Origin of the sequence: Kitasatospora sp. NPDC051705 (assembly GCF_044453265.1) — a bacterium.
Lineage (GTDB): Bacteria > Actinomycetota > Actinomycetes > Streptomycetales > Streptomycetaceae > Kitasatospora.
On record NZ_JBITCO010000032.1, the window covers coordinates 1 to 57,671 of the forward strand.

At 73.0% G+C, this 57,671-nt stretch carries 49 protein-coding genes and 1 pseudogene (1 of these 50 running past the window's edge); 7 read left to right on the forward strand and 43 right to left on the reverse strand.

Going from position 1 to position 57,671, the window contains the following annotated elements; genetic code table 11:
- Positions 1-276: 276 nt before the first annotated feature.
- The 9 genes from ACIA8Q_RS29275 to ACIA8Q_RS29315 all read right to left on the reverse strand — a co-directional run bounded on the left by ACIA8Q_RS29275 (position 277) and on the right by ACIA8Q_RS29315 (position 10,763).
- Positions 277-1,800 carry a CoA-acylating methylmalonate-semialdehyde dehydrogenase gene (locus ACIA8Q_RS29275; protein ID WP_360217594.1) on the reverse strand — a complete coding sequence of 508 codons (1,524 nt, stop codon included), beginning with the start codon at positions 1,798-1,800 and terminating at the stop codon, positions 277-279.
- A 232-nt stretch (positions 1,801-2,032) separates the two neighbouring features.
- Positions 2,033-2,797 carry a nucleotidyl transferase AbiEii/AbiGii toxin family protein gene (locus ACIA8Q_RS29280; protein ID WP_387906081.1) on the reverse strand — a complete coding sequence of 255 codons (765 nt, stop codon included), beginning with the start codon at positions 2,795-2,797 and terminating at the stop codon, positions 2,033-2,035.
- 138 nt (positions 2,798-2,935) lie between these two features.
- Entirely contained in the window at positions 2,936-3,367 is a 432-nt protein-coding gene (locus ACIA8Q_RS29285) for a hypothetical protein (RefSeq protein ID WP_360217600.1), read from the reverse strand.
- A 186-nt stretch (positions 3,368-3,553) separates the two neighbouring features.
- A complete protein-coding gene (locus ACIA8Q_RS29290; protein ID WP_396317955.1) occupies positions 3,554-4,948 on the reverse strand; it encodes an NAD(P)/FAD-dependent oxidoreductase in 1,395 nt (464 codons plus the stop codon).
- Positions 4,949-5,008: 60 nt separating this feature from the next.
- Positions 5,009-5,812, reverse strand: a complete 804-nt coding sequence (locus tag ACIA8Q_RS29295) for an ABC transporter permease (protein WP_360217606.1) — start codon at positions 5,810-5,812, stop codon at positions 5,009-5,011.
- Positions 5,812-6,756: an ABC transporter permease gene (locus tag ACIA8Q_RS29300; protein WP_360217609.1), complete on the reverse strand. Its 945-nt coding sequence runs from the start codon at positions 6,754-6,756 to the stop codon at positions 5,812-5,814. The genes ACIA8Q_RS29295 and ACIA8Q_RS29300 overlap by 1 nt, the downstream gene beginning before the upstream one ends.
- Positions 6,753-7,895, reverse strand: a complete 1,143-nt coding sequence (locus ACIA8Q_RS29305; RefSeq protein WP_360217612.1) for an ABC transporter ATP-binding protein — start codon at positions 7,893-7,895, stop codon at positions 6,753-6,755. Before ACIA8Q_RS29305 ends, ACIA8Q_RS29300 begins: the two co-directional genes overlap by 4 nt.
- A gap of 39 nt (positions 7,896-7,934) precedes the next feature.
- The gene (locus ACIA8Q_RS29310; protein WP_360217615.1) at positions 7,935-9,185 is read right to left on the reverse strand and encodes a spermidine/putrescine ABC transporter substrate-binding protein; all 1,251 of its coding nucleotides are present in this window, start codon (positions 9,183-9,185) and stop codon (positions 7,935-7,937) included.
- A 66-nt stretch (positions 9,186-9,251) separates the two neighbouring features.
- Positions 9,252-10,763, reverse strand: a complete 1,512-nt coding sequence (locus ACIA8Q_RS29315; protein ID WP_396317956.1) for a gamma-aminobutyraldehyde dehydrogenase — start codon at positions 10,761-10,763, stop codon at positions 9,252-9,254.
- A 352-nt stretch (positions 10,764-11,115) separates the two neighbouring features.
- Here ACIA8Q_RS29315 and ACIA8Q_RS29320 point away from each other — a divergent pair, with 352 nt between their 5' ends.
- Positions 11,116-12,768, forward strand: a complete 1,653-nt coding sequence (locus ACIA8Q_RS29320) for a PucR family transcriptional regulator ligand-binding domain-containing protein (protein ID WP_360217621.1) — start codon at positions 11,116-11,118, stop codon at positions 12,766-12,768.
- 10 nt (positions 12,769-12,778) lie between these two features.
- On the opposite strand, the gene ACIA8Q_RS29325 is transcribed toward ACIA8Q_RS29320, so the two are convergent.
- From ACIA8Q_RS29325 to ACIA8Q_RS29335, 3 genes are all read right to left on the reverse strand, one after another.
- Positions 12,779-13,978, reverse strand: coding sequence for a spermidine/putrescine ABC transporter substrate-binding protein (locus ACIA8Q_RS29325; protein WP_360217624.1), 1,200 nt, complete (start codon positions 13,976-13,978; stop codon positions 12,779-12,781).
- Positions 13,979-14,049: 71 nt separating this feature from the next.
- A complete protein-coding gene (locus tag ACIA8Q_RS29330; protein WP_360217627.1) occupies positions 14,050-15,408 on the reverse strand; it encodes an aspartate aminotransferase family protein in 1,359 nt (452 codons plus the stop codon).
- A 181-nt stretch (positions 15,409-15,589) separates the two neighbouring features.
- On the reverse strand, positions 15,590-17,035 hold the full coding sequence (locus ACIA8Q_RS29335; RefSeq protein ID WP_360217630.1) for a gamma-aminobutyraldehyde dehydrogenase: 1,446 nt from the start codon (positions 17,033-17,035) through the stop codon (positions 15,590-15,592).
- A gap of 300 nt (positions 17,036-17,335) precedes the next feature.
- Here ACIA8Q_RS29335 and ACIA8Q_RS29340 point away from each other — a divergent pair, with 300 nt between their 5' ends.
- From ACIA8Q_RS29340 to ACIA8Q_RS29355, 4 genes are all read left to right on the forward strand, one after another.
- Entirely contained in the window at positions 17,336-17,809 is a 474-nt protein-coding gene (locus ACIA8Q_RS29340; RefSeq protein ID WP_030243538.1) for an Lrp/AsnC family transcriptional regulator, read from the forward strand.
- The gene (locus tag ACIA8Q_RS29345; protein ID WP_360217633.1) at positions 17,806-19,200 is read left to right on the forward strand and encodes an aspartate aminotransferase family protein; all 1,395 of its coding nucleotides are present in this window, start codon (positions 17,806-17,808) and stop codon (positions 19,198-19,200) included. The genes ACIA8Q_RS29340 and ACIA8Q_RS29345 overlap by 4 nt, the downstream gene beginning before the upstream one ends.
- Before the next feature lie 276 nt (positions 19,201-19,476).
- Positions 19,477-20,238, forward strand: coding sequence for an ATP-binding cassette domain-containing protein (locus ACIA8Q_RS29350; RefSeq protein ID WP_360217636.1), 762 nt, complete (start codon positions 19,477-19,479; stop codon positions 20,236-20,238).
- 27 nt (positions 20,239-20,265) lie between these two features.
- Entirely contained in the window at positions 20,266-21,417 is a 1,152-nt protein-coding gene (locus ACIA8Q_RS29355) for a hypothetical protein (RefSeq protein ID WP_360217639.1), read from the forward strand.
- Here ACIA8Q_RS29355 and rlmN read toward each other — a convergent pair whose 3' ends face one another.
- The 6 genes from rlmN to rpsB form a co-directional block, all read right to left on the reverse strand.
- Positions 21,418-22,518 carry a 23S rRNA (adenine(2503)-C(2))-methyltransferase RlmN gene (rlmN, locus tag ACIA8Q_RS29360; protein WP_360217642.1) on the reverse strand — a complete coding sequence of 367 codons (1,101 nt, stop codon included), beginning with the start codon at positions 22,516-22,518 and terminating at the stop codon, positions 21,418-21,420. It lies immediately after the preceding gene.
- A gap of 132 nt (positions 22,519-22,650) precedes the next feature.
- A complete protein-coding gene (locus tag ACIA8Q_RS29365) occupies positions 22,651-23,853 on the reverse strand; it encodes a phosphatidate cytidylyltransferase (protein WP_396317957.1) in 1,203 nt (400 codons plus the stop codon).
- A 290-nt stretch (positions 23,854-24,143) separates the two neighbouring features.
- A complete protein-coding gene (frr, locus tag ACIA8Q_RS29370; RefSeq protein WP_360217648.1) occupies positions 24,144-24,701 on the reverse strand; it encodes a ribosome recycling factor in 558 nt (185 codons plus the stop codon).
- 98 nt (positions 24,702-24,799) lie between these two features.
- On the reverse strand, positions 24,800-25,564 hold the full coding sequence (gene pyrH / locus ACIA8Q_RS29375) for a UMP kinase (RefSeq protein ID WP_030056790.1): 765 nt from the start codon (positions 25,562-25,564) through the stop codon (positions 24,800-24,802).
- Positions 25,565-25,825: 261 nt separating this feature from the next.
- Positions 25,826-26,665, reverse strand: a complete 840-nt coding sequence (gene tsf / locus ACIA8Q_RS29380; protein WP_360217651.1) for a translation elongation factor Ts — start codon at positions 26,663-26,665, stop codon at positions 25,826-25,828.
- 129 nt (positions 26,666-26,794) lie between these two features.
- Complete coding sequence (gene rpsB, locus ACIA8Q_RS29385; RefSeq protein WP_360217654.1) at positions 26,795-27,664, reverse strand: 30S ribosomal protein S2; 870 nt, start codon at positions 27,662-27,664, stop codon at positions 26,795-26,797.
- A gap of 987 nt (positions 27,665-28,651) precedes the next feature.
- Between rpsB and ACIA8Q_RS29390 the strand changes: the two genes are divergently transcribed.
- Positions 28,652-29,011: a peptidoglycan DD-metalloendopeptidase family protein gene (locus ACIA8Q_RS29390; protein WP_396317958.1), complete on the forward strand. Its 360-nt coding sequence runs from the start codon at positions 28,652-28,654 to the stop codon at positions 29,009-29,011.
- A 142-nt stretch (positions 29,012-29,153) separates the two neighbouring features.
- Here the strand turns inward: ACIA8Q_RS29390 and ACIA8Q_RS29395 are convergent, their stop codons facing one another.
- From ACIA8Q_RS29395 to proS, 18 genes and pseudogenes are all read right to left on the reverse strand, one after another.
- Positions 29,154-29,738, reverse strand: a complete 585-nt coding sequence (locus ACIA8Q_RS29395) for a helix-turn-helix domain-containing protein (RefSeq protein ID WP_360217699.1) — start codon at positions 29,736-29,738, stop codon at positions 29,154-29,156.
- A gap of 208 nt (positions 29,739-29,946) precedes the next feature.
- Positions 29,947-30,963, reverse strand: a complete 1,017-nt coding sequence (gene whiG / locus ACIA8Q_RS29400) for an RNA polymerase sigma factor WhiG (protein WP_360217660.1) — start codon at positions 30,961-30,963, stop codon at positions 29,947-29,949.
- Between the two features lie 304 nt (positions 30,964-31,267).
- A complete protein-coding gene (dprA, locus tag ACIA8Q_RS29405) occupies positions 31,268-32,437 on the reverse strand; it encodes a DNA-processing protein DprA (RefSeq protein ID WP_387906155.1) in 1,170 nt (389 codons plus the stop codon).
- 257 nt (positions 32,438-32,694) lie between these two features.
- A pseudogene (locus tag ACIA8Q_RS29410) lies at positions 32,695-34,302 on the reverse strand (YifB family Mg chelatase-like AAA ATPase); the annotation flags it as partial.
- A gap of 1 nt (position 34,303) precedes the next feature.
- Entirely contained in the window at positions 34,304-34,804 is a 501-nt protein-coding gene (locus ACIA8Q_RS29415) for a YraN family protein (RefSeq protein ID WP_360217663.1), read from the reverse strand.
- Positions 34,805-34,972: 168 nt separating this feature from the next.
- Positions 34,973-35,299, reverse strand: a complete 327-nt coding sequence (locus ACIA8Q_RS29420; protein WP_030056781.1) for a DUF2469 domain-containing protein — start codon at positions 35,297-35,299, stop codon at positions 34,973-34,975.
- Positions 35,300-35,353: 54 nt separating this feature from the next.
- On the reverse strand, positions 35,354-35,827 hold the full coding sequence (locus ACIA8Q_RS29425) for an NUDIX domain-containing protein (RefSeq protein ID WP_360217666.1): 474 nt from the start codon (positions 35,825-35,827) through the stop codon (positions 35,354-35,356).
- Between the two features lie 112 nt (positions 35,828-35,939).
- Positions 35,940-36,695, reverse strand: coding sequence for a signal peptidase I (gene lepB / locus ACIA8Q_RS29430; protein ID WP_396317959.1), 756 nt, complete (start codon positions 36,693-36,695; stop codon positions 35,940-35,942).
- A 145-nt stretch (positions 36,696-36,840) separates the two neighbouring features.
- Positions 36,841-37,857 carry a signal peptidase I gene (lepB, locus tag ACIA8Q_RS29435; RefSeq protein ID WP_360217672.1) on the reverse strand — a complete coding sequence of 339 codons (1,017 nt, stop codon included), beginning with the start codon at positions 37,855-37,857 and terminating at the stop codon, positions 36,841-36,843.
- 244 nt (positions 37,858-38,101) lie between these two features.
- The gene (lepB, locus tag ACIA8Q_RS29440; RefSeq protein WP_396317960.1) at positions 38,102-39,076 is read right to left on the reverse strand and encodes a signal peptidase I; all 975 of its coding nucleotides are present in this window, start codon (positions 39,074-39,076) and stop codon (positions 38,102-38,104) included.
- A 7-nt stretch (positions 39,077-39,083) separates the two neighbouring features.
- Positions 39,084-40,130, reverse strand: coding sequence for a signal peptidase I (lepB, locus tag ACIA8Q_RS29445; protein WP_396317961.1), 1,047 nt, complete (start codon positions 40,128-40,130; stop codon positions 39,084-39,086).
- A 77-nt stretch (positions 40,131-40,207) separates the two neighbouring features.
- Positions 40,208-40,558, reverse strand: coding sequence for a 50S ribosomal protein L19 (gene rplS / locus ACIA8Q_RS29450; RefSeq protein ID WP_030306736.1), 351 nt, complete (start codon positions 40,556-40,558; stop codon positions 40,208-40,210).
- Positions 40,559-40,712: 154 nt separating this feature from the next.
- Positions 40,713-41,531, reverse strand: a complete 819-nt coding sequence (gene trmD, locus ACIA8Q_RS29455) for a tRNA (guanosine(37)-N1)-methyltransferase TrmD (protein ID WP_360217705.1) — start codon at positions 41,529-41,531, stop codon at positions 40,713-40,715.
- Between the two features lie 104 nt (positions 41,532-41,635).
- Entirely contained in the window at positions 41,636-42,208 is a 573-nt protein-coding gene (rimM, locus tag ACIA8Q_RS29460) for a ribosome maturation factor RimM (protein WP_396317962.1), read from the reverse strand.
- A gap of 259 nt (positions 42,209-42,467) precedes the next feature.
- Complete coding sequence (locus tag ACIA8Q_RS29465) at positions 42,468-42,707, reverse strand: RNA-binding protein (RefSeq protein WP_030056773.1); 240 nt, start codon at positions 42,705-42,707, stop codon at positions 42,468-42,470.
- A gap of 2 nt (positions 42,708-42,709) precedes the next feature.
- Positions 42,710-43,138 carry a 30S ribosomal protein S16 gene (gene rpsP / locus ACIA8Q_RS29470; RefSeq protein ID WP_360217684.1) on the reverse strand — a complete coding sequence of 143 codons (429 nt, stop codon included), beginning with the start codon at positions 43,136-43,138 and terminating at the stop codon, positions 42,710-42,712.
- Positions 43,139-43,528: 390 nt separating this feature from the next.
- Entirely contained in the window at positions 43,529-44,107 is a 579-nt protein-coding gene (locus ACIA8Q_RS29475; protein WP_359822362.1) for a hypothetical protein, read from the reverse strand.
- 398 nt (positions 44,108-44,505) lie between these two features.
- Positions 44,506-45,918 (reverse strand): proline--tRNA ligase, encoded by a 1,413-nt coding sequence (proS, locus tag ACIA8Q_RS29480; protein ID WP_360217687.1) that lies wholly within the window; start codon positions 45,916-45,918, stop codon positions 44,506-44,508.
- Between the two features lie 352 nt (positions 45,919-46,270).
- Between proS and ACIA8Q_RS29485 the strand changes: the two genes are divergently transcribed.
- Positions 46,271-47,095: a class I SAM-dependent methyltransferase gene (locus ACIA8Q_RS29485; protein ID WP_387906116.1), complete on the forward strand. Its 825-nt coding sequence runs from the start codon at positions 46,271-46,273 to the stop codon at positions 47,093-47,095.
- Positions 47,096-47,346: 251 nt separating this feature from the next.
- Here the strand turns inward: ACIA8Q_RS29485 and ftsH are convergent, their stop codons facing one another.
- The 7 genes from ftsH to ACIA8Q_RS29520 all read right to left on the reverse strand — a co-directional run.
- Positions 47,347-49,284 (reverse strand): ATP-dependent zinc metalloprotease FtsH, encoded by a 1,938-nt coding sequence (ftsH, locus tag ACIA8Q_RS29490; protein ID WP_396317963.1) that lies wholly within the window; start codon positions 49,282-49,284, stop codon positions 47,347-47,349.
- 86 nt (positions 49,285-49,370) lie between these two features.
- Entirely contained in the window at positions 49,371-49,913 is a 543-nt protein-coding gene (locus ACIA8Q_RS29495) for a GNAT family protein (RefSeq protein ID WP_360217696.1), read from the reverse strand.
- Between the two features lie 60 nt (positions 49,914-49,973).
- On the reverse strand, positions 49,974-51,539 hold the full coding sequence (gene ffh, locus ACIA8Q_RS29500) for a signal recognition particle protein (protein WP_360220938.1): 1,566 nt from the start codon (positions 51,537-51,539) through the stop codon (positions 49,974-49,976).
- A gap of 100 nt (positions 51,540-51,639) precedes the next feature.
- A complete protein-coding gene (locus ACIA8Q_RS29505; RefSeq protein WP_360220935.1) occupies positions 51,640-54,108 on the reverse strand; it encodes a [protein-PII] uridylyltransferase in 2,469 nt (822 codons plus the stop codon).
- Positions 54,109-54,286: 178 nt separating this feature from the next.
- Positions 54,287-54,625, reverse strand: a complete 339-nt coding sequence (locus tag ACIA8Q_RS29510; RefSeq protein WP_270143771.1) for a P-II family nitrogen regulator — start codon at positions 54,623-54,625, stop codon at positions 54,287-54,289.
- Positions 54,625-56,061: an ammonium transporter gene (locus tag ACIA8Q_RS29515; protein WP_360220931.1), complete on the reverse strand. Its 1,437-nt coding sequence runs from the start codon at positions 56,059-56,061 to the stop codon at positions 54,625-54,627. Before ACIA8Q_RS29515 ends, ACIA8Q_RS29510 begins: the two co-directional genes overlap by 1 nt.
- Before the next feature lie 290 nt (positions 56,062-56,351).
- Positions 56,352-57,671 carry the 3' portion of a hypothetical protein gene (locus ACIA8Q_RS29520; RefSeq protein ID WP_360220928.1) on the reverse strand. 135 nt of this gene lie beyond the right edge of the window, so the window shows 1,320 of its 1,455 coding nt (coding positions 136-1,455); its start codon lies off the right edge, out of view — the gene reads right to left on this strand; its stop codon occupies positions 56,352-56,354.

A 57,671-nucleotide genomic window follows, 5' to 3' on the forward strand; every position in this document is an offset into this window, starting at 1 on the left:
TCCCCGCTCCGAAAAGCGAATCCGACCGCAATCCGATAAAACGAGCACGCCGAATACGCACCGAGCCGCGACAAAGCGCGACCCAGCCCGAGCCGTGAAGTGGTGTTTCAGGGGATTGGCTGCCCCGGGACCGTCCGCGCCGATGCGTGTCCGGTGCTCCCTGCCAGGCAACTCGAAGAACTCTACGCGTCTTCGGGGCCGGATGCAAACGTCGCGCAAAGAGCCGGCCGGGCCCCGGGGAGAGGGGTCCGGCCGGCTCGATCGCGGGGCGGGGGCTCAGCTGTTGGTGGGGAAACCGAGGTTGATGCCGCCGTGCGAGGGGTCCAGCCAGCGCTGGGTGACGGCCTTGCCGCGGGTGAAGAACTGGACGCCGTCCGGGCCGTACGCGTGGGCGTCGCCGAACAGCGAGGCCTTCCAGCCGCCGAAGGAGTAGTAGGCGACGGGGACGGGGATCGGCACATTGATGCCGACCATCCCGACCTCCACCTCGAACTGGAAGCGCCGCGCGGCGCCGCCGTCGTTGGTGAAGAGGGCGGTGCCGTTGCCGTAGGGGTTGCTGTTGATCAGCGCCAGGCCCTCCTCGTAGGAGGAGACCCGCACGACCGAGAGGATCGGGCCGAAGATCTCGTCGTTGTAGACGGACATGCCCGGCTTCACGTGGTCGAACAGGGTGGGGCCGAGCCAGAAGCCGTCCGAGGTCGGGGCGCCGTTTGCGTCCTCGGCGGTGATCGGGTGCTTGCGGCCGTCGACGGCGAGCTCGGCGCCGTCGGCGAGGCCGGACTCGACGTAGGAGGTGACCTTGTCGCGGTGCTGGCCGGTGACCAGCGGCCCCATCTCGGAGTCGCCGTTGCAGCCCGGGCCGACCTTCAGGGTGGCGACGCGCTGCTTGATCTTGTCGACCAGCTCGTCGCCGATCGGGTCGACCGCGACCAGGACGGACACGGCCATGCAACGCTCGCCCGCCGCGCCGAAGCCGGCGTTGACGGCGGCGTCGGCCGCGAGGTCCAGGTCGGCGTCCGGCAGGACCAGCATGTGGTTCTTGGCGCCGCCCAGGGCCTGCACGCGCTTGCCGTAGCGGGTGCCGGTCTCGTAGACGTAGCGCGCGATCGGGGTGGAGCCGACGAAGCTGACGGACTTGATGTCCGGGTGCTCCAGCAGGCGGTCCACGGCGGTCTTGTCGCCGTGCACGACGTTGAAGACGCCGTCCGGCAGACCGGCCTCCTTCCACAGCCCGGCGAGGAAGTTCGCGGCGGACGGGTCCTTCTCCGAGGGCTTGAGCACGACGGTGTTGCCGGCCGCGATGGCGATCGGGAAGAACCACATCGGCACCATGGCCGGGAAGTTGAACGGCGAGATGACCGCGACCGGGCCGAGCGGCTGGCGGATCGAGTAGACGTCGATGCCGGTGGACGCCTGCTCGGTGAAGCCGCCCTTGAGGAGCTGCGGGATGCCGCAGGCGTACTCGACGACCTCCAGGCCGCGGGCGATCTCGCCCAGCGCGTCGGAGTGCACCTTGCCGTGCTCGGACACGATGATCGCGGCCAGCTCGTCGCGGCGGGCGTTCAGCAGCTCGCGGAAGGCGAAGAGCACCGTGCTGCGCCTGGCGACCGAGGCGGTGCGCCAGTCGGCGAAGGCCGCGGCCGCGGCGGCCACCGCCTGGTCGACCTCGGCGATGCCGGCGAAGTCGACCTGGCCGGAGACCTGGCCGGTGGCCGGGTCGAAGAGGTCGCCGCGGCGGGGCGCCGCGCCGGCGGTGGCGACCGGCTCGCCGTCGATCCAGTGAATGATGTGCTTGCTCAAGTCCGTCTGCCTCCGAAGTCCCGGGCGGCGTCCTGCCGCCGGTCCTGTCTGGCGCCGCCCGCGAGTGGGCCGGGCGACGGGTTCACGGGGCTACCGCGCTCTTCTCCCCAGTCTGGTCGCCGTCGTGCCAGGCCTCAACGAACAGGCTGACGGGGATCGCGGATTCAGCCTTACAGGTCGTCCGGTCGCTCGGCCGGACGGGTGAGTGCGTGCGGGTCCACCCCCGGACGGCTCAGGCTTCGCCGTCCTCCAGGTACGGGTCGTGCAGGCCGTCGGCGGCCTCCTGGGTCTCCAGCAGGTCGAGCCGCAGGTCCTGCGCCCAGGCCAGCGCCCACCGCTTCAGCCCGTCCACCGCCCCCGGTGCGACGCCCCGGGCCCGGAACCGGCCGTCCGCCGCCTCGGCCAGCGTCTCCAGCCGGTCGGCGAGCACGGCGGGCTGCAGGTCCGCGTCGAGTTCCCCGGCGAGGGCGAGGAGCTCGCCCTCCCGGTAGCAGGCGGTGAGGGCGTGCACGTCGACCAGGTCGCGCGGCATGCCCCGGTCGACCAGCAGGGCCGTGGCCAGCGCGGCCGCGTCCTCCAGGGCGACGACGGGCAGCAGCACGGACGGCTCGCCGGTCGGCGGCGCGGAGAGCTCGAGCCGGACCGGCCGGTGGCCGAGCGGCTCCTTGCGCAGCTCCACCGAGTGCGACCGCCCGCCGAGCGCGAGCCGCACGGTCAGCTGCTCCAGGCGCGGCGTGCCCGGCCGTTCGACGACCCCGCCACCGGCCGCGCGGTACGCCTCGGCCAGCGCGGCCGCAACCTCCGGGAGGTCGGCGTCGCCGGTGACCAGGGTGAGCCCGTCCTGCGGGCAGGCCGCGACGCCGTGGGCGCGCAGCGCGTGCCCGCCGGCCAGGGCCAGCCCGTACCGGTCACAGACGGGGGCGGCGGGCGCGGCGAGGCGCAGCTGGGCCGCGCCCGGTCGCAGGGGCGCGTCGACGGTGTCCGGCGCGGTGGTCACGCCTCCAGTCTGCCGCGATCGCCCGGGTCGCGCGCCACCGTCGGCCGCGGGAGCGCCCCACCGTGGGAGCACCCACCGCCGGAGCCACCTGCCATCCACCGCCCCGCCGTCCCGGGCCCCGGTGCCGGGGCGGCGGGGTCACCGGTCGCTGAGCCCGGCCGCGGCCTCGTGCAGCGCCAGCTCCAGCAGCACCGGGTCGTTGAGCCGACCGGACCCGTCCGGCGGGACCAGCCAGCGGACGCCGCCGCCGCTGCGCCCGGGGTGCGGGACGACGACCCAGGTGCCCTCCCCCGCACCCCGCACTCCGGTACCGACCCAGCGGGCGGCGGTGCCGACCGGCACCAGGAAGCTGACGTGCTCGTCCGCGAAGTCGGCGAGGACCGGGCCGCAGGAGCCGGTGTTCAGGATGTCCAGGGCGGGGTGCCCGAGTCGTCCGGGGACGGCGAGGACGTCCCAGCGGCGGCCGGCCGGCAACAGCATCAGTCCCAGTCCGGTGCGTTCCCACTGCGCCCGGAACGCCGCCGGGTCCGGTGTGGCCTGGGCGAGCCAGTGCAGTCCGGTGCTCTCCATGTCTGTCCCCGCTTCTTGCCGCTCGTCGGTGGTCAGGGCGCGGCGGGGGAACGAGACCCGCCGTCCACCAGGGAGAGGCGGACGGCGGGTCTCTCTTACACGTATCCGGCACCCCGGATCTACCGGCCCGGGCCGGCGGTCGGCGGCCGGCTCAGCGATCGCGGCTCAGCGGTCGCGACCGCCGGCTCAGCTGTCGAAGCCGAGCCCCAGCCGGTCGAGCGTGCGCAGCCAGAGGTTGCGGTGGCCGCCGTTGCGGTCGGCGCGCTCCAGCGACCGGGTGGTGATCTCGATCCCGGCCCAGCGGACCGGCTCGGGCGGGAAGGGCATCGGCTTGCTGCGGACCATGTCCAGCGAGGTGCGCTCGGTGCGCTCCCCGGAGAGCAGGTCGAGCATCACCTCGGCGCCGAAGCGGGTCGCGCCGACGCCGAGCCCGGTGTAGCCGGCCGCGTAGGCGACCTTGCCCCGGTAGGCGGTGTCGAAGAAGGCGGAGAAGCGGCTGCAGGTGTCGATGGCCCCGCCCCAGGCGTTGGTGAAGCGCAGCCCCTCCAGCTGCGGGAAGCAGCGGAAGAAGTGGGTGGCGAGGGTCCGGAAGGTCTCCGGCCGCTGGTCGTAGTCGTGCCGGACGTGGCCGCCGTAGTGGTAGACCGCGTCGTAGCCTCCCCAGAGGATCCGGTTGTCGGCGGAGAGCCGGAAGTAGTGGAACTTGTTGGCGCTGTCGCCGAGCCCCTGCCGGCCGCGCCAGCCGATCGCGGCGAGCTGCTCGTCGTTCAGCGGCTCGGTCATCAGCGCGTAGTCGTACACCGGGACGACGTACGGGCGGACGCGCTTGACCAGGGACGGGAAGACGTTGGTGCCGAGCGCCACGCGGCGGGCGAAGACCCGCCCGTACGGGGTGCGGACGGCGGTGCCGCTGCCGTACTCCCGCAGGTCGGTGGCCCGGGTGTGCTCGAAGATCCGCACGCCCTGGCCGAGGCAGGCCTCCTTGAGGCCCCAGGCGAGCTTGGCGGGGTGGACCATGGCCACGCCCTCCTTGTCCCAGAGGCCGCCGAGGAAGGTCGGCGAGTTCACCTCGGCGCGCAGCGCGTCGGCGTCCAGGACGGTGAGCTCGAAGCCGTAGCGGGTCACGGCCTCGGCGATCTCGTGGAGCTCCTCCAGCTGGTGGGGCTGGGTGGCGACGTCGATCTCGCCGGTGCGCTCCCATTCGGCGTCGATGCCGTAGCGCTTGAGGGTGGCCTCGATGCCGTCCAGGTTGGCGGCACCGAGGCGTTCCAGCTGGGCGAGTTCGGCGGGCCAGCGCTGCAGGCCGTTGCCGAAGCCGTGGGTGAGGCTGGCGGCGCAGAACCCGCCGTTGCGCCCGGACGCGGCCCACCCGACCTCGTTGCCCTCGACCAGCACGACGTCCAGCGAGGGGTCGCGTTCCTTGGCGATGAGGGCGGTCCAGAGGCCGGAGTAGCCGCCGCCGACGACCAGCAGGTCGCAGGTGGTGTCGCCGACCAGGGCGGGCAGTGCCGCCGGCCGGCCCGGGTCCTCCAGCCAGAAGGGGGTGGGCCTGGCGTCACTGAGCGCGCGGGCGGAGTCCATGCATTATCAGCCACTTTCTGTACTTGGGCGACGATGTGTTCGGCCACGGCCGACGGTACGTCAGGCGGTGGCCTTCCGGCGGTTGCCGAGCCACTGGCCGGCGACGGTCAGCGCCACGGCGGCGGCGAACATCGCGGTGCCGATGACGTTGACCTGCACCGGGATGCCGCGTTGCGACGCGCCCCAGACGAACATCGGGAAGGTGACCGTGGTCGGGCCCGAGTTGAACTGGGTGATGATGAAGTCGTCGAAGGAGAGCGCGAAGCTGAGCAGCGCTCCGGCGGCGATGCCGGGGGCGGCGAGCGGCAGGGTGACCCGCAGGAAGGTCTGGACGGGGGTGGCGTAGAGGTCCTGGGCGGCCTGTTCGAGCCTCGGGTCCATGCTCATCACGCGCGCCTTGACGGCCGTCACCACGAAGCTGAGGCAGAACATGATGTGCGCGATGAGGATGGTGGTGAAGCCGAACGGGATGCGCATGTTGAGGAAGAGCGTGCCCAGCGAGGCGGCCATGACCACCTCGGGCATGGCCATCGGCAGGAAGATCATCGCGGTGGTGGCGGAGCGGCCGCGGAAGCGGTGGCGGGCCAGTGCGAAGGCGACCATGGTGCCGAGGACGGTGGCGCCGATGGTGGCGAGCACCGCGATCTGCAGGCTGAGCGAGAGCGACTGGCACATGTCGGCCACGCCGCAGGGGTTGGTCCACGCGTCGGTGGAGAACTCGTTCCACTCGTAGTTGAACTTGCCGACCGGCTTGTTGAACGAGAAGGCCAGCACGACCAGGTTGGGCAGCACGAGGTAGGCGAGGGCCAGCAGGCCCGCCAGCACCACCAGGTGGGCACGGACCCACTTGACGATCCGGGACATCAGACCAGTTCCTCCGTCCCGGCCTTGCGCATGTAGACCGTCACCATGCCCAGGATCAGGGCCATCAGGATGAAGCTCAGCGCGGCGGCCGTGGGGTAGTCGAGTACGTTCAGGAACTGCTTCTGGATGCCGTTGCCGACCATCTGCTCGCTCGGCGAGCCCAGCAGCTGGGCGTTGATGTAGTCGCCGGAGGCCGGGATGAAGGTGAGCAGGGTGCCGGCGACGACGCCCGGGAGCGAGATCGGGAAGGTGACCTTGCGGAAGGTGGTGAACGGCCGGGCATAGAGGTCGCCGGCCGCCTCGTGCAGGCGGGGGTCGATCCGCTCCAGCGAGGTGTACAGCGGCAGGATCATGAACGGCAGGAAGTTGTAGGTCAGACCGCAGACCACGGCGAGCGGCGTGGCGAGCACCCGGTCGCCGGAGGTGAGGCCGATCGCGTTGGTCACGTCCAGGACGTGCAGGGTGTTGAGCGCGCCGACCACCGGACCGCCGTCGGACAGGATGGTCTTCCAGGCCAGCGTGCGGATCAGGAAGCTGGTGAAGAAGGGCGCGATCACCAGGATCAGGATGACGTTGCGCCAGCGCTTGCTCGCCTTGAAGGCGATCGTGTAGGCGAGCGGGTAGCCGACGGCCAGGCAGAGCACGGTGGCGATGGCCGCGTAGGAGAACGAGCGGACGAAGTGCCACTTGTACTCGACCAGGGCGTCCCAGTAGGTGGCGAGGTGCCAGGTGACCTTGAAGCCCTGCTCGAGCGAGCCGGTCTGCAGCGAGGTGGACGCCTGGTAGACCATCGGGACGGCGAAGAAGACGACCAGCCAGGCGATGCCGGGCAGCAGCAGCCAGTAGGGGGTGAGCCGGCGCCTGGCCCCGGGGGCCGCCGGGGCGGGCGCGCCGCCGTCCGGGGGCACGGCCTGCGGCGGTGCGGCCGCGGTGGTGGTGGTCATGCGGCCTCCTCCGCGGTGCCCGCGTCGATCGCCTGGGAGGCGTCCAGGGCGAAGGAGTGCGCCGGGTTCCAGTGCAGCAGGACGTCGGCGCCGGGGACGATCCGGGCGTCGCGCTCCATGTTCTGCTCGAAGACGGTGACCTCCTGGCCGCCGTCTGTGCGCACCACGTACTGGGTGGAGACGCCGATGAAGCTGGAGTCGAGGACGGTGCCGGCGAGCCGGTTGCGCCCGTCGGCGACCTCGGCGGAGGCGTGCACGATGGTGATCTTCTCCGGGCGGACGCCCAGGTGGACCTTCCGGGCGTCGGTGGCGCAGCGCGCCTTCGGGACGGCGAGGCGGGCGCCGGCCGCGGTGAGCAGCAGGTCGCCGCCGTCGGTGCCGGTGACCTCGGCGGGCAGCAGGTTCGACTGGCCGAGGAAGTTGGCCACGAAGGTGGTGGCGGGGTTCTCGTACAGCTCGGCGGGGGCGCCCAGCTGCTCGACCCGGCCGCCGTTCATCACCGCGATGGTGTCGGCCATGGTCATGGCCTCCTCCTGGTCGTGGGTGACGTGCACGAAGGTGATGCCGACCTCGGTCTGGATCCGCTTGAGCTCCAGCTGCATCTGGCGGCGGAGCTTGAGGTCGAGCGCGCCGAGCGGCTCGTCGAGGAGCAGCACCTGGGGGTGGTTGATCAGGGCGCGGGCGACGGCGACGCGCTGCTGCTGGCCGCCGGAGAGCTGGTGCGGCTTGCGCCGGGCGTACTGGCCGAGTTCGACCAGCTCCAGCATGTCGTCGACCTGCTTCCTGACCTCCTTCTTCCCGCGCCGGCGCAGGCCGAAGGCGACGTTCTCGAAGATGTCCAGGTGCGGGAAGAGCGCGTAGCTCTGGAAGACGGTGTTCACCGGCCGCTTGTACGGGGGCAGGGCAGTGACGTCCTGGCCGCCGATCAGGACGGTGCCGCTGGTGGGCTCCTCCAGCCCGGCGATCATGCGCAGGGTGGTGGTCTTGCCGCAGCCGGAGGCGCCGAGGAGGGCGAAGAAGGAGCCCTGGGGGACGGTGAGGTCGAGCGGGTGGACGGCGGTGAAGGAGCCGTAGGTCTTGCCTATGCCGGTGAGCCGGACGTCGCCGCCGGCGGCCGCGGCGCGCTGCTGGTCTGTCATGGGGGTGTCTTCCTGGTTTGTCTCTGCCGTGAGCGGGGGTCAGGCGCCGATGAGCTTGGAGAACTTCTCCTCGAAGTCGCTCTCCTCGGTCTCGGTGAGGGTGCGGAACACGTGCGCCTTGGCCGCCATCTCGGGGGTGGGTACGACCAGCGGGTTGGCCGCGATGTCCGGGGCGAGCGTGGCGAGCTCGTCCTTCATCCCGGTGACGGCGGAGACGAAGCCGATGCCCGCGACCAGCTGCGCCGCGATCTTCGGCTGATAGTAGAAGTCGATCAGCTTCTCCGCGTTCGCCTTGTGCTGCGCCCTGGCCGGGACCAGCATGTTGTCCGTCGAGGAGACGTAGCCCTTCTCCGGGATCACGAACTCGATGTCCGGGTTGTCCGCGCGCAGCTGGATCAGGTCACCGCCCCAGGCGACGCAGGCCGCGATGTCCCCGGAGGAGAGCTCCTGGCCGTAGTCGTTGCCGGTGAAGCGGCGGATCTGCTTGCTGTCCACGGCCTTCTGCAGCCGTGCGATCGCGGCGTCGTAGTCGTCGGCGGTGAACTTCGCCGGGTCCTTGCCCATGTCCAGCAGGACCATCCCGATGCTGTCGCGCATCTCGGAGAGGAAGGTCACCCGGCCCTTGAGGTCCGGGTCGTCCAGCAGCTGGGAGACGCTGGCGACCTCCTTGCCCTTGGTGGCCTTCCGGTTGTAGGCCACCACGACCTGGATCCCGGCCCACGGGTAGGAGTAGAGCCGGCCCGGGTCCCAGTCCGGTGCGCGGAAGCGGGAGTCGATGGTGGTGATCGCCGTGGTGACGTTCGCCTGGTCGAGCTTCTGCACCCAGCCGAGCCGGATCAGCCGGGCCGCCATCCAGTCGGTCAGCACCATCAGGTCGCGGCCGGTGTCCTGGCCGGCCGCGAGCTGCGGCTTGATCTTGCCGAAGAACTCGACGTTGTCGTTGACGTCCTCGTTGTACTTCACCTTGATGCCGGTGGCCGCGGTGAAGGCGTCCAGGGTGCCGTGCTTCTCCTTGTCCTTCTCGTCGGTGTCGACGTAGAGCGGCCAGTTGGAGAAGTTCACCTCCTTCTCGGTCTCCGAGAGGTCCTTCGCGGCGCCCGCCGCCGAGTCGCCGCCGGAGGTCTTGGCCGCCGGGATGCCGCAGGCGGCCAGCGTGCCCGCGCCCGCGGTCAGCGCGGCGGCCCGCAGCAGGGCTCGGCGGCCGATCGCCGCCCGGCCGCTGGTGAGACTGCGCTCCCAGGCCCTGCGGACCGGTTCGGGCAGACCGTCGGTGAGCTCGTTGAACGCCATGGAACGGGCCTCCTGGGGGTAAGAGGTCGGATCGGGGCGCCCGGGGGGAGGCGCCCCTGGCAGGGGTTATCTGTCTCCGAAGACGGTGCGGTGCCAGTCCTTGCGGGCGACCGCGGTGGTGTCGAACATGACGTGCTTGACCTGGGTGTACTCGTCCAGCGAGTACTGGGACATGTCCTTGCCGTAGCCGGAGGCCTTGTAGCCGCCGTGCGGCATCTCGCTGATGATCGGGATGTGGTCGTTGACCCAGACGCACCCGGCCGCGATCTCCCGGGTGGCGCGCAACGAGCGGTGCACGTTGCTCGTCCAGGCGGAGGCGGCCAGGCCGTACGGGGTGTCGTTGGCCAGCCGCAGGCCCTCGTCGTCGGAGTCGAACGGCAGGACCACCAGCACCGGGCCGAAGACCTCGCCCTGCACCACCTCGCTGTCCTGGGCGGCCCCGGTGACCAGGGTCGGCAGGTAGTAGGCGCCGCGGGTGAGGTCGCTGCCGTCGTGGCCCTTCTCCGGCGCGCGCCCGCCGGTGACGACGGTGGCGTAGGAGCGGGCCCGCTCGACGAAGCCGGCCACCCGGTCCCGGTGGGTGTACGAGACCAGCGGGCCGAGGTCGGTGCGCGGGTCGAGCGGGTCGCCGACCCGGATCGCGGCGTACAGCTCGGCCACCCCGGCCACGAAGGCGTCGTACAGCGGCCGCTGGACGTACGCCCGGGTGGCGGCGGTGCAGTCCTGGCCGCCGTTGATCAGCGAGGCGGCGACGGCGCCGTGCACGGCGGCGTCGAGGTCGGCGTCGTCGAAGACCACGAAGGGGGCCTTGCCGCCGAGCTCCAGGTGGGTGCGCTTGACGCCCGCGGTGGCGAGCTCGGCGACCCGCTTGCCGACCGGGGTGGAGCCGGTGAAGGAGACCATCGCGACGTCCGGGTGAGCGACCAGGTGCTCGCCCGCCGTGCGGCCGGCGCCGGTGACGACGTTGACCACGCCGTCCGGGATGCCCGCCGCGGTGCAGGCCCTGGCGAACATCAGCGAGGTCAGCGGGGTCAGCTCGGCCGGCTTGAGCACGATGGTGTTGCCCGCGGCGATCGCCGGCAGGATCTTCCAGGCGGCCATCTGCAGCGGGTAGTTCCACGGCGAGATCGAGCCGACCACGCCGATCGCCTCGCGCCGCACGTAGGAGGTGTGGTCGCCGGAGTACTCGCCGGCCGCCTTGCCCTCCAGGTTGCGGGCGGCCCCGGCGAAGAACGCGGTGTTGTCGATGGTGCCGGGGACGTCGAACTCGGTGGCCAGCTTGACCGGCTTGCCGGTCTGCGCGGTCTCCACCCGGGCGAGGTCCGCGCAGGCGTCGGTCAGGACGGCGGCGAGCCGGGTCAGCGCCTCGGACCGGGCGCCGGGGGTGGCGGAGGACCAGCCGGGCAGCGCCGCCCGTGCGGCGGCGACGGCCGCGTCGACGTCCGCGGTGTCGGCCAGCGCGACCTGCTCGACCACGCTGCCGTCCGCGGGGTTGACGACCTGGAAGGGCTCGCCACCCCCCTGGATCAGGCGGCCCGCGACGTACTGCGCGCCCGGGCCGAAGTCCGTCAGGTCCATCTGGTTCCTCCAAGTGCCGGTGGTTCGACGGCGGGCGGCGGAATCGCGCCTCCGCGGTGGGGGGATCCGCTCGTCGACCACCGGGTTGCGCGATCCTGGCAGCCCTGTCGACCCGACAAGGGATTCCACTGTTGCTGTCCGGTTAACGCGACGGATTCCGGCGTGGTGACTGTTTCTCGCCACGGCCGTCCGCTGACCATGCCCGTTGCCGCACCGGCGTGACAAGGGTCACTGCGACAACCTCGACCCGAAGGGCCTTACAGGGTGCAAGGGTGCACGGAGGGCGACAGGTCGTCGCCGCGATGGATGATTTACCTGACACTCTGGTCCCCCACGGCCCTGGAGGCCCGCGATGCTCCCCACCGTCGCCCGCGTGCTCGACCTGGAGGTGATGCGGCGCGGCCTCCCCCAGGTCGTGGCCGGCGCCGACCACCTGGAGCGGCCGGTCCGCTGGGTGCACGTGAGCGAGCTGCCCGACGTCGCCGGGATGCTCCGCGGCGGCGAGCTGGTGCTCACCACCGGGATCGCCCTGCCCGAGGACCGCGAGGGGCTGGCCCGCTACGTCCGCGAGCTGGACGAGGTGGGGGTGGCCGGCCTGGTCGTCGAGTTCGGCCGGCGCTACTTCGACTCGCTCCCCCGCGCCCTGGTGCACGCCGCCGAGCAGCGCGGTCTGCCGCTGGTCACGCTCCGCCGCGAGCTGCGCTTCGTCGCCGTGACCGAGGCCGTGCACGCACTGGTGGTCAACGCCCAGCTGGACCAGCTGCGCGCCTCCGAGGCCGTCCACCAGGTGTTCAACGAGCTGGTAGTGGAGGGCGCCGAGCCGCCCGAGGTGATCCGCCAGGTGGCCCGGATGGCGGGCGCGCCCGTCGTGCTGGAGAACCTGGCGCACCAGGTGCTCGCCCACGAGAGCGCCGGCCGCCCGGAGAACGAGCTGCTGGAGGACTGGGAGCGCCGCTCCCGCGGGGTCCGCCCGCCCGGCCGCACCGGCCACGACCCGCGCAGCGGCTGGCTGGTGACCACCGTCGGCGCCCGCGGCCAGGACTGGGGGCGGCTGGTGCTGGTGCAGGAGCCGGGCGCGCTTCCGGAGGGCGCGGCGCACCCGCACAGCATGCTGCTGGAGCGCGGGGCCTCCGCGCTGGCGCTCAACCGCCTGGTGGTGCGCGACCGGGAGAGCCTGGAGCGGCAGACCCACCGCACCCTGCTGTCCGGCATCCTCACCCACTCGCTGACCGTCTCCGAGGTCGCCCTGCGCGCCCAGGCCCTCGGCGTCCCGTTGGAGGGCCGGCGGCTGGTGGGGGTGGTGCTGCGCCAGCGGCGCGGGCCGATCCCGGCCGCGCTGGAGGCGCAGGCCCGGCTGCGCGACTTCACCGAGCTGGCCGCCGGCGCGGTGCGGGCCTGCCGGCTCCCGGCACTGGTGGGGGCGCTGGACGACGAGGGCGTCGGCGTGCTGATCGCGCTCGGCACCCAGCAGGACGAGCACGCCGCGCTGGACGCCTTCTCGGCGACGCTGCGCCGGATGTCGGCGGAGGCCGGGCGGGAGGGCGCCGCCGCTCCGGACCCGGTGGTCGCGGTGGGCTCCTCGGTCGGCTCCGTCCGGGACGCCCGTCGCACCCTGCTGGAGGCCACCCAGGTCTCCGAGGCGGCCCTGCACGACGCGCCCGGCGGCCGGACCGCCTCCTACTACCGGCTGCCGGACGTGCGGCTGCGCGGCCTGCTCCACCTGCTGCGCGACGACGCCCGGCTGCAGACCTACGTGGAGCGCGAGCTGGGCCCGCTGCTGGCCCACGACGCCGAGCACAACGGCCAGTTGGTGCAGATGCTGCGGATCTACCTGGAGCAGGGCCGGAACAAGTCCGCGGCGGCCGACGCCGCGCACCTGTCCCGGCCGTCCTTCTACGACCGCCTGCACAAGGTCGAACGGATCCTCGGCGTCGACCTCGACCAGGTGGAGTCCTGCCTCTCCCTGCACGTGGCGCTGCTCGCCCTGGACGCCGTCCGCCGCTGAGCCCCGGGGCTCACACCCCGGTGATGCGCCCCCAGACCTTGTGCAGCCCGGGCCGCTCGGCCGAGCCGACGTCGCGCATGGTGCGCAGCCGGGCGCGCATCTCGTCGGTCGGGAAGACCAGCGGGTTCTCGGCGATCTCGGCCTTCTCCTTGTCGCCGCTGGCCGCCAGCACCTCGCGGGCGGCCGGCACCGGGCAGATGTACTGGACGAACGCGGCGAGCTCGGCGGCCACCTCCGGCTGGTAGTAGTAGTCGATCAGCGCCTCTGCGTTGCGCTTGTGGGTGGCCCGGTTGGGGATCATCAGGCTCTCCGCCCACAGCTCGCCGCCCTCCTCCGGGACCACGAACTCGATGTCCGGGTTCTCTGCGGTGAGCTGGACGGCGTCGCCGGAGTAGGCCTGGCAGGCGAGCGCCGCGCCGGAGGCGAGGTCGCTGGTGTAGTCGTTGCCGGTGAAGCGGCGGACGTGGCCGGTGTCGACCATCTTCTGCACCAGGTCCATCGCCTTGTTCGCGTCGTCGTCGGTGAACGCGGCGATGTCGGCGCCCTGGGCGAGCATCAGCAGTCCGAGCGCCTCGTCGAGCCCGGCGAACAGCGTGACCCGGCCCTTGAGGTCGGGCGCCCACAGGTCGGCGGTGGACCTGATCTCCCGGCCGAGCGCCTTGCGGTTGTAGGCGATGCCGGTGATCCCGGACTGCCACGGCACGCTGCGCCGGCGCCCGGGGTCGAAGGCCGGGTTCGCGAGCTGCGGGTCCAGGTTGGCGGTGACGTTCGGCAGGTTGTCCCGGTCCATGGCCTGCACCCAGCCCAGCGAGACGTACCGCCCGGCCATCCAGTCGCTGATCACCATCAGGTCCCGGCCGGGGTCGGCGCCCTGGGTGAGCACCGGGCTGATCTTGCCGAAGAACTCGTCGTTGTCGTTGATGTCCTCGGTGTAGGTGACCTCGATGCCGGTCTTCTCTGCGAAGCCGTCCAGCGTCGGGCGACCGCCCTGCTCGTCGGTGTCGATGTACTGCGTCCAGTTGGAGAAGGTGAGCCGCTTCTCGCGGTCCGAGCGGTCCGGGGCCGAGCGGCGGTCCTCGGCGACGTACGCGGACGGGATGCCGCAGCCGGTGAGCGTGCCCGCGCCGAGCAGCGCGGCCCCGCCGAGCACCGAACGGCGGCGCAACGGGCGGGGGGCACGGGGGCGGATCGGGGTGGTGGTGCTGGGCATGGGTGGAGGCCTCCGGAGCATGGGACGGCCCCGGGCGCAGGCAACACACCCGGGGCCGTCCGAACGGTACGTCAGACAGTGTGCGCGTCGGTGAGCGACAGCACCTCGTCGAGCACCGCGAGGCCGGTCTTGGCCTCCTCCTCGGTGACGGTGCACGGCGGGACGACGTGGAAGCGGTTCATGTTGACGAACGGCCAGAGCCCGCGCTGCTTGCAGGCGGCGGCCAGCTCGGCCATCGGCGCGTTGGCGGCGCCGGCGGCGTTGTACGGGACCAGCGGCTCGCGGGTCTCGCGGTTCCGCACCAGGTCGAGCGCCCAGAACACGCCGAGGCCGCGGACCTCGCCGATCGAGGGGTGCCGCTCGGCCAGCTCGCGCAGGCCGGGGCCGAGCACGGTCTCGCCGATGTGCTTGGCGTTCTCGACGATGCCCTCCTCCGCCATGGCGTTGATGGTGGCGACGGCGGAGGCGCAGGCCAGCGGGTGGCCGGAGTAGGTGAGTCCGCCGGGGAACGGCCGCTCGGCGAAGGTGGCGGCGATCTCGGCGTTGATCGCCACGCCGCCGAGCGGGACGTAGCCGGAGTTGACGCCCTTGGCGAAGGTCAGCAGGTCGGGCACGACGCCCCAGTGGTCGGCGGCGAACCACTCGCCGGTGCGGCCGAAGCCGGCCATCACCTCGTCGAGGATGAACACGATGCCGTGGCGGTCGCAGATCTCCCGCACCCCGGCCAGGTAGCCGGCCGGCGGGATCAGGATGCCGGCGGTGCCGACCACGGTCTCCAGGATGATCGCCGCGACGGTGCCGGGCCCCTCGAACGCGACCACCTGCTCGAGGTGCTGCAGCGCGCGCTCGCACTCCTGCGCCTCGTTCTCGGCGTGGAAGTTGGAGCGGTAGGCGTACGGGCCCCAGAAGTGCACCGTGCCGGAGACGCCGGTCTCGTTGGCCCAGCGGCGCGGGTCGCCGGTGAGGGCGATCGCGTTGGCGGTGGCGCCGTGGTACGAGCGGTAGGCGGACATCACCTTCTGCCGACCGGTGTGCAGCCGGGCGAGCCGGACGGCGTTCTCGACGGCCTCGGCGCCACCGTTGGTGAAGAAGATCTTGTCGAGGTCGCCGGGGGTGCGCTCGGCGATCAGCCGGGCGGCCTCGCTGCGCGACTCGACGGCGAAGCCGGGGGCGATGGTGCAGAGCTTCGCCGCCTGCTCCTGGATGGCCGCGACCACCTTCGGGTGCTGGTGGCCGATGTTGGTGTTGACCAGCTGGGACGAGAAGTCGAGGTAGCGGTTCCCGTCGTAGTCCCAGAAGTACGAGCCCTCGGCGCCGGCCACCGCGAGGGGGTCGATCAGCGCCTGGGCGGACCACGAGTGGAAGACGTGCGCGCGGTCGGCGGCCTTGACTGCCTGGCCGGCGGCTGAGTCAGCGGTGGGGATGCTCATGCCGGTAAGGCTAGGGAGTCCCGCCCGCGAAATGCAGTTTCATCTTGTCAGTCGGTCACCCGAACGGCCGACAGGGTGCAAAGACACCGGGCCCGGGTCGAAAAGACCCGGGCCCGTCGTCAGTTCGTACGACCGGACCCCCGCCGCTGGGCGGTCCCGCCGCGGCGACGGCCGTGAACCACTAGATCGCGGTCATCACGTGCTTCACGCGGGTGTAGTCCTCGAAGCCGTAGGAGGAGAGGTCCTTGCCGTAGCCGGACTTCTTGAAGCCGCCGTGCGGCATCTCGGCGACCAGCGGGATGTGGGTGTTGATCCAGACGCAGCCGAAGTCCAGGCGGCGGGACATCCGCATGGCGCGGGCGTGGTCCTTGGTCCACACCGAGGAGGCCAGCGCGAACTCGACGCCGTTGGCGTAGTCGACGGCCTGGTCCTCGTCGGTGAACTTCTGCACGGTGATGACCGGGCCGAAGACCTCGTTCTGGATGATCTCGTCGTCCTGCTGCAGACCGGAGACGACGGTCGGGGCGTAGAAGTAGCCCTTCTCGCCGACCTGGTGGCCACCGGCCTCGACCTTGGCGTGGGCGGGCAGCCGCTCGATGAAGCCGGCCACCTGCTTCAGCTGGTTGGCGTTGTTCAGCGGGCCGTAGAGCACGTCCTCGTCGTCCACGCCACCGGTCTTGGTCTCGGCCGCGGCCTTGGCCAGCGCCTCGACGAAGGCGTCGTGGATCGACTCGTGCACCAGCACGCGGGTGGCGGCGGTGCAGTCCTGGCCGGCGTTGAAGAAGCCCGCCACCGAGATGCCCTCGACGGCCTCGGCGATGTCGGCGTCCTCGAAGACCACGACCGGGGCCTTGCCGCCCAGCTCCAGGTGGACGCGCTTGACGTCCTTGGAGGCGGACTCGGCGACCTGGATGCCGGCCCGGACCGAACCGGTGATGGAGGCCATCGCCGGGGTGCGGTGCTCGACCATCAGCTTGCCGCTCTCGCGGTCGCCGCAGATCACGTTGAAGACGCCGGCCGGCAGCTCCAGCTCCTTGAGCACGCCGCCGATGATCTCGGCCAGCAGCACGGTGGAGGCCGGGGTGGTGTCCGAGGGCTTCAGGACGACGGTGTTGCCGGCGGCGATGGCCGGGGCGAACTTCCAGACGGCCATCATCATCGGGTAGTTCCACGGCGCGACCTGGGCACAGACGCCGACCGGCTCGCGGCGGATGATCGAGGTCATCCCGTCCATGTACTCGCCCGCGGCCTTGCCCTCCAGCAGGCGGGCCGCGCCGGCGAAGAAGCGGATCTGGTCCACCATCGGGCCGATCTCCTCGGAGAGGGTCAGCGCGCGGGGCTTGCCGGTGTTGCGCACCTCGGCGTCGACGACCTCGTCGGCGCGGGCCTCGACCGCGTCAGCGATCTTCAGCAGCAGCTTCTGGCGGGTGCTCGGGGTGGCGTCGCGCCAGGCCGGGAAGGCGGCGGCGGCGGAGGCCATCGCCGCGTCCACGTCGGAGGCGCCGGACAGCGGGGACGTCGCGTAGACCTCGCCGGTGGTGGGGTCGACGATGTCGAGCGTACGGCCGTCCGCCGCATCGACGAACTCACCGTTGATGTAGTTGCGCAGCGTGCGAAGGTCGCTCACGGGGTCTCTCCTCGGTCTGGGCCTGCGGCGTTGCAGATTCCGGCGCCATGGTACGTCGGCGGGACCTGCGTACGAAGGGTGCCGAGTGGCCGGGCCCTGGGCGGCGCGGTCCACTGGTTGGGGGAACGCGCGCTGCGCTGCGGAGCCGCGCGCGTACCGTGCCAGGGTAGCCGTACGACTGCTGTTATCGACAGGCCGGGCGCATGTAGGCGATGAAATCCGCATGCGTTTTCCAAGATCACGACGAAATCAGCAGTTTCCGCGCTTGCGAACAAGGGAACGATCAGGCACAGTGGCGGCGTGGCCAACCGCGACCGGAACGCGAGCGTTCCCCTCGACGCCGCCTCCAAGGCGATCATCGAGCAGCTCCAGGAGGACGGACGCCGCCCGTACGCCGCCATCGGCAAGGCCGTGGGCCTGTCCGAGGCGGCCGTGCGTCAGCGCGTCCAGAAGCTGCTCGACCAGGGCGTGATGCAGATCGTCGCCGTCACGGACCCGCTCACAGTCGGCTTCACCCGCCAGGCGATGGTCGGGATCCGGGTCGAGGGTGACATCGAGCCCGTCGCCGACGCGCTGGCCGCCCTCGACGAGGTCGACTACGTCGTCTGCACCGCAGGCTCGTTCGACCTCCTGGCCGAACTGGTCTGCGAGGACGACGAGCACCTGCTCGAACTGATCAACAAGCGCATCCGCGCGCTTCCCGGCGTGCGGAGCACCGAGAGCTTCGTGTACCTGAAGCTCCGGAAACAGACCTACACCTGGGGCACCCGATGACAGCCGACCCGGCGCAGAAGGACCTTTCCAAGACCGCCTACGACCACCTGTGGATGCACTTCACCCGCATGTCGTCGTACGAGAACTCCCCCGTACCGACGATCGTCAAGGGCGAAGGCACCTACGTCTGGGACGACAAGGGCCGCAAGTACCTCGACGGCCTCGCCGGCCTGTTCGTCGTCCAGGCCGGCCACGGCCGCGAGGAGCTCGCCGAGGCCGCCGCCAAGCAGGCCAAGGAGCTCGCCTTCTTCCCGGTGTGGAGTTACGCCCACCCGAAGGCCGTCGAGCTGGCCGAGCGCCTGGCCAACTACGCCCCGGGCGACCTGAACAAGGTCTTCTTCTCCACCGGTGGCGGCGAAGCCGTCGAGACCGCCTGGAAGCTCGCCAAGCAGTACTTCAAGCTGACCGGCAAGCCGACCAAGTACAAGGTCATCTCGCGCGCCGTCGCCTACCACGGCACCCCCCAGGGCGCCCTGTCCATCACCGGCCTGCCGGGCCTGAAGGCCCCGTTCGAGCCGCTGGTGCCGGGCACCCACAAGGCCCCGAACACCAACATCTACCGCGCCCCGGCCTTCCTCGCCGGCCCCGACGGCACGGTCGACCCCGAGGCCTACGGCCGCTGGTGCGCCGACGAGATCGAGGTGGCCATCCTCAACGAGGGCGCCGAGACCGTCGCCGCCGTCTTCGTCGAGCCGGTGCAGAACGCCGGTGGCTGCTTCCCGCCGCCGCCCGGGTACTTCCAGCGCCTGCGCGAGATCTGCGACCGCCACGACGTGCTGCTCGTCTCGGACGAGGTCATCTGCGCCTTCGGCCGCCTGGGCACCATGTTCGGCGCCGACAAGTTCGGCTACCAGCCCGACATGATCACCTGCGCCAAGGGCATGACCTCGGGCTACTCCCCGATCGGCGCCACGATCATCTCGGACCGCATCGCCGAGCCGTTCTACAAGGGCGACAACACCTTCCTGCACGGCTACACCTTCGGCGGCCACCCGGTCTCCTCCGCCGTGGCGCTGGCCAACCTCGACATCTTCGAGCGCGAGGGCCTGAACCAGCACGTCCTCGACAACGAGGCCGCCTTCCTGGGCACCCTGAACAAGCTGCGCGACCTGCCGATCGTCGGCGACGTCCGCGGCAACGGGTACTTCTACGGCATCGAGCTCGTGAAGGACAAGGTCACCAAGGAGTCGTTCAACGACGACGAGGTCGAGCGCGTCCTCTACGGCTTCCTGTCGAAGGCCCTCTTCGACAACGGCCTGTACTGCCGCGCCGACGACCGTGGCGACCCGGTCGTCCAGCTGGCCCCGCCGCTGATCTCCGACCAGTCGACCTTCGACGAGATCGAGCAGATCCTGCGGACCAGCCTGACCGACGCGTGGGCGAAGATCTGACCGGCTGAGCCAACCTTCCCCACCCTCCGCCGCAGGGCGGTCCCTCCCCGGGACCGCCCTGCGGTGTTTCCGCAGCCGCCCCGCGGCGCGCCGGGGGCGTCTGGGTCTCCGGACCTCCGGACCTCCGGGCCGACTTTCCGCCACCAGGCGGCGAACAAACATGCCTGATTGCGGGTGATTTGCCCGCGATGGACCAGAGCGCCGCAACCGCACGAGGTCCCGGTCGTTCTAATCTGACGACTGTCATATCCCTGCAGCCACCCAGGATGGAACCTCATGTCAGCGGCACCGCCTGACAACGACGTGCTGTGGGCCCGGGGGATCGTCAAGTCCCATCACGGCACCCCCGCCCTGCGCGGCATCTCGATCGGCGTGCGCGAGGGGGAGGTGCTCGCCGTCACCGGCCCCCGCGGCTCCGGGAAGAGCACCCTGCTCGGCTGCCTCTCCGCGCTCCTCCCGGTCGACGACGGCGAGGTCTGGTTCAACAGCGCCCCCGTCCACACCCTCGGCCGGGCCGGCCGCGAACGGCTGCGCCGCGACCGCTTCGGCTTCGTCGGCTCCGAACCGCACCTGGTGCCCGAGCTGACCGCCCGGGAGAACGTCGCCCTGCCCCTGCTGCTCGCCGGAGCCGGCAACAAGGCCGCCTACACCGCCGCCGACGAGTGGCTGGAGCGCCTCGACGTCGGCGAGATCGGCCGCCGGCGACCCGACCTGCTGCTCCAGAGCCAGCGCCAGCGGATCGCCGTCGCCCGCGCCCTCGCCCCGCTGCCGACGGTCGTCTTCGCCGACGACCCCACCGCCCCGCTGCACCGCGAGGCCGCCGACCAGGTCCTGCGGATACTGACCAGCGCGGCCCGCTCGCACCAGCTCACCCTCGTCCTGGCCACCCACGACCCCGAGCTCGTCCGGTTCGCGGACCGCGCCGTCGCCCTCGTCGACGGACGGCTCACCGCCCCCGCCGCGCCCGTCCCGCGCGGCACCACCGGCAGCGCCCCGGGCGCGGCCGGTGCGTCCGCCGTCTCGGCCACCCGCCGCTGACGACGCCGAGCCGCTGAAAGAGTCGACGTGTTCTATCTCCGTCTGGCCCGGGGCTACCGGGCGCCCGACCTCGGCCGCTGGCTGCTCACCGCGCTCGCCGCCGGCCTGGTCGCCGCCTTCCTGTTGCGCTCCCTCGGCCGGGCGATGAGCGACCCGGACGGCGGCACCGACGCGCTGGCCCGCCTGCTCTGGTGCCTGCCCCCGCTCGCCGCCGTCGGCTGGTTCGCCGCCGTCGCCGCCCGCGCGGTGCCCGCCCGGCGGCCCGAACGGATCACCGGCCTGCGGACCGCCGGGGCCGGGTCCGGACGGATCCGCGCCCTGATCGCCGGCGAGGTCGCGCTCGCCTGCACCCTCGGCAGCGTGCTCACCCTGCTGCTCTTCCTGGTGCTGCGCAACGACATCGCCGGGCCGTCGCTCGCCCCCGACCTGGGCATGGGCGTACCGCTGCCCGCCGCGGCGCCCGTCACCCTGCTCGCCCTGGTGCCGCTCACCGCCGGCATCGCCGCCGCCTGCGCCGTCCCGCTCGACGAGACCCTGCCCGGCCGCCGGACCGGCCCCCGCACCGGCTTCGGCGCGCTGCGGATCGCCCTGCCGATCGGCCTGGCCGTGATCGGCCTCGCCCTCGAACTCATCGCGCTGCGGCCCGGCGCCGCCGCCGACGGCCGGCCGATCCACCTGCCCGCCGGGCTCGGCACCACCAGCACCGCCGCGCTCGGCGGCTGGGCCGCCAGCGCCCTCGGCCTCGCCCTGCTCACCGGCCCGCTGCTGTCCTGGACCGGCCGGCTGCTCGCCGCCGGCCGCCCCACCCCGCTGCGGCTGCTGGCCGGCCGCGGGCTCACCGCCCAGGCCCGCCGGCTCGGCCCGCCGCTGGCCGTGCTCACCCTCGCGCTCGCGCTGGTGCTCACCACCATCCGCTACTGGATCGGCACGCCCGGGAGCGCCGACGCGCTGCCCGCCGTCGAGGCCTGCCTGGTGCTCGGCTGCGCGGGCGCCGCGGTGGCCGCCCGGCTGGCCGAGGTCCGCACCGACCGCCGGGACGTCACCGACGCGCTGCTGCGCCTCGGCACCCCGCCCCGGCTGCTGTTCGGCGCGATCGCGCTGCGCACGCTGGCGGTGGGCACCACCCTGCTGGTGACCGGCGGGGCGACCGCCGCACTGGCGGCCGCCGGCCTGCGCTAGCTATCCGGCCGCGGCGAGCTGGCCGCAGGCGCCGTCGATCTCCTGGCCGCGGGTGTCCCGGACGGTCGTCGGCACGCCGTGCGACTGGAGCCGGCGGACGAACTCGCGCTCGTCCTCGGGCCGGGAGGCGGTCCACTTGGAGCCCGGGGTCGGGTTCAGCGGGATCAGGTTCACGTGCACCCGGTGGTTGCGGATCAGCCGGCCGAGCAGGTCCGCCCGCCACGCCTGGTCGTTGATGTCCTTGATCAGCGCGTACTCGATGGAGATCCGGCGGCCCGACTTCTCCGCGTAGTTCCACGCCGCGTCCAGCACCTCGGCGACCTTCCACCGGGTGTTCACCGGCACCAGCTCGTCGCGCAGCTCGTCGTCCGGGGCGTGCAGCGACAGCGCCAGGCGGCAGCTCAGGCCCTCGTCGGCGAGCCGGTTCATCGCCGGGACGAGGCCGACGGTGGACACCGTGATGCCCCGCTGGGACAGGCCGAAGCCGTCCGGCGCCGGGTCGGTCAGCCGACGGATCGCGGCCAGCACCCGGTTGTAGTTGGCCAGCGGCTCGCCCATGCCCATGAAGACCACGTTGGACAGCCGCGCCTCCCCGCCGGGGATCTCGCCGTCCTTGAGCGCGCGCATCCCGGCGGCGATCTGCTCGACGATCTCGGCGGTGGACAGGTTGCGGGTCAGCCCGGCCTGGCCGGTCGCGCAGAACGGGCAGTTCATGCCGCAGCCGGCCTGCGAGCTGATGCACATGGTGACGCGGTCCGGGTAGCGCATCAGCACCGACTCGACGAGGGTGCCGTCGAAGAGCTTCCAGAGCGTCTTGCGGGTGGTGTCGTCGTCGCACGAGACGTGCCGGACCACCGACATCAGCTCGGGCAGCAGGCTCTCGGTGAGCTTCTCCCGGCTGGCGGCGGGGATGTCCGTCCAGCTCGCCGGGTCGTTCGACATCCGGCCGAAGTAGTGGTTGGAGAGCTGCTTGGCGCGGAACGGCTGCTCGCCCAGCTCGGCGACGGCCTCCTTGCGCTCGGCGGGGCTCAGATCGGCGAGGTGTCGCGGGGGCTTGGCGCCGCGCGGCGCGACAAACGTGAGTTCTCCGGGCTTAGGCATGGTTGTTCCAGTGTCGCAGACGCCCGGAGCGGGCCGGACACGGCGAAGGGGCCCCGGAAGTCCGGAGCCCCTTCGCACGGTCGGCGCGGCCGGGTCCTGCCCGGCGGATCCCGCCGGACGGGTCCCCTGGCCCTAGCTGCCGACGAAGGCCGCCAGCAGCAGCCAGACCACCGGCGCGGTCGGCAGGAGGGAGTCCAGCCGGTCCATGATGCCGCCGTGGCCCGGCAGCAGCGTGCCCATGTCCTTGATCCCGAGGTCGCGCTTGATCATCGACTCGCCCAGGTCGCCCAGGGTCGCGGTGACCGCCGCGCAGCCGCCCAGGATCAGGCCCTGCCACCAGCTGCCGCCGTCGATGATCAGCTGCATCAGCAGCGCACCGGCCAGCATCGACAGGCCGATGCCGCCAGCCAGGCCCTCGCGGGTCTTGCCGGGGCTGATCGTCGGGGCCAGCTTGTGCTTGCCGAACTTGTAGCCCACGGCGTAGGCACCGGTGTCGCTGCAGATCGTGACGATCAGGAACAGCACGATCCGCTGCGGACCGTCGTCGGCCGCGAGCATCATCGCCACGAACGTCGCCAGGAACGGCACGTAGAAGGCGGTGAACACGCCGGCCGTTATGTCCCGCAGGTAGTTCTCCGGCGGCTCCGCCATCCGCCAGACCATCACCGCGAGCCCGGTCAGCGCCAGCGAGGCCGCCGCCCACTGGACGCCCGCCCAGTAGCCGGTGGCGATCATCGCGATGCCGCCCGCGACCAGCGGGACCAGCGGCGCCTTGATCTGCTTGCGCTCGGCCAGCCGGCTGGTCAGCTCCCAGACGCCGACCGACGCCGCGGCCATCACGACGACCAGGAACAGCGCCTTCACCACGAACAGCGAGGCGATGATCACCGCGCCGAGGCCGACGCCCACGCCTATCGCGGCCTGGAGGTTACGGCCACCGCGCTGCTTGCGCGGCTGCGACGGCGGCGGGGCGGGCTGGGCGGCCACGGGAGTCTCCTGCCCTGGATGGGACGACGGCACGAAGGGGGGCTGCCCGGCCGCCGGGTGGCCCGGCGGCGGCGCGGGGTGCGCCGGAGCCCCCGGGTGCGGCGGGAGGCCGTGGCCGGGAGCGGGGGCGGCGTCACCGGCCACGGCGCGCAGCACGACCGTCTCCGTCACGCCCGGCACCGCCGGCCCGGCGGGCTCGTCCCGGAACAGCGGGCCGCTCAGCCGGCCGGCCTCCCGGGCCGGGCCGGCCGCGGGGTCGCCCGGTCGGCCGGGCGCCGGTGGGAGGTCCTGGCCGCCCTGACCCGGCGCACCGGGGAGCGGACCGGGATCGGCCGGTACGGGAGGCATGACCCGAGTCTCCTCCGCGTCGCCGCCCCAGTACACCGGAGGCTGCTGCGAGTGATCCGAACGGAGGCCGGGATCACCTGGGGCGGCACCGGGCGCGCCGGGGTGGGCGGCCTCGCCGCCCGGGTGACCGGGGAGCCCCTGGAACGGCGGCGCCGGGGGCCCGCCGTGTCCCGGCGCCGGGTGCGGCTGCTGCAGGTGGGCCTGCGGCTGCGGCTGCGGCGCCGGGCGGTACGGCTGGAACTGCTGGTCGGACGGGCCCCAGTAGCCAGGGGCGTCAGGGGCGTCGTTCATCAGACCTCGAGCAGCTCGGCTTCCTTGTGCTTCAGCAGCTCGTCGACGGCGGCCACGTACTTGGCCGTGGTGTCGTCGAGCTCCTTCTCGGCGCGGCGGCCGTCGTCCTCGCCGACCTCGCCGTCCTTGACCAGCTTGTCGATCGCGTCCTTGGCCTTGCGGCGCACGGCGCGGATCGAGACCTTGGCGTCCTCGCCCTTGCCGCGGGCGACCTTGATGAACTCCCGGCGGCGCTCCTCGGTCAGCTCGGGAAGCACCACCCGGATGATGGAACCGTCGTTGGACGGGTTGACGCCCAGGTCGGAGTCGCGGATCGCCTGCTCGATGGCCTTCAGCGCGGTCTTGTCGAACGGCGACACGACGGCCATGCGCGGCTCCGGCACCGAGAACGAGGCCAGCTGGTTGATCGGCGTCACGGCGCCGTAGTACTCGGCCGCGATCTTGGCGAACATCGCCGGGTGGGCACGGCCGGTGCGGATGGCGGCGAAGTCGTCCTTGGCGACGGCGACGGCCTTCTCCATCTTCTCCTCGGCCTCGAGGAGGGTCTCTTCGATCACTGTGGTCTCCCTGTCCGGTTCATCTGCGGTTGTCCCGACCGGTGTCGGCGTCGAGGCCGGTCACGGCGACGGCGCCGCCCCGTACTGCTGGTTGCTGCTCAGGCCCGGACGGAATCCTGGCTGATGAGTGTGCCGATCTTCTCACTCTTCACCGCACGCGCGATATTGCCCTCCGCCAGCAGCTCGAAGACCAGCATCGGCAGGTTGTTGTCCTTGCACAGCGTGATCGCGGTGAGGTCGGCCACCTTGAGGTCGCGCGCGATGACCTCGGAGTACTCCAGAGCGTCGAACTTCACCGCGTCCGGGTTGGTCCGGGGGTCGGAGTCGTAGACGCCGTCCACACCGTTCTTGCCCATCAGCAGGACGTCGGCGTGGATCTCCAGCGCACGCTGCACGGCCGTGGTGTCGGTCGAGAAGTACGGCATGCCCATACCCGCGCCGAAGATCACCACGCGGCCCTTCTCCAGGTGCCGGACGGCCCGCAGCGGCAGGTACGGCTCGGCGACCTGGCCCATCGTGATCGCGGTCTGGACCCGGGTCTCGATGCCCTCCTTGACCAGGAAGTCCTGCAGCGCCAGGCAGTTCATCACGGTGCCGAGCATGCCCATGTAGTCCGAGCGCGCCCGGTCCATGCCGCGCACCTGGAGCTCGGCGCCCCGGAAGAAGTTGCCGCCGCCGATGACCACCGCGACCTCGGTACCGGCGCGGACGACGGTGGCGATCTCCCGGGCGATCGCGTGCACGACGTCCGGGTCGACGCCGAGTCCGCCACCACCGGCGAAGGCTTCACCGGACAGCTTGAGCAGCACCCGGCGGCGCGAGCCGGCCTTGGGGTCCTGCGCGGTCTCCTGCGTCTCCTGCATGGACTTCTCCTTTTTGCACCTACTGGCTCACAGGCGCGGGTGTGCGGATGCCCGGCCTGCGCGTACACGCGAGGAGGCCACTGCCGCGGGAACCGGTTCGGTGTCCTGCACGGCAATGGCCTCCTCGTCGTTCGTGGTGCCGACGCGGCCCGCCCGTGGACGGATGGCGCTGGGTGAGCCCGTTCGGCGTTCCGCCCGCCCTGCTCAGCGGGCGGGGGCGGTTCCCAGCGTAAGGGTGCCGGGGACCAGGGGGAACGTGGCTCAGGCGCCGACGCGGAAGCGGGCGAAGCGCTTGAGGGCGACGCCGTTCTCCTCGAGGACCTTGGCGACGGACTTCTTGTTGTCCTTCGCGAAGGCCTGCTCCAGGACGGAGTTCTCCTTCACGAAGCCGGTGACGCGACCCTCGACGATCTTCGGCAGGGCGGCCTCCGGCTTGCCCTCCTCGCGAGCGGTGGCCTCGGCGACGCGGCGCTCGTTCTCGATGTCCTCGGCCGGGATGTCCTCGCGGGACAGGTACTTCGGCGCGAAGGCGGCGATGTGCTGCGCGACGTCCTTGGCGACCTCGGCGTTCTCCTTGTCCAGCTCGACCAGGACGCCGACGGCCGGCGGGAGGTCGGGGCTGGTCTTGTGCAGGTAGACCGCGACGAAGCCGTCGCCGCCGAACTGGGCGAAGCGACGGAAGACGATCTTCTCGCCCAGGGTCGCGTTGGCCTCGTCGACGAACTGCTGGACGGTCTTGCCGGCCTCGATCTCGGAGGCCAGGGCGGCGTCCAGGTCGGCCGGGGCGGTGGCGGCGACGTGGGCGGCGATCGCGTCGGCGACCTTGACGAAGTTGTCACCCTTGGCGACGAAGTCGGTCTCGCAGTTCAGCTCGACCAGAACGCCGGACTTCTTGTCCTCGGCGATCAGCGCGGCGACGGCGCCGTTGGAGGCGTCACGGCCCTCGCGCTTGGCAACGCCCTTCTGGCCCTTGATGCGCAGGAGCTCGACGGCCTTCTCGACGTTGCCCTCGGCCTCGTCCAGGGCCTTCTTGCAGTCCATCATGCCGGCGCCGGTGAGCTCACGGAGCTTCTTGACGTCCGCGGCGGTGAAGTTCGCCATGGTGTGAATCTCTTCTCGCGTCTCGCGTGTCTGCGTGGGGATGCGCCGGGACCGATGGTTCGGCCCCGGCGCGGGAGAGAGGGGCACCTACCGGCGTCGTACCGGTGGGTGCCCCTCACCCGTGGTACGTCAGGCCTGCTCGGCCGGCGCCTCGGTGGCGGGGGCCTCGACGGCCTCGGCCTCGGCGGCGGGAGCCTCGGCGGCGGGGGCCTCCTCGGCCTTCTTCTCGCCCTCGATCAGGTCCTTCTCCCAGTCGGCCAGCGGCTGGTCGGCACCCGGCTCGGCCTTGGCGTCGCCCTTGGCGACACCGGCGCGGGACTTCAGACCCTCGGCCACGGCGTCGGCGATCACGCGGGTCAGCAGGGTGACGGAGCGGATCGCGTCGTCGTTGCCCGGGATCTTGTAGTCGACCTCGTCGGGGTCACAGTTGGTGTCGAGGATGGCGACGACCGGGATGTTGAGCTTCCGGGCCTCGCCGACCGCGATGTGCTCCTTCTTGGTGTCCACGATCCAGACGGCGCTGGGAACGCGCTGCATGTCGCGGATACCGCCGAGGGTCTTCTCCAGCTTGTCGTGCTCGCGCTGGAGGACCAGGAGCTCCTTCTTGGTGAGACCGGAGCCGGCCACGTCCGAGAAGTCCAGCTCGCCGAGCTCCTTGAGGCGCTGCAGACGCTTGTAGACGGTCGAGAAGTTGGTCAGCATGCCGCCGAGCCAGCGCTGGTTCACGTAGGGCATGCCCACGCGGGTGGCCTGCTCGGCGATGGCCTCCTGGGCCTGCTTCTTCGTGCCGACGAAGAGGACGCTGCCGCCGTGGGCAACGGTCTCCTTGATGAACTCGAAGGCGCGGTCGATGTAGTTCAGCGACTGCAGGAGGTCGATGATGTAGATGCCGTTGCGCTCGGTGATGATGAAGCGCTTCATCTTCGGGTTCCAGCGGCGGGTCTGGTGACCGAAGTGGACGCCGCTCTCCAGCAGCTCCCGCATCGTGACGACGGCCATAGCCGTGCTCCTCAGGTGTTACGGCCCAGCGGTCGCGCAGCGGAGGCGGTTCGCGCGGTGGCGCTCCCCGCTCGCGCGGTGCGTACCGGCCGGGTCGGGCTCGGTTTTGTCCGTGGCGGCCAGGTGACAGCCACGCCTGACGCCCCGAACGTGCCGAGCCGCTTGAACCCGCTCGGTCCGGGGACCGGTCGGGCTCGGCGGACCGAGCGGCACTCGCACCTGGCGGGGGCTGCGGTCGAACCGCGTCCGTCCACCGGTGGCGGGGCGTGCGAAGTCGACCCGGCGGACCGGGTCGCGTGTGAAGTGTACGGGAAGCCCCGAGGCGCGAGCGACTCCGCGAGCGGCGGAGGGCCGGGGGCCGGGCGGGGCCCGGGCTCTCGCCGGGCGGACGCCGGGTCGGGCATCGGGTCGGGCATCGGGCGGTCGCCGGGTCGGCATCGGGCGATCGCCGGGTACGGGAGGGAGTGCCGTGGAGGGGCGGCGCAGCGGTCGCCACCCGGCCGGTACGCGGCCCGTACGCCGCTTGTACACCGGATGGCGGAGTGCGTACACCCGCCGGAGGGAGGGGTGACGGCCGCGGGGGGCGGTTTGTCCACAGGAAAACGGAGGCCGGTGGCGCGGGAGCGGCGAGGACGGGAGCCTCCGGGCATGACTGCTCGCGATGGCCTCCTTCTCCCGTCCTCCGGTGCTCGGCGCCCGCGGGGCCCGTTCCTCGGCGCGGCCCCCGTGGTGGTGACGGCCGCGGTGCTGGTCTTGCTGGTGGCCGTCGGGGCGGTTCCGGGCGTCGCCCTCGGACGGTCCGCGCACTCGGGCGCGGGTGGTGGGGTCGGCGGTGGTCCGGGGGCTGGGGGCGGCGCGGGGCCCGGGGTTCGCGCCGGGCCGGACGGCACACGGGCCTGGCCGGTGGACGCGCCCGGCGGGCCGGGCGGTGGGGTGCTCGGCCGGTTCGAGCCGCCGGCCAGGCCGTGGGCCGCGGGGCACCGGGGTGTGGACCTCGCCGCGGCTGCCGGGGCGGAGGTGCGGGCGGCAGCCGCCGGGGTGGTCTCGTTCTCCGGTCTGGTGGCCGGGCGGCCGGTGGTCACCGTCATCCATCCGGGCCAGGGGGCCCCTCCCCTGCGCACCACCTACCTGCCCGTCACCGGCACCGTCCCGGTCGGCACCTCCGTCCCGGCCGGGGCCGTGATCGGGCGGATCGCACCGGACGGTCGGCACTGCCGCGAGCGCGACTGCCTGCACTGGGGGCTGCTGCGCGGGGAGCGCTACCTCGACCCGCTGGCCCTGTTCGGTGCGGGGGCGGCCCGGCTGCTCCCCCTGGGCGGCGACCGGCGGGACGGCCAGGCCGGCTGACGAACGGGGGCGGCCCCACCGGCGCGGGGGCGTCGGGGTCGACGGAGGGCGGTGCGGGGTCGGCGGCGGCGGTGGTGGCGGGGCGGGGCGGGGCGGCAGCGTAGCGGCGCCGGCGGAGCGGGTCGGACGGGGCCTCGACGGTTCAGTCGCGGACGAGACCGTGCAGGGCCATCGCCACGGCGGCGTCCGCGATCAGCTCGGCGTTCTCGGCCACGCACCCGGCGCGGTCCCCGCCGGCCACCTGCTCGGCCCGGCGGACGGCCGCCTCCACCACGCCCTGCAGCAGCACGGCGGCGAGCCGGGGCTGCACGTGCCCGAGGTCCTCCAGGGCCCGGACGACCAGACCGACCAGCCTGCCGTGCGCCGCGCGGATGCGCTCGCGAGCGGCCTCGTCGAGCTCCAGCGCGGAGATCGCCACCACCGCCCGGTGACGCGGGTCGGCGGCCAGCGCCAGCTGGCCCCGGACATAGGCCTCGACCCGCTCGGCGGCCGTGTCGCAGCTCTCCATACCGGCCTCGATCTCGGCCGCCCAGAGCGGGAAGTCCACCTCGCAGAGCGCCTCGACCACGGCGGCGCGGGAGCGGAAGTACTCGTAGACCGAGGATCGCGCCAAGCCGGTGCGCGCCGCGAGCGCGGGGAAGGTCAGCGCCTCCATCCCGCCCTCGGTGAGCAGGGTGCGGGCAGCGTCAAGGAGGGCTGCGCGCTGCAGCTGGCGATGCTCGGCCACCGTGGCCGCTCGGATCTTCGGCACGCCCCCACTGTACGGAGCCCTACCTGCGGCCGATACGGCGCCGCGCAATCGGGGGGAGCGCGGGCGCACGCAGCGGGGCGCGGACCCGTCGTTCCCCGTGCGCACCCGGTGGGCCCGGGACGCCCGCGGCCGCCTGCCGCCCGCAGCCTTGGCGCCGGCCGCCTTGCTGCCCGCCACCGGTGCGCTAGCGGATGTCCGACAGCTTGGCGCGCAACTGGAGGACGGACTTGGTGTGGATCTGACTCACCCGGCTCTCCGTCACCCCCAGGACCTGACCGATCTCGGCGAGGGTGAGCCCCTCGTAGTAATAGAGCGTCACCACGGTCTTCTCCCGCTCGGGGAGGGTGTTGACCGCCTGGGCCAGCAGTCGGCGCAGCTCCCGGTCCTCGGCGACCTCGACCGGGTTGTCGGCGCCGTGGTCCTCCAGGGTGTCCATCAGGCTCAGCCGGTCGCCGCCCTCCCCCACCGGGTGCAGCAGTTCGTCCAGGGCCACCACGTTGGCCAGGGAGAGCTGACTGAAGATGGCGTGCAGGTCCTCGATCGCGATGCCCATCTCGGCCGCCACCTCGGGCTCGTGCGGCGTGCGGCGCAGCCGGGCCTCCAGCGTCGCGTACGTCCGCTCGACGGCCTTGGCCTTCTGCCGCACCGAGCGGGGGATCCAGTCCAGGGCGCGCAGCTCGTCGATGATCGCGCCGCGGATGCGGCTGATCGCGTAGGTCTCGAACTTGATGGCGCGGTCGATGTCGAACTTCTCGATCGCGTCGATCAGCCCGAAGACCCCGGAGGAGACGAAGTCCGCCTGCTCGACGTTGGAGGGCAGGCCGACCCCGACCCGGCCGGCCACGTATTTGACGAGCGGTGAGTAGTGCAGGATCAGCTGCTCCCGCAGCCGCTGGTCACCGCTGTCCTTGTAGGAGCGCCAGAGCTGTTCGAGCGCGGTCCGGCCCTGGGCCTCGGGTTCCCGCGCCTCGGAGCCCCGGCCGCCGGCGTGTCGGCCACCGGCGTGTCGGCCACCGCGGTTCTGCTCGCCGACGGGCGGGGACGCGGTGTCCGGCGGCTGGGGTGCGCCGAGCCGCGGGTCGGGCGCGACGTCGGCGGGGCCGGCCGCGTCGGCGGGCTGGCCCGGCACCGCCGCCGGCCGGTTGCCCTGGCGTGACAGGCCGCCCATCGTCCCCGTCGCCTTGGGCGGGAACTCGGTCACGGGACGCCGCTCGGTCCGCGGCCCTCCCGAGGACCGGGCGCCACCGGTCACTCTGTGTCCGGGAATGTGTGTGGGCATGCGTTGGTATGCGCCGTTCTGCCGAGTCATGTGCTGATAGGGAAGGCATGTGGAGCGTAGCGTGACCGACTCGCTGCAATGCGCTACCACCACTCGGTCGTCCCTCGATCCGGTGGCGTTCTCTTCACCGAATCCAGGCACGCGAGCGAAAGGGGCGGATCAGCAGGTCAGCCGGGCGATCGCGGTTCGCCTCCCACGGCTCGGGCGTGTTCCCCGCTCCCGGTGATCACCTCCTCCGGACGAGGCGCCAGTGCGCGCCGTGTCGCTCGACGTAGCCGATCGAGCCCAACTCGTAGAGCCGCTGGAGAACTTCGTCCGGCGGGAGACCGGACTGCCGGGCCAGTCGCTCGACCGGTGCGCCCTCAGCCGTCGCCGGGACGGCCTCCAGCACCCGCGCCACCGCCGGCTCCAGCAAGTCCCGGGGCAGGACGGGGCCGCTGCGTTGGGGAGCCAGGTCGTCCCCGATCGCCCCGATCAGTTCGCCGATCTCGGCCGCGTCGGTGACCAGCACGGCACCGCCGCTGCGGATCAGGGCGTGCACCCCGGCCGAGAGCTCCGAGGTCACCGGGCCGGCGACACCCATGGTGTGGCGGTTGAGGTCCCGGGCCCGTCGGGCCGTGCTCAGCGCGCCGCTGCGCAGCGCCGCCTCGACCACCACGGTGCCCCGGGTGAGTGCGGCGATGACGCGGTTGCGCAGGACGAAGCGGAAGCGGTTCGGGTGCTCCCCCGGCGGCAGTTCACTGACCAGCAGCCCCTGCGCGCCGATCCGCCGGATCAGCTCGGCGTTCCCCTTCGGGTAGGGCACGTCGACGCCGCTGGCGAGCACCGCGACCGTCATCCCGCCGACGGCAAGCGCCCCGCGGTGGGCGGCCGCGTCGATCCCGTAGGCCGCTCCGGACACCACCACCCATCCCCGTTCGGCCAGTTGGGCCGCCAGCTCGCCCGCGACGTGGGCGCCGTAGGCCGTGCAGGACCGGGAACCGACCATCGCCACCGAGCGGAGCGCGAGCAGCCGCAGCGAGCCGGTGCCGACCGTCCAGAGCCCGACCGGCCTGCCGTCACCCAGGTCGTCCAGTTGGCTGGGCCATTCCGTGTCCCCCGGAATGATGAAGCGTCCACCCACCGCTCGCACCCGTTCCAGGTCGCCGGAAGGGTCGAGCCCGGGGAGTCGGGCCTGGTAGCCGGCGAGCCGGGCGCCGTCCAGCCCGGGGTGCGAGGGCACCTCGCCCGCCCGGATCGCCCGGACCACGTCGGCTGCGGAGAGCCGGCCCAGCCACCGGCCGATCACCGCGTCCCCCGGTTCGCCCAGTCGGCTGAGCACCGCGCGGGCGAGGCGCTCGGGCTCGGGGCCGGGCGGCGTCCCGGCTCCGCCGGGCGGCTGAGAGTGCGTCATCATCGGGTTCATGCCTCACCGTCCTCGTTCGCCGGTTGCCGGTCGAGCGTGCGCGTCCGCTTGGCACGGGCCGACCGCGCGGGGGGCTCCGGGTGGCCGGGGTCGCCGGGATCGCCGGGGCCGGCGGGGTGTGCCGGCTCGGCGGCCGGGCTGCCGGGGTGGTCCGGTCTCGCGGGGCCGGCGAGGTCGCCCGTCCCGTCCGGCTCCTCCGGCGGCTCGTCCACCGGGCCGCGCTGCGCGGGAACGCTCCCGAGGAGACCGGGCGCGCGACCGGACATCGGCAGCCCGTGTTCGACACCGGTGCGCAGGACCAGTGCGGTGCGCACGTCCCGCTGGTCCGGTCGGTCCCGACCGGCAAGGTCGGCCACCGTCCAGGCGACCCGGAGCACCCGGTCCAGGCCGCGGGCCGTCAGCATCCCTCGCTCCAGCTGGCGTGCGGCGTCGTTCAGCGCACCGGGGGCCAGCTGCCAGCGGGTGCGCAGCTCGTGCCCGGGGACTTCCGCGTTGGTCCGCCACGGCGTGTCCGCCAGCCGGGCGGCCGCCCGTTCGCGTGCGGCCAGCACCCGGGCCGCGACGGTCTCGGTGCTCTCCGCCGTGGTGTCCCGCTCCATCAGCTCCACCCGTGTCACCGGGGCCACCTGGACCTGGAGGTCGACCCGGTCCAGCAGCGGGCCGGAGAGCCTCCCCTGGTAGCGGCTGACCATCGCGGGGCTGCACTCGCAGCCCTCGCCGCGCCTGGAGTGGCGCCCGCACGGGCAGGGGTTGGCGGCCAGGCAGAGCAGGAACCGGGCCGGGAGCCGGAGCGATCCGGCCGAGCGGGCGATCACCACCTCGCCCGACTCCAGCGGCTGGCGCAGCGCGTCGAGCACCCGGACCGGGAACTCCGGCGCCTCGTCGAGGAACAGCACGCCCCGGTGGGCCAGGGAGACCGCGCCCGGCCTCGGCAGGCCGCTCCCGCCGCCGACGATCGCGGGCATCGTCGTGGAGTGGTGCGGGGCGCAGTACGGCGCGGTGTCGATGAGCGGGCGCCCGGCCGGGAGCAGCCCGGCCACCGAGTGGACGGCGCTGACCTCCAGCGCCTCCTTCCGGGTCAGCGGCGGGAGCAGCGCGGGCAGTCGCTCCGCCAGCATGGTCTTCCCCGCGCCCGGCGGGCCCTTGAGGTACAGGTGGTGTCCGCCGGCGGCGGCGATCTCCAGTGCGCGCCGGGCCTCGTACTGGCCGGCGACGTCGGCCATGTCCAGGCGGGCCGCCCGGTCGTCGGGCAGGCCCCGGACGCCCGCGCTGGGCAGCATCAGGCCGGCCATCAGCGGATCGGGCCGCCCGCCGAACGGGTCGGGCGGCTCCTCGGGCGCGGGCGCACCGGTCAGGACGGCGACCAGCTGGCGCAGGCTGCGGACCCCGATCACGCTGACGCCCGGAACGAGCGAGGCCTCGGGCGCGGTCTGCTCCGCGACCACGACCCGCTGGTAGCCGGCGTCGGCCGCGGCCAGCACCGAGGGCAGCACCCCGCGGACCGGCCGCACCCGGCCGTCCAGCCCGAGTTCACCGATGATCAGCAGCTCGGCGATCGACGCGGGGTCGAGCCGCTCGGCGGCGGCCAGCACGGCACAGGCCACCGCGAGGTCGAAGCCGCTGCCGCTCTTGGGGACCGAGGCCGGGCTGAGTCCGACGGTCAGTTTGCGCTGCGGCCAGGCCTCGCCGCTGTTGACCACGGCCGCCCGGACCCGGTCACGGGCTTCGGACAGCGCCTTGTCGGGCAGGCCGACCAGGGCGAACGCTGCCACCCCGGGCTCCAGATCGGCCTGGACCTCGACGATCACCCCGTCGACACCGACCAGCGCGACGGAACAGGTTCGGGCGAAGGCCATCTCAGACCACCCCCCGCAGGTGGTCGACCAGGGCCGCACCACGGGCCCGGTTGACGACGGCCACCAGGTCGATCCGCACCCCGCCCGGCGGCGCCGGCGGCCAGTGCGGGTCCGTGGGCCCGGGGTCGTACCCGGGGCCGGCCAGCCGGGCGAAGTGGTCGGGCCAGCGCTCGGCCATCCAGCGCTCGGCCAGGCGCTGCAGCCGGGCGGCCTTGGCCTGGTCGATGGCCTCGGTGGGCTGCTGGAAGCCCCGCTCGGAGCGGGTCTTCACCTCGCAGACCGCGACGGTGTCGCCGTCGAGGGCGACGATGTCCAGCTCGCCCTCGGCACAGCGCCAGTTGCGGTCCAGTACGCGGAGCCCGGCCTCCGTCAGCCGACGGGCGGCGACCCGCTCCCCGTAGCGCCCGAGCCCGTTGTTGGTGCTGCGGCGCGGGCCCTGCCCGGGGCCGCCCGGTTCGGCCGCGTCGGGTGCGGCCCGGTCCTGCGTGATCGTGTTCTGCACGGTGACCACCTCCGCCGTGGAGGTTGCACCGCCGGGCACGACGGCACCACAGTTATCCGTTTCCCTGTGGATAACTCGACCCTGTGGATAACTTTTGTCACCCTCAGGAGTGAGACGCCCCGATCGTGCGGAATTCGGCTGGACAACCCGGGGCCGAGCGGTCCAACGTCAGTTCCCGAAGCCGGACTCGTCCGAGGGCAGCTCCAGATCGCTCTTCGCGAGTTCCTCGATGTTCACGTCCTTGAAGGTCAGCACCCGGACCTTGCGGACGAACCGGGCCGGCCGGTACATGTCCCAGACCCACGCATCCGCCATCGACACCTCGAAGAACACCTCGCCCTGGACCGAGTGCACCTGCAGCTCGTAGTCGTTGGTGAGGTAGAAACGTCGCTCGGTCTCGATCACGTACTTGAACAGGCCGACGACGTCCCGGTACTCCCGGTAGAGCTTGAGCTCCATCTCGGTCTCGTACTTCTCGAGATCTTCGGCACTCATCCAGGCGTCCCCTCAACTTGTCAGTCCACCCATTGTGGACCACCGCACCCACGCTCAGAGCCGTACCGGAGCGACCGGCGGGCCCTCGGCCAGCAGTCGTTCCAGGAAATCCGCCAGTCCGACCGGATAGACCGTCTCGGCGGTCCCCCGCAGCTCCTCGACCGTCCACCAGCGCGCCGCGAGCAGTTGCGCGTGCTCCTCCTCCCCCGTCCCCGAGTGGTCGACGACCGTATCCGCGGTCCGGGCGAGGTGGAACCACTGGTCCTGCTCGTAGCGCTGCCCCCGAAAGGAGAACGACACCGTGCCGTACGCCACCAAGGGCCCCAGGTCGACGCCCCGCAGGCCGGTCTCCTCCGCGAGTTCCCGCGCGGCCGCCTCCCGCACGTCCTCGCCCGGCTCCAAGCCGCCCCCGGGCGTGATCCACCACGTCTCCCCCGGTGTCGCCGGGTCGGCGCCCAGGAAGAGGAGGATGCGGTCCTGCCCGTCCAGCAGCAGGATCCGGACCGCCTTGCGGCGTTGTGCCGTCATGGCAGCGCTCCACGCTCCCTCCGTTCGCATCGGTGGCGTTACCGATCCTGCCACCCGGCGCGGGCGTCCGGGGCGATGTTCGCCAGAGCGGCCCGGCCGGCGGCGGCCGTGCTCAGGAGCCGCTCCCCCGGCGGAACCGGCGGGCCAGGCCCGCCACCCCGCCCGCCGCCGAGACCACGACGATCAGCGCCGCGCCCGCGACGGTCGCGTAGGCGGCGGGCTGCAGCGGGCCCGGCTCGCCGGCCGCGGGCCCCTTCAGGGCGTCGAAGGCCGTGCTCCGGCCGAGCTCCCCCGTCCGGCCGAACGGCAGCACGGTGGCCTCGACCCTGGCCTCCACCGCGCCGGCCGGGACGGTACCGCCGTCGACCTCCAGGTGGGTGCGGGAGTCGAGCGAGCCCAGCCGGTTGTCGCCGAGCAGGAACAGCCGGCCCGGCGGAACCGTCACACTGAACGATTCGCCCTGCAGGCCCTTCGCCGCGAGGTACGGCTCCTCCACCGGCTGTCCGTCGACGGTCAGCCGGTGCTCCGCCCCGGTGGTCGCCACGGTGTCCCCGCCGACGGCGACGACCCGCTTGACCATGAGCTCGCCGCCCCAGTCCTGGTCCCGGAAGACCACCACGTCGCCCCGTCCGACGGCGCCGCCGCCGATCTTCCGGGCGAGGACGGTGTCCCCGATCTGGAGCGTGGGGGACATGGAGGCGGTCGGGATCTTGTACGGCCGGTAGTCGATCGCGATGAGGGCGAACCCGCCGATCATCAGCACCAGCCCGAGCGCGATCGCCACGCCCTGCAGCACCGCGGCGGGCCGGCGCCGCGGACGGGCCGCCGCGGTCGGGCGGTCGGCCGTCTGCTCCACGACACTGCTCATCGACACCGTCCACCTCTGGCCGACCGGAGAACACCACTGGCACGCCGGAGGCCCCGGCGGAAATGCCGACGGGCCGTGGCACGTCCGAGCAGATTACTCGTCGGTACCACGGCCCGCGCAAGGCCTGCGGACAACCTGGTGGAGCTCAGGAATCCTTCCGGCGGTCCATCCGGCCCCGAGCCCGGCGCACCAGCGGGAGCACCGCGACCGCACCCACCGCGCCGACCGCGGGAGGCACGACCGGCGCGGCCGCCGACAGGCCCTTCTGGTCGAAGGTGCTCGGCACCGGGAGGGTCGCCCAGTGGCTGATCGGCCACGCCACCACGAAGGCACGCCCGATCACGTTGTCCACCGGCACGGTGCCGCCGCCCGGCTGGTCCATGTGGAACCGGGAGTCCAGCGAGTCGGCGCGGTGGTCGCCCATCACCCAGAGCCGGCCCTTGGGCACCTTGACCGGACCGAACGGGTGGTCGCCGCAGGGGGTGTTGCCCGGGTAGACGTACGGCTCGTTGAGCGCGACGCCGTTGACCTTGACCGGGCCCTCGCCCTCGCACTCGACGGTGTCCCCGCCGACGCCGATGACCCGCTTGATCAGGTCCTTCTCGTTGGCCGAGGGCATCAGACCGACGAAGCTCAGCACGTCCTGGACGCCCCGGACGAAGGAGTTGGAGCTCTGCTGGGTGGGCTCGTCGTTCAGCCAGCCGCCCGGGTCGTGGAACACCACCACGTCGCCCCGCTCGGGCTCCGCACCGAACCAGGGGGTCAGCTTGTCCACCAGGACGCGGTCCCCGACCTGCAACGTGTTCTGCATCGACTCCGACGGAATGGAGAAGGCCTGGACGAAGAAGGTCTTGATCACCAGTGCCAGGACCAGCGCGATGCCGACCAGGATCGGCAGTTCCTTCCAGAAGGAACGCTGCTTGCGCTGCTTGCCGGGGGTCTCCGACTCCGGCTGGTCCGTCGACTCGGACCCCGGTCGACCGGACTCCGGAGAGCTCCCCGCGGAGTCCTCCGGCTCGTCGCCCTGGCCGTCGGCGGTCTGGGCCGCGGCGTCCTCGACCGAGGCCGAGGACGCACCGGAATCAGCGGACCGGGCCGCTCGACCGCCGGAGCCCTCGGGCTCGCCGGCACCGGAGCGGGCGCCGATCACCACATCCCCCACAACGTCTCCTCCCTGCTGTGCGGACGCCTGCGCGTCCGCGCTCAAAGTGCCGCACAGCGGGCACCACGCTCACCGCGACCGTGAACAAGGGTCCGGGCCGCCCACCCGGGGCTCCCGTGACTCCGGCACGGCCCCGGCGCACGACCGGGGCCGATCCCCGGCCGCACCTGCACTTCTCTATCACTCCAAGGCATCCGGCTCGCGGTCCCACGCGCGCGGCCCGGCGACCGACGGCCGACCCGGCTCACTTCGGTGGCCGGCCGGGCCGACGAACGGCGATCGGAAGGATGCCCAACACACCCATAACGAGCGGAGGTTCCATCGGAACCGGCCCAACAGCCACCGATTCCGGCGCAGTTCCGTCCTCCCGCGGAGCCCGTGCCAGGGAGGAGAGTGAACCTGGGGCGTCGAGTTGATGGAAGCGGTCCAGCGGCCAGGCGATCGCGAACGCCCGGCCGACCACACCGCTCAGCGGGATGGTGCCCTGCCCCGGATTCCCCATGTGGAAGCGGGAGTCGGCGGACACGTCCCGGTGGTCGCCCATGACCCAGAGCCGGCCCTGCGGGACCTTCACCTTGAACGGCCGCTGGGACGGCGGGTTGCCCGGGGCGAGGTAGGAGGACTCGTCCACCGGCGTGCCGTTGACGCTCAGCCGGCCCTGCGCGTCGCAGCACTCCACGGTGTCCCCGCCGACGCCGATCACCCGCTTGATCAGGTCCTGCTCGCTGTCGGACGGCAGCAGCCCGACGAAGGTGAGGACGTCCTTGGCCGCCCCCAGCACCGGACCGTCGTCGGACGGCTTGTGGTCGCTCTCCAGCCAGCCGCCCGGATCCTTGAACACCACCACGTCGCCGCGCTGCGGCTCGCTGCCGAACCAGGGGGTCAGTTTGTCCACCAGCACCCGGTCCCCGACCTGGATGGTCTGCTCCATCGAGCCCGAGGGGATCACGAACACCTGGATCAGGAAGGTCTTCAGCACCAGCGCGACCAGCAGCGCCACCACGATGATCAGGGGGAACTCGCGCAGCAGTGAGCGCCGGCGGCGCCGGGCCGCCTTCCGGGCACTGCGGCGGCGCTCGGCCCGGCCGCGCGGCGGCCGGTCCGCGCCGGAACCGGCCGAATCGGCCCCGCCCGGCGCCCCCCTCCTGGACCGCCGGCCCGCGGGCACGTCGCCGACGGCTCCCCCGCCGCCCGGCTCCGGAGCCGGGCGGTCGGCCACCCGGCCCCTACCTCTGGTCCCCATGACCGCCCGTCCCCGCAGTCGCGGCGAAGGCCGCGGGCCGGTCCAGGCTCGTCCAGCGGGAGAACGGGTAGACCACCCAGTCCGCCCGGCCGATCACCCGGCGCTCGGGCACGAAGCCGCCCCCGGGCTCACCGAGGTGGTCGCGGGAGTCGCGGGAGGCGCTGCGGTGGTCACCCATCACCCACAGCTTCCCGGCCGGCACGACCACGTCGAAGGCCACGCTCGACGGCTGGTCGCCCGGGGCGAGGTAGGAGGACTCGTCCACCGGCACGCCGTTGACGGTGATCCGCCCGCCGGGGCCGGTGCTGGTCACCCGGTCCCCGCCCACGCCGATCACCCGCTTGACGTAGACCGTGTTCCCGGCCGGGACCAGCCCGAGGTCGCGGCCGAGCGAGCGCAGCCCGTCCCAGACGTCGGCCGGTCCGGTCGGCTCCGGGAGGAAGGAGCCCGTCCCGTCGAACACCACGACGTCGCCCCGCCGGGGGTGGCCGCCGAACGCGTAGGCGAGCTGGTTGGCGATCAGCCGGTCGCCGGGGCGGAGGGTGTCCTCCATCGACCCGGACGGCACCGAGTACGGCCGGGCGACGAAGGCGTTCACCAGCAGCAGCGCCAGCAGGCAGATCCCCGCGAGCAGCAGCAGGTCCCGCGAGCGCGAGTGGCCTTCGTCCTCGCCCTCCGGCGCGCCCTCCGCATCGCCCTCAGAGGCGTCCTCGGAGACACCCTGGGACGCGTCGTCGAGCGCGCCCTCCGCATCGCCCTCGGGCCCGTGCGCCGCTGCCGCCGAGGTGGCGCCGCCCCGCGTCGCACGGTCCTGAGCCGCACCGCCCCGCGTCGCACGGTCCTGAGCCGCACCGCCCCGCGTCGCACGGTCCTGAGCCGCGCCCTCCGACGCCCGCCGGTCCACCGTCGGACCGTCCGGTACGGCACCGCCCGCCGCCTCCGCGGAAACGACCGCGGACCGCGACAGCAGGTCCGCACCGGTGGGTGCGGGACTGCCGTCGCGGTCCGCGGGTGGTTCGTGCGTGCTCATCGGGGGGTGAGCTTACCTTGCGGCAGCCCGGCCCCCCAGAGCGATCCGATCCCCCGGCGACGCCGGGGGCCGGTGGATCAGCGGTCGCGCTTCTCCTTGATCTTCGCGGCCTTGCCGCGGAGGTCACGCAGGTAGTACAGCTTGGCGCGGCGAACCGCACCGCGGGTCACGACCTCGATCTTCTCGACGACCGGGGTGTGCACCGGGAAGGTACGCTCCACGCCGACGTTGAAGCTGACCTTGCGAACGGTGAAGGTCTCACCGATGCCGGCGCCGTGGCGGCGGATGACGACGCCCTGGAAGACCTGGACACGGGAGCGGTTGCCCTCGATGACCCGGACGTGGACCTTCAGGGTGTCACCGGCGCGGAAGGCCGGGATGTCGCTACGCAGCGAGGCCGCGTCGACAGCAGCGAGCTTGTTGCTCATGTTGCTCTCCATCGCAGGCGCCACGGGCCGCCCACGGAAGTTCGTCACAATGGGGTGAGCTGCGGGCCGCATCGGCTGACGACGATCCCCCCGTGGCGGGGGCGCCGGTCCACGTGAGCCCTACGGGAGGGATCCAGCGACAGACAGCAGCGGCCTATTCTTCCACACCGGCGGCCGTGGACCGAAATCGGCCGAGCTCCTCGTCCCAGGCCAGACCGAGGATGCTCAGCGCCTCCCGGTCCTTCTTGTCGAAGGAGCCGTGGCGCCAGCGCTCGACCAGGTCGGGGCGGTTCGCGAGGGTGCGGGCGAAGGCCTGCTCCCGCCGCCAGCGGGCGATCCGGCCGTGGTTGCCGCTGAGCAGCACGTCCGGCACGGTGCGCCCGCGCCATTCGGCGGGCTTGGTGTAGACCGGGCCCTCCAGCAGGTCGGCCATCGCACCGGGCGCGAAGGAGTCGTCGCGGTGGGACTCCGCGTTGCCGAGCACGCCGGGGAGCAGCCGGGCGATCGCCTCGACCATCACCAGGACGGCGACCTCGCCGCCAGCCAGCACGTAGTCGCCGATGGAGGCCTCGACCACCGGCATCCGGGTGGCCGCCTCCTCGATCACCCGCCGGTCGATGCCCTCGTACCGGGCGGGGGTGAACGCCAGCCAGGGGCGGCCCGCCAGTTCCTGGGCCAGCTCCTGGGTGAACGGCCGGCCGCTCGGGGTGGGCACCACCAGGGTCGGAAGCAGGCCCTCGGGCCCGCCGGCGACCACGGCGTCCAGCGCCTCGCCCCACGGCTCGGGCTTCATCACCATGCCGGGGCCGCCGCCGTACGGGCTGTCGTCCACGGTCCGGTGCACGTCGTGGGTCCACTCGCGCAGGTCGTGGACGTGCACGTCCAGCTGGCCGCGGGCACGGGCCTTGCCGACCAGGGAGATGTTCAGCGGTTCCAGGTACTCGGGGAAGATCGAGACGACGTCGATCCGCATCCCGCTCTGCACCACGGACGCGGGCGCCCCGGAGGCCCGCTCGGCCACCGCAGCCGACTCGGTCGCCCCGGCCGGCGTACCGGGCTCGAGGCCCTCGAGCGAGGTCACTTCGCTCCCTCCGCACCCTCGTCCTCGGCGGCGGAGTCGTCCCGGTCGACCTCGGCCTGCTCGGGGTCGATCAGCCCGCCCGGCGGGGTGATCACGGCGCGCTGGTTCTCCAGGTCGATGGTCGGCACGATCTGGGTGACGAAGGGCACCAGCACCTCCGTCCCGTCGGGCTTCTTCACCGTAAGCAGGTCCTGGTAGGGCAGGTGGACGACCTCGGTCAGCTCACCGACCAGGGTGCCGTCGAGCAGCACCACGTCCAGGCCGATCAGCTGGTGGTCGTAGTACTCCTCCGGATCGTCCGGGCGCTCCTCCGGGTCGACCTCGGCGATGAGCACGGTGCCCCGCAGCGCCTCCGCCGCGTTGCGGTCCTTCACTCCGGCAAAGCGCAGCAGCAGCCGACCGCTGTGCACCTTGCCGGACTCGACGGTCAGCGGGCCCGCCGACGCGGGGTCGGTGAGCAGGACGGCACCGGGGCCGAGCCGGAGCTCCGGCTCGTCGGTGCGGACCTCGACACTGACGTCCCCCCTGATGCCGTGGGCGCGGCCGATCTTGCCGACGACGAGCTGCACGGTGATCGTTCTCCTGGAGTTCCTGAGCGGGACGGGATGCGGGAAGTGCGGGAGTGCCGGTGGCGCCGGGCCCCGGCACCTCTAGTGGTGCCGGCACTGCCGGTTGTGCCGGCACTGCCCGTGCTGCCGGCGCTGCGCGCGGCTGCCGGCACTGCGGGTCGGTGCCGGTCCTGCGACCGGCACGGGGAATGCGAAAGGCCGGCCGGGACGACGTGCGTCCCGACCGGCCTCACAAGCCCTGACTGCTGAACGAGCAGCGTCAGCGGATGTTGTCCACGTCGACCAGGTCGACCCGGACGTTGCGACCGCCGAGGGCGCCGACCACGGTGCGCAGAGCGCGCGCCGTGCGGCCGCCCCGGCCGATCACCTTGCCGAGGTCATCGGGGTGCACTCGCACCTCGATGGTGTTGCCCCGACGCAGGTTGCGCGAACGCACCTGCACCTCGTCGGGGTGCTCGACGATGCCCTTCACCAGGTGGTCGAGGGCGTCCTCGATCACGCTCAGGCCTCGGCGGCGGCGTCGGCCTCAGCCTCGACCTTGTCCGACTTCTTGGCCTTCGGGGTGATGGCGACACCGGTGGTGGCGTCCTCGAAGCCGGCGACGGCCTTCGCGAACAGGTGCGAGAAGTCCTGGACCTTCGGCTCCGCGACCTTGAGCGGCGCGGGGGCCGGCAGGCCCTTGTACTTCTGCCAGTCGCCGGTCAGCTTCAGGATGGCGAGCACGGGCTCGGTCGGCTGGGCGCCGACGGACAGCCAGTACTGGGCGCGGTCGCTGTCGACCTCGATCTTCGAGGGGTTGTAGGTCGGCTGGTAGATGCCGATCTCCTCGATGGCGCGACCGTCACGCTTGGTGCGCGAGTCGGCGACGACGATGCGGTAGTGCGGGGAGCGAATCTTGCCGAGACGCTTCAGCTTGATCTTGACTGCCACGGGAGTGGATTCTCCTGGTGTTGACGTGGGTGAGCGGCCTCGCCGTCGCGTGGGGTTGCGAGGTGGACCGTTCAAGGGACACGCCAGCCGTAGGAGAGAGGGGTCCTGACCCGGCTGCCGAGTACTCAGCTGTCCATTCTGCCATACCGGCGCGAACCGCCTTCACCCGGCCGCCCGGGGCGCTCCCCGCGGCCCCTCGGACCCGCTCGCGAGGCTCGACCGGGAGCCCCCGCTCCCGGTCAGCCCACACGCTCACCGATGTCCTGCTCGTTCCGGCCGGACCCGCTGCCCGCACAGCTGCCAGCCGGACTTCCCCGTCTTCCGATGTTCCGTTCCCGCGACCCCGTGACCCGTGGTCCCGGTGAACCGGCGAACCGGCAGAGCGAGTGGTTACGCGATCTTGAACGGTTGCTGGCACGCGCCGCAGACGATGGACGCCTGCGCGAGCACCGACGGCACGACCCGGACGTTGCGACCGCAGCCGCAGACCGCCTTGACCCGGACGCCGCCCCCGGAGGAGCCGTGCCGGGCCGCAGGGCCGCGGAAGGCGCGCGTGGCGCCGTCTCCGGCCACCGCCTCCTGGTGCGCGCCGAGGGCGCGGTCCAGGCGTTCGATGGTGTCCGCGTAGCGCTCCTGCGTCTCCTTGAGCATGGTCACCTGGGAGAAGCCGCTGCTGGCGTGCGGCTCGACCGGGTGGGCCAGACCGAGCTCGGAGGCGAGCATCAGGAAGCGCCGGTTGTGGTAGCGGCCGGCCCGCGAGGTGTCCCGGATGTCCCGGGCCGCGGCCAGACCGTGGGCAGCCTCGTGGAGGAGCCGCTCGAAACCGAGCCGCGTGCCACAGGCCGAGGAGGATTCGCCGATCAGGGCCTCGGGCGAGGCCAGGTCGGGGAGGTCCTGGTGGTAGGCCTGGATGTCACTCCAGGCGGCGGCCAGTTCGGCCGCGAGGACGAGGGGCTGTGTCGTGCTCACGCTAGACCAACGATGGAGTGCGAGCCGATGTTCCGCGTGTTCCCGTTCTCCGGGAATTCCCAGGGAACTCCCAGGAATGCATGGTCGCGCGCGAATTGCGCGTTCCGGATGCGGTGCAAGACCAACCCCCTGCCGGTTTCGGCCCCCCGCAGGTCGGTGGGCCTCGTGAATTCCGTCCGGGGGCGGGCTGTCGCACCCAGGACGTACGGCCCGTGGGCCCGTCGAGTTGACAGGGCCACGGGCCGTACACCGTACCGCTATTCCGTTAATACCGGCAGTTGACCGGCCAGTAGGGATGTCACCGGTTCGGCGACCCCGCGGAGAGTTACCGCATTCTTACCCATCCGCATTCCGGGCAAATGTCGCCGGGAACGGTCATTACCCGTCGGTAAGACGCATCAGTACGCGCGGGCGACGATCGCGATATTGCCGTCCTGGTCGTCCGCCTGCGGAACGGAGCCGTCGGCCGCGATGATGCAGCGCACCGAGACGCCCTGCTCGGCCAGCTTGGCCTCGCCCTCCGGACCGAGCTCGGCCCAGGAGATCCGGCCCCAGCCGGTGGCGGCGGCCTCGATGGCCTCGTCGATGGTCTTGACGTCCACCGTGCGGGCCTCGCGGCGCTCGCGGGACTGGCGCAGCAGCAGCGCCTGGTCCTCCTCCAGGACGCCCGGGAGCAGCGCGGCCAGGCCGTCGATGGAGACCGGCTCCTTGCCGCCCGGGATGCGGCGGGCCAGCATCGCGGTGCCGTTCTCCAGGTCGCGCGGGCCGACCTCGATGCGCAGCGGCACGCCCTTGAGCTCCCAGTCCACCGCACGGCGGCCGAACGGGGTGTCGGTGCGGTCGTCGACGACCACCCGGATGCCGGCGGCCTCCAGGGCGGCGCCGATCTCGCGCACCTTGGCGATGACCGCGTCGTCGCCCTTGATGGCGAGCACGACGGCCTGGACGGCGGCCAGGCGCGGCGGGACCCGCAGGCCGTTGTCGTCGCCGTGGGACATGATCAGGCCGCCGACCATGCGGGTCGAGACGCCCCAGGAGGTCTGCCAGACGTGCTCGCGCTCGGCGCCCTGCAGCTGGTACGTGGTGTTGAACGCCTTGGCGAAGTTCTGGCCCAGCTCGTGGCTGGTGCCCATCTGCAGCGCCTTGCCGTCGCCCATCATGCCCTCGAGGGTGAGGGTGTTGATGGCGCCGGCGAAGCGCTCCTTGGCGGTCTTGCGGCCGAGCACGACGTCGATGCCGAGCACGTTGGTCATGAAGTCGCCGTAGACCTGGGTGTGGATCATCGACGCGTACTCGCGGGCGTCCTCGTACGTGGCGTGGGCGGTGTGGCCCTCCTGCCAGAGGAACTCGGTGGTGCGCAGGAAGACGCGCGGGCGGAGCTCCCAACGGACCACGTTGGCCCACTGGTTGATCAGCAGGGGCAGGTCGCGGTGGCTCTGCACCCACTTGGAGAAGTACTCGTTGATGATCGTCTCGGAGGTCGGCCGGACGACGACCGGCTCCTCCAGCTGCTTGCCGCCGCCGTGGGTGACGACCGCGAGCTCGGGGGCGAAGCCCTCGACGTGCTCGGCTTCCTTGGTCAGGTAGGACTGCGGGATGAACATCGGGAAGTAGGCGTTCTGCGCGCCGGCCTTCTTGATCCGCGCGTCCATCTCCTGCTGCATCCGCTCCCACAGGCCGTAGCCGTACGGTCGGATGACCATGGTGCCGCGCACCGGACCGTTGTCGGCCAGCTCGGCCTTGTTGATGAGGTCCTGGTACCAGCGCGGGAAGTCTTCCGCCTGAGGGGTGAGAACGGGTGCCTTAGCCATGGCCCGAATGGTACGGGGAGCGGCCCCCTGACTTCGAATCGGTATCACACCCGTGGCCGCCGCCCGCACGGCTCGTACGCCTCCCGGGGCCGCCCCGGGCTCCGCGCCGCGGGGCGCCGCCGAAGGGCCGGTGGGCGGTCCGGAGGCGCCCCGGAGGACGCCCCGGGGCGCGGCCCGGTGCACGGCCCGGACCGTGCGGCGCCCCCGCCGGGAGCAGGGGGCGCACGACCGCGACACGCGCGCACCACCCTGCACCCCTCTGGACGCCGGGCCCGACCCGCTGTTCGCTGGAGTGGGGCGGGACTTTGGGGGAGCCGTAGCAGGACACCGAAGGACCGGATGGGAGGCCGCGATGGCTTCAGCTCGGACGACCGGCACGACCGAACGACCAACAGGCGCACGACCACACCGCGCGCAGCACGGGACCGCCCGGCCCGCGCGGGCGCGCGACTGGGCGGAGATCCAGGAACGCATGCTGGTACCGCTCTACGAGGCGGTCTACGACCGGCTGGAGGTCGGCCCGGCGTCCAGCGTGCTGGGACTGGGCTGCCGGTCCGGACTGGCCCTGCTGCTCGCGGCCGGGAGGGGCGCCCAGGTCTCCGGCCAGGAGCCGCGGGACGAGCTGCGCGAGCTGGCCCGCGGCCGCCGGCTGCGGGTGTGCGCGGGGGCCCGGCCGACCGCCGCCGTCCCCCGCTCGGCCCATTCCCTGGTGACCGTCTTCGAGCAGTTGCCCGGCTGTGCCGAGCCGCGCCCGGTGGTGGCCGAGGCCGCCCGGCTGACCCTCCCGGGCGGACACGTGGTGCTCGCCGCCTGGGGCCCGCCGGAGCGCTGCGCGAGCGCCCCGGTGCTGGACGTGGCGCGCCGGATGGCGGGCCGGACCACCGCCCGCGACCCGTTCGAGCTGAGCGCGCCCGGCGCGCTGGAGGACCTGCTGGCCCCGGCCGGCCTGCGCCCGGCCGGCAGCGGGCGGGTGAGCTGCCCGTTCGCCTACGCGGACCTGGACAGCGCGGTGCGCGGCCTGCTCTCCACGGGCCTGTTCGAGGCGGCCGAGGAGTTCTCCGGCGCCTCGCTGGTGGCCAAGGAGCTGGAGGAGGCGCTGCAGCCGTACCTGCGCGCCGACGGCTCGGTCCGGATGGAGAACGTCTTCCGCTACCTGATCGCCGAGCGCCCGCGCTGACGGGGAGGCGACGACGGGGACGCGACGGAAGGGACACCGCGGCGGGGACGCGACGACGGCCGGGAGGCGGCGGGAACGGCGCCGACCCCGCCGACGGACACCGGCAGGACCGCCGGGCCCGGCCGGAGCGGGCCGGACCGCCGGGACCCGCGGGACCACCGAGCCCGCCGGGACCGCCGGGACCGCCCGGACCGCCGAGCACCGAAACCGGGGGCGCCCGCCGCCATGGCGAGCGCCCCCGGCCGGCCGCCTCACGCCTGGTCGAGCGACTTCCCCCCGACGGGTTTGCGCGGCACCCCCGCCGCCCGGTACGCCGCCTCCTCGTCCAGCGTCTCCGCCTCCAGCAGCGCCGCCGCCAGCGCGTCCAGCCGGGACCGCTGCTCGGTCAGCAGCCGGACCGCCTCCTCGTAGCACTCGGCGACGATCCGCCGGGCCTCCTCGTCGACCGCGTCGAGGGTGGTCGGCGCGGCGGACAGCCCGTAGGCCCCCTGCGGATCGGCGGGCACCGCGGTCAGCCGTCCGACCCGTTCGCTCATCCCCCAGCGGCCGGCCATCCCCCGGGCGATGTTGGTGACCTGTTCCAGATCGCTCTCCGCACCGGTGGTGACCACCCCGTAGACCACCTGCTCGGCCGCCATCCCGCCGAGCGCACCGATGATCCGGCCGCGGAGGTAGGGCTCGGTGTACGAGTAGCGGTCGTCCTCCGGGGTGGAGAGGGTGACGCCGAGCGCCCGGCCCCGCGGCACGATGGTGATCTTGCGGACCGGGTCGGCGCCGGGCTGCAGCATGCCCAGCAGCGCGTGCCCGCTCTCGTGGTGGGCCGTCCGCTCGCGTTCCTCACGGGGCATCACCAGCGGCCGGACGGCGCCCAGCTGGACCTTCTCCAGGGCGTCCGAGAGGTCCCGCTCGCCGACCGTGTCCTGCTGGCGCCGGACGGCCAGCAGGGCGGCCTCGTTGACCAGGTTGGCGAGTTCGGCGCCGGTCATCCCGGGGGTGGCCCTGGCCAGCCGGCCGAGGTCGGCGTCGCCGGACAGCGGGACGGTCCGGGCGTGGATGCCCAGGATCGCGGCGCGGCCGTCCCGGTCCGGCGGGCTGACGGTGATCCGCCGGTCGAAGCGGCCGGGGCGCAGGAGCGCCGGGTCGAGCACGTCCGCCCGGTTGGTCGCGGCGATCACGATGACGCCCTCGGAGCCGGTGAAGCCGTCCATCTCGGTGAGGATCTGGTTGAGCGTCTGCTCGCGCTCGTCGTGCCCGCCCATGCCGCCGCCCGCGCCGCGTTGGCGCCCGATGGTGTCGATCTCGTCGATGAAGACGATCGCCGGGGCCACCTTGCGGGCCTCGGCGAACAGTTCGCGGACCCGGCTGGCGCCGACCCCGACGATCATCTCGATGAACTCGGAGGCGGAGGCGGAGAAGAACGGCACGTCCGCCTCGCTGGCGACGGCCCGGGCGAGGAGCGTCTTGCCGGTCCCGGGCGGGCCGCTGAGCAGGACGCCGCGCGGCATCTTGGCGCCGAGCCTGCGGTACCGGTCCGGGTTCTTCAGGAAGTCGACCACCTCGGTGAGTTCGGCCTCCACCTCGTCGATGCCGGCCACGTCGGCGAAGGTGGTGCGCCTGCCCTGCTCGGCGCTGACCGGCTTGGGCGGGGCCTTGCGGCCGAGCGCGCCGGCGCCGAGGCCGCCGCCCATCCGGCGGGCGACCAGCACCCAGATGAGGATCAGCAGCACCATCGGGGCGAGCGAGAGCAGCAGGTTGGCGAGGAAGCTGCGCTGCGGGACCACCGGGGAGGTCGCGGTGACCTCGACGCCCTGCTTCTGGAGGGTGGTCCACAGGTCGTCGTTGGCGAAGGAGGGCCGCTGGGTGGCGAACTCCGTGTAGTCGCCCTCGCCGCCGTCGGGTTTGGGCCGGGCGCTCTTGAGGGTGCCCTCGATCGCGTCGCCCTTGGAGTAGATCTTGGTGATGTTGCCCTTGTTCAGCTGGTCGTTGAACTCGGTGTAGGAGATCGTGGTGGCGCCGCCGTTGCCGAAGAAGGACAGCAGCAGGTCGGAGACCAGGAACACCACGAGCGCGGTGAGGACGAGGCCCGTCCAGCCGCCGGGCATCCGGCGGCGGGGTGGTGACGGGGGCGGTGCACCCTCGGACCGCCAGGGCTGGTCGGGGGTCTGGCGCGGCGGCACGGGTTCGGTCACCCGTCGGACGATACGGACCGCCGCTCGGGCGGGCCACGCGCAACGCCGCGCCGCGGACGCCCCCGGCCACCGCCCCCGGCGGCCGGCTACGCCCCGGTGCCCGGCCACTCCTCGGCGGTCAGCGCGAACCGCTCGTGGTCGCGCCACCCCCCGTTCAGGAACAGCATCCGCGGCGTGAAGCCCTCGTGCCGGAACCCCAGCCGCTCGGCCAGTGCGATCGAACGCGCGTTGCCCGGCTGCACGTTGATCTCCAGCCGGTGCAGCCCCAGCCCGCCGGCCGTCTGGGCGGCGAAGCAGCGGTCCAGGACCAGCCGCATGCCCTCGGTCATCCGCCCCGTCCCGGCGAACGGCAGGTACGAGTCGTAGCCCAGCGCGGCGTTGCAGAACCGGCCCATCACGATGTTGGCCACGTTGACCTTGCCGACCAGCCCGCCGCTCTCCCGGTCGACGACCAGGAAGGTGCGCAGGCCCGGCCCCTGGCGTTCCAGCAGCTCGGCCAGTCCGTCCGGCTCGACCGGGTTCCACCGCCCGATGTGGTCGGCGGAGCGCCGGACCGCCGCGGCGTACAGGTCCTTGTCCTCGCCCCGCGGGGCCCTGATCGTCACTCGCACGCCACCATCATCGGACATGCCGACGGCCCGCCGCCCGGGGTGTGCCGGGCGGCGGGCCGTCGGGAGGCGGACCGGGGCCTACAGCAGGTCCTTGAACTCCTTGGGCAGCTCGAAGTCGGCCGGGCCCTTGCCCGCGCCGAGGCCGAACGCGCCGCCGTCGGCCGGGCCCTGGGCACCGCCCGGGCCGAGCGCGCGGCGCTCGGCGGCCGCGGCCTCCTCCTGCGCGCGCTTCAGCGGGTTGCCGCTCTTGCGCTTGCCCTTGGCCTGCGGGGCCTTCTTGGCGGACTTCTTGCCGCCGCCGCCCATGCCGGGGATCCCCGGCATGCCGGGCACGCCCTTGCCGGAGGCCATCGCGGACATCATCTTGCGGGCCTCGAAGAACCGCTCGACGAGGTTCTTCACCTCGCCGACCTGGACGCCGGAACCCTTGGCGATGCGGGCCCGGCGGGAGCCGTTGATCAGCTCCGGCTCGGCACGCTCGGTCGGGGTCATCGACTTGATGATCGCGCCGACCCGGTTGACGTCCTTGTCGTCGATGTTGTTGATCTGCTCGCGGATCTGGCCCATCCCGGGCAGCATCCCCAGCAGCTTGGAGATCGAGCCCATCTTCTGGACCTGCTCCAGCTGCGACAGGAAGTCGTCCAGGGTGAACGCCTTCGGGCCGCCGCGCAGCTTGGCGGCGATCTTCTCGGCCTCGGCCTGCGAGAAGGTCTGCTCGGCCTTCTCGATCAGCGAGAGGACGTCGCCCATCCCGAGGATGCGCGAGGCCATCCGGTCCGGGTGGAAGGCGTCGAAGTCGTCGACCTTCTCGCCGTTGGAGGCGAACATGATCTGCCGGCCGGTGACGTGCGCGACCGAGAGCGCGGCGCCGCCGCGGGCGTCGCCGTCGAGCTTGGAGAGCACCACACCGGTGAAGTCGACGCCCTCGAGGAAGGCCTGCGCGGTGGTGACCGCGTCCTGGCCGATCATCGCGTCGACGACGAACAGGACCTCGTCCGGGTTGACCGCGGCGCGGATGTCCGCGGCCTGCTGCATCAGCTCGGCGTCGATGCCGAGACGGCCGGCGGTGTCGACGACGACGACGTCGTACTGCTTCTGCTTGGCGTACTCGATCGAGTCCCTGGCCACCTGCACCGGGTCGCCGACGCCGTTGCCCGGCTGCGGGCCGTAGAAGGCCACGCCGGCGCGCTCGGCGACCACCTGGAGCTGGTTGACCGCGTTGGGGCGCTGGAGGTCGCAGGCCACCAGCAGCGGGGTGTGCTTCTGCTGCTTCAGCCAGTGGCCGAGCTTGCCCGCGAGGGTGGTCTTTCCGGCGCCCTGGAGGCCGGCGAGCATGATGACCGTCGGGCCGTTCTTGGCGAACCGCACCCGTCGGGTCTCGCCGCCGAGGATCGCGATGAGCTCCTCGTTGACGATCTTGATGATCTGCTGCGCGGGGTTCAGCGCGCCCGAGACCTCGACGCCGAGTGCCCGCTCCTTCACCTGCTTGATGAAGGCCCGCACGACCGGCAGCGCGACGTCCGCCTCCAGCAGTGCGATGCGGATCTCGCGGGCGGTGGCGTCGATGTCCGCCTCGCTCAGGCGGCCCTTGCCCCGGAGGTTCTTGAACGTCGCTGCGAGGCGATCGGAAAGGGTGTCGAACACGTCGTCGCGGGTCCTCTGCGGCATCGGTATCGGTACGGTCGTCGCCCCCCAGGGTATCCGGCCGCCCCGGGTGAGGTCTCCACCCCCGTGCCCGGGGGTCTCAACCCAGGGCCGCCCGGACCTCCGCGGCCACCTCCGCGGCCCGCCCGGCGGCCAGCGGACGGCCCTCCTCGTCGGTCAGGTAGAAGGAGTCCACGGCCTCCGCGCCCAGCGTCGAGACGTGCGCCGTGCGCACCCGGACGCCGGCCCCGTCGAGCGCCCGGCCGATCCGGTGCAGCAGCCCCGGGGCGTCGTGGGCGCGCACCTCCAGCACGGTCGCGGTGGCCGAGGCCACCGCGGGCGCCACCGCGACGAGCGGCGGCGGGGTGGGGATGCCCCGGCGGCGCGGGGCGGCGGCGTCCCGCTCGGCCAGTCGGCGCGCGACGTCCAGCGAGCCGTCCAGGGCCCGCCGCAGGTCGGCCCGGAGCCGGGCGGCCTCCGGCAGCTCGCCGAACTCGGCGGCCACCCGCCAGGACAGCAGCAGCACCGGGCCCGCGCCGATCGGGTCCAGCTCGCGCAGGCCCGCCGAGCGGACGGTGAGCCGGTGCAGCGCGAGCACCCCGGCGACGGTGCCCAGCAGCCCGGGCCGGTCCGGGACGGCCAGGGTCAGTTCGACGCCCATCGGCTCGGTGGCCGGGTCCGCCCCGTCGGACTGGGCCAGCAGCGACAGCGCGGGCCCCCCGGTCCGGGCGGCCTCGACCGCGAGCCGCTCCTGCTCTGCGGTCGGTGCGGCCTCCACGGGGGCGGTCGCGGCGCCGGCCAGCCGGGCGGCGGCCCGGGCCACCAGACCGTCCACCAACGAGGCCCGCCAGGCGCTCCAGGCCGCCGGCCCGGTGGCGAGCGCGTCGGCCTCGGTGAGCGCGTGCAGCAGCTCCAGCTGCTGCGGGGTGCCGACCACCTTGGTGACCGCCTCGACGGTGGCCGGGTCGTCCGGGTCGCGCCGGGTCGCGGTGTCGACCAGGGTCAGGTGGTGGCGGACCAGCACCGCCAGGGTCTCGGTGTCCTCGGGGGCGAAGCCCATCCGGACGGCGACGTCGCGGACGATCACCTCGCCGGCCTCGCTGTGGTCGCCGGGCCAGCCCTTGCCGATGTCGTGCAGCAGCGCGGCGACCAGCAGGAGGTCCGGCCGGGCCACCCGGCGGGTCATCGCGGCCGCCCGCACCGCCGTCTCCACCAGGTGCCGGTCGACCGTCCAGCGGTGCACGGCGTTGCGCTGCGGACGGCAGCGCACCCGCTCCCAGTCCGGCAGCAACCGGGTGACCAGGCCCTCCGCCTCCAGCGCCTCCCAGACCGGGACGGCCGCCTCGCCCGCGCCCAGCAGGGTGACCAGCTGCTCGCGGGCCTCGTCCGGCCAGGGCGTCGGCAGCGGCCGGCACTCGGCGGCCAGCCGGCGCACCGTCGCGTACGAGACGGTGAGGCCGTTCTGGGCGGCGGCGGCCGCGGCGCGCAGCGGCAGCACCGGGTCGGCGGCCGGGCGGGCGCCCTGGGCCAGCACCGCCTCGCCGTCCTGCTCGACCACGCCCTCGGCGAGCGGGCGGCGCTCGACCGCGCCCCGGGCCACCGCGCCGGTGCCGCGCCCGGCGCCGGCGAAGCGGAAGGCCGACCGGGCGCTCCGGCGGCCCCGGCCGGAGCGGGCGGCGAGCACCCGGTCCACCGCCCGCCAGGTGACGTCGCTCGCGTAGGCGATGGTGCGGGCGGCCTCGTAGACCTCGCGCAGCAGGGTGTCGGCGTCGAGCACGCCGAGCCGTTCGGCGACCTGGTCCTGGTCCTGGAGGCTGAGCCGCTCGGTGGCCCGGCCGGTGGCCAGGTGCAGCGCGTCGCGGACGTCGGCGAGCCGCAGCGCGGCGGCGTCCAGACCGTCCCGGGGGGCGTCGGCGAGCCAGGTGGCGGCCACGGCGTCCAGGGCGACGACGTCGCGCAGACCGCCGCGGGCCTCCTTGAGGTCGGGCTCCAGCAGGAAGGAGAGCTCGCCGTGCCGCTCGGCCCGCTCACGGCAGAGTTCGCGCAGCTCGGGCAGGCGGGCGGGGGCGCTCGCGCGCCAGTCGGTCAGCACCACCGAGCGCAGGGTGGCGGTGAGCGCCTGGTCCCCGGCGAGGTGGCGGGCGTCCAGCAGGCCGAGCTGGGCCTTGAGGTCGGCGGCGGCCACCGCCCGGGCCTCGGCGACGGTGCGCACCGAGTGGTCGAGCGCGGAGCCCGAGTCCCAGACCGGGTACCAGATCCGCTCGGGCAGGTCGCGGGCGATCCGGCCGTCGTGCAGCAGCAGGACGTCGAGGTCGCTGCGCGGGGAGAGCTCGCCGCGCCCGTAGCCGCCGACCGCGACGAGTGCGACGCCGGGCGGCCGGCCGGCGGCGGTGAACAGGCCGGCCAGCCAGTCGTCGGTGAGCCGGGCGAGCGCGGTGCGGCGGGGGCGGCCGGACCGGCCGGGGTCGGCGAGCAGGGCGGCCCGGGCGGCGGCGTGGGAGGCGGCGTGGGCGGCGGTCCCGTCCCGGTCGTCGCCGGTCGGGGAGGGCGGGCTGGTCTCGGTGGTCATCGCGTGGTCCCGTCCGTCGTGCGGTTGAGCGGGTGGCGCCGGAGGGCCCGCGGGGCCGGGCGCCGATACGCCGCCGGCGGGCCTGCGCCCGGGTGGGGTCGCAGGCCCGCCCGCGGTGCGTGTCAGGGCCTTCGGGGGGAGTCGGGGCCGGGGCCCCGGAGGCGGTCCCGGAGCGGGCTCAGAGGGCGTCGGGGCCGCGCTCGCCGGTGCGGACCCGGACGGCGGTGTCGACCGGGATGCTCCACACCTTGCCGTCGCCGATCTTGCCGGTGCGGGCGGCCTTCACCAGGACGTCGATCAGGTCGTCGGCGTCCTCGTCCTCGACCAGCACCTCGATCCTGATCTTGGGCACGAGGTCGACGGTGTACTCGGCGCCCCGGTAGACCTCGGTGTGGCCGCGCTGGCGGCCGTAGCCGCTGGCCTCGGTGACGGTCAGGCCGTGGACCCCGAAGGCCTGCAGGGCGGCCTTCACCTCGTCCAGGCGGTACGGCTTGATCACGGCGGTGATGAGCTTCATCAGGCGTCGACCTCGGTCTTCTCGGCGGTCTTCTCGGCGGTCTTCGGGGACTTCTCGGCGGACTTCTCCGGGGGCTGCCCGGCGGACCCGGCCGCCGGCCCGTCACCGGAGCCCTCGACGGCCCTGGCGGCCTGAGCGGCCTGAGCGGCGCCGACCAGACCCGTGACGGCCCGGGCCAGGCCCCCGCCCACGGCGCTGAAATCGTAGGCCGACTCGGCGTGCTCGGCCTGGTCGATGCCGGCCACCTCGACCTCCTCGGCGACCCGGAAGCCGACCGTCCGGTCGACCGCCTTCGCCAGCAGCCAGGAGAGCACGAAGGAGTACGCGGCGACCACGGCCACGCCCATCGCCTGCTTGCCGAGCTGCCCGAGCCCGCCGCCGTAGAACAGGCCCTTGGCGGTCTGGCCGACACCGCCGGTGGCGAACAGGCCGATCAGCAGCGAGCCGATCGCGCCGCCCACCGCGTGCACGCCCACCACGTCGAGGGAGTCGTCGAAGCCGAGGCGGTACTTGAGGCTGACCGCGGCGGCGCAGACGGCCCCGGCGATCAGGCCGATCGCCACCGCGCCGAGCGGGCTGACCGAGCCGCAGGCCGGGGTGATCGCGACCAGACCGGCCACCGCGCCGGAGGCGGCGCCCAGCGTGGTGAACGCGCCGTGCTTGAACTTCTCGAAGACCAGCCAGCCGACCAGCGCGGCGCCGGTGGCCACCTGGGTGTTGACCAGCGCCATCGCGGCGACGCCGTTGGCGGCCAGCGCCGAGCCCGCGTTGAAGCCGAACCAGCCGAACCAGAGCAGTCCGGAGCCGAGCATCACCAGCGGCAGGCTGTGCGGGCGCATCGGGTCCTTCCTGAAGCCGACCCGCTTGCCGAGCACCAGGCAGAGCGCGAGGCCCGCGACGCCCGCGTTGATGTGGACGGCCGTCCCGCCGGCGAAGTCGATCACGCCGTTGCGGTCACCCAGCCAGCCGCCGTTGCCGCCGTCGAAGAAGAAGACCCAGTGCGCGACCGGGAAGTAGACGATGCTCACCCAGAGGGCGATGAACAGGCCCCAGGCGGCGAATCTCGCCCGGTCCGCGATGGCGCCGCTGATCAGCGCCGGGGTGATGATCGCGAACATCAGCTGGAAGGCGGAGAACGCGGTGACCGGAATGGTCCCGGTGAGGTCGTTCAGGCCGATGCCGCGCATCCCGATGAAGTCCAGGTTGCCGATCAGCCCGCCGAAGGAGTCCGGTCCGAAGCTGAGCGAGTACCCGTAGAGGACCCAGAGCACGCTGACGATGCCGAGCGAGAGGAAGCTCATCGCCAGCATGTTCAGTGTGCTCTTGGCCCGGACCATGCCCCCGTAGAAGAAGGCCAGGCCCGGGGTCATCACCATGACCAGGGCCGCACTGATGAGCACGAAGGCGGTGTCGCCCGCGCTGAAGCCGTCCGGCATCGGCGTCTCCTCTGCGTGAAAGCCGATCCACACCCGGGTTACCTGTCCCGTGCCACCCCGGGGTGTCGGCGATGCAGAGGAGCGTGCCGAAGGCTGGTTTCGGCCAGTGCGGCCCGTTGTTTCGCGGCCGTGACGCATGCGACGCGCGGGTTACACCTGCGTGAACCACGGCCCCGTCACCGGGCCGGACGGCTTACCGTGCCGCCGCACGGCACGGCCGGTCGCGAAAGCGCCACCGACCGTGGCGGCGGGGGGCCGGCACGGTCGGCGGGGGCCCGGCGGCGGGGTCCTCAGACCACCGAGACGTACTCCGGGATGTCCTGGACCACGCGCTCCTTGAGCCGGCTCACCGCGTCCACGCCCCTGAAGCGGGCGGCGGCGGCCTCGGTGGTCTTGCGCACCCGGGAGTTCAGCCGCTCCGAGCGCACCTTGGCGGCGATGTCCACGGCCTGCTCGGCCATCACCGCGGCCTGCTCGGCCTCCTTCTGCAGCAGGTGCACGCTGGCCATGCCGATCAGGTTGAAGGCGTACGAGCGCACGTGGTCGCCGTCCTGGCGGAAGAGGTCGACGGCCCGCTCCATCACCGGCGCGGACATCGAGGCGTACAGCTCGGCGTTGTCGGAGTGGTAGGCGAGGTCGCGGAAGGAGTGCGCGTTCTCGGCGTTCAGCTCGGCGGGCGAGAAGAACTTCAGCCAGTCCGGCTCCTCGTCCCCCTCGCGGATGTCGGTGAAGGTGTCCTCGGACAGCCGGACCGCCCGGGCGCAGCGGTTCACCTCGCCGATGGTGGCGTAGGCCCGCGCCTCCATCGCGTACAGCAGGGACTGCTGGCGCGCGGTGGCGGTGTCCCGGCTGCCGTACTGCGCCAGGTGGATCAGCTCCAGGGCGTCCTCGCCCCGGTTGAGGTGGATCATCTGGCGGCTCATGTCGGTGAGGATCAGTGCGCCGAACGGGCGGTCGCCCGCCTCCTTGGCGGCGTGCAGGGCCAGCACGTAGTACTTCTGCGCGCTCGGGTGCATCCCGACGTCGTAGGACATCCACCCGGCCAGGTGGGCGAGTTCCGCGGTGAGCCGGAACAGCCGCCGGGTGGTGTTCTCGTTGTACGTCTCCTGGAGGAGGTCGGTGACCTCGTGCAGCTGGCCCACGACGGCCTTGCGGCGCAGCCCGCCGCCGTTCTGGGCGTCCCACTGGCGGAACATCACGGTGGTCTGCTCGAGCAGTTCGAGCTCCGGCTCGGAGAGCCGGCCGGTGAAGGGGTCGCCGCCGTTGGCCGCGGCGAGGATCGGGGTGGGGGTGCCGGTCGGGCCGGGGGCGAGCCAGCGCTGCATCGGCTCGATCAGGGCGGCACCGGCGGTCAGCGCGAGCGAGGTGCCGAGGAAGCCCCGGCGGTTGAGCATCAGGTCGCTGCGGGAGTAGTCGCTGATCAGCTGGACGGTCTGCGGCGCGCTCCACGGCAGGTCGACGCCGCCGCCCACGGTGGAGACCGGGATCGCCGCGCGCAGGCCGAGGTCCTCGATGGAGACCACCGAGCCGAAGCGCTCGGAGAAGAGCTCCGACATGATCTTGGGGATGGGCTCCCGGGGCTGCTCGCCGTCGAGCCAGCGGCGCACCCG

Coding starts and splice junctions, on each gene's coding strand:
- ACIA8Q_RS29285 (WP_360217600.1), bottom strand. CDS start 3,367: ATGGAGAGCACCGGACTGCACTGGCTCGCCCAGGCCACACCGGACCCG.
- ACIA8Q_RS29290 (WP_396317955.1), bottom strand. CDS start 4,948: ATGGACTCCGCCCGCGCGCTCAGTGACGCCAGGCCCACCCCCTTCTGG.
- ACIA8Q_RS29295 (WP_360217606.1), bottom strand. CDS start 5,812: ATGTCCCGGATCGTCAAGTGGGTCCGTGCCCACCTGGTGGTGCTGGCG.
- ACIA8Q_RS29300 (WP_360217609.1), bottom strand. CDS start 6,756: ATGACCACCACCACCGCGGCCGCACCGCCGCAGGCCGTGCCCCCGGAC.
- ACIA8Q_RS29305 (WP_360217612.1), bottom strand. CDS start 7,895: ATGACAGACCAGCAGCGCGCCGCGGCCGCCGGCGGCGACGTCCGGCTC.
- ACIA8Q_RS29310 (WP_360217615.1), bottom strand. CDS start 9,185: ATGGCGTTCAACGAGCTCACCGACGGTCTGCCCGAACCGGTCCGCAGG.
- ACIA8Q_RS29315 (WP_396317956.1), bottom strand. CDS start 10,763: ATGGACCTGACGGACTTCGGCCCGGGCGCGCAGTACGTCGCGGGCCGC.
- ACIA8Q_RS29320 (WP_360217621.1), top strand. CDS start 11,116: ATGCTCCCCACCGTCGCCCGCGTGCTCGACCTGGAGGTGATGCGGCGC.
- ACIA8Q_RS29325 (WP_360217624.1), bottom strand. CDS start 13,978: ATGCCCAGCACCACCACCCCGATCCGCCCCCGTGCCCCCCGCCCGTTG.
- ACIA8Q_RS29330 (WP_360217627.1), bottom strand. CDS start 15,408: ATGAGCATCCCCACCGCTGACTCAGCCGCCGGCCAGGCAGTCAAGGCC.
- ACIA8Q_RS29345 (WP_360217633.1), top strand. CDS start 17,806: ATGACAGCCGACCCGGCGCAGAAGGACCTTTCCAAGACCGCCTACGAC.
- ACIA8Q_RS29350 (WP_360217636.1), top strand. CDS start 19,477: ATGTCAGCGGCACCGCCTGACAACGACGTGCTGTGGGCCCGGGGGATC.
- rlmN (WP_360217642.1), bottom strand. CDS start 22,518: ATGCCTAAGCCCGGAGAACTCACGTTTGTCGCGCCGCGCGGCGCCAAG.
- ACIA8Q_RS29365 (WP_396317957.1), bottom strand. CDS start 23,853: ATGCCTCCCGTACCGGCCGATCCCGGTCCGCTCCCCGGTGCGCCGGGT.
- pyrH (WP_030056790.1), bottom strand. CDS start 25,564: ATGCAGGAGACGCAGGAGACCGCGCAGGACCCCAAGGCCGGCTCGCGC.
- tsf (WP_360217651.1), bottom strand. CDS start 26,665: ATGGCGAACTTCACCGCCGCGGACGTCAAGAAGCTCCGTGAGCTCACC.
- rpsB (WP_360217654.1), bottom strand. CDS start 27,664: ATGGCCGTCGTCACGATGCGGGAGCTGCTGGAGAGCGGCGTCCACTTC.
- dprA (WP_387906155.1), bottom strand. CDS start 32,437: ATGATGACGCACTCTCAGCCGCCCGGCGGAGCCGGGACGCCGCCCGGC.
- ACIA8Q_RS29420 (WP_030056781.1), bottom strand. CDS start 35,299: ATGAGTGCCGAAGATCTCGAGAAGTACGAGACCGAGATGGAGCTCAAG.
- ACIA8Q_RS29425 (WP_360217666.1), bottom strand. CDS start 35,827: ATGACGGCACAACGCCGCAAGGCGGTCCGGATCCTGCTGCTGGACGGG.
- lepB (WP_396317959.1), bottom strand. CDS start 36,695: ATGAGCAGTGTCGTGGAGCAGACGGCCGACCGCCCGACCGCGGCGGCC.
- lepB (WP_396317961.1), bottom strand. CDS start 40,130: ATGAGCACGCACGAACCACCCGCGGACCGCGACGGCAGTCCCGCACCC.
- rplS (WP_030306736.1), bottom strand. CDS start 40,558: ATGAGCAACAAGCTCGCTGCTGTCGACGCGGCCTCGCTGCGTAGCGAC.
- trmD (WP_360217705.1), bottom strand. CDS start 41,531: ATGCGGATCGACGTCGTCTCGATCTTCCCCGAGTACCTGGAACCGCTG.
- proS (WP_360217687.1), bottom strand. CDS start 45,918: ATGGCTAAGGCACCCGTTCTCACCCCTCAGGCGGAAGACTTCCCGCGC.
- ACIA8Q_RS29485 (WP_387906116.1), top strand. CDS start 46,271: ATGGCTTCAGCTCGGACGACCGGCACGACCGAACGACCAACAGGCGCA.
- ACIA8Q_RS29495 (WP_360217696.1), bottom strand. CDS start 49,913: ATGTCCGATGATGGTGGCGTGCGAGTGACGATCAGGGCCCCGCGGGGC.
- ACIA8Q_RS29505 (WP_360220935.1), bottom strand. CDS start 54,108: ATGACCACCGAGACCAGCCCGCCCTCCCCGACCGGCGACGACCGGGAC.
- ACIA8Q_RS29510 (WP_270143771.1), bottom strand. CDS start 54,625: ATGAAGCTCATCACCGCCGTGATCAAGCCGTACCGCCTGGACGAGGTG.
- ACIA8Q_RS29515 (WP_360220931.1), bottom strand. CDS start 56,061: ATGCCGGACGGCTTCAGCGCGGGCGACACCGCCTTCGTGCTCATCAGT.